The following is a 42,420-nucleotide window of genomic DNA, read 5'->3' as shown; positions in this document are numbered from 1 at the left end:
TCTGAACCTGCGGACAGAACCCACAGCCATAAAAAAACATAATAGAGAGAAAAAAAGCAGCAGCCGGGGGAAGCGCCATCCGGGTCCGCCGAGGGAGGGCGCGGTTCCGGGATGAGCCGACAGGACGTCGGCGAAAGGGCGCGGTGAGCAGGAGCGAATGGCGGCCGGTCCCCGGGAAGCGGGCGTGAGCGAGGGAACCGCGCAGCGGCGGGCGGGGCTGGCGCAGGGCCGGGGAGTGCAGAGGGCGCGGCCAGGCGTCCTCTGCCCGGTCGCCGTGCCGGGACAGAGGCAGCTGCCGGCGCTGACGGCGAACGGAACCGGCGGCCAGCCTCCGTGGCGAACGGAACCGGTGCCCGTCCCGGAACCGGCGCCCGTGGCGAATGCCCTCTTCTCTCAGGTCCTGACGCGCAGCCGCGCTTCAATCAGATCGGCAACCTTTGTCACCACCCAGGCGATCACCATATAAAACACCACGGCAATCAGAAACGCTTCGAGATAGTAGAAGTTCAGCGCCGCCGTCAGCTGCGCCTGCGCAAAGATATCCACCACTTCGATAGCAAAAGCGAGCGACAGCGCTTTCATGATCACCATAAAGGCGTTGGCCAGATCCGGGATCGCCGCCACGATGATTTGAGGGAACATCACGCGCCGGAACAGCTGGCCACCGCTGTAGCCCAGCGACAGCGCGGCGTCGGACTGACCGCTGTCAAACGAGTTCAGCGCCCCTTTCCACACTTCCGCCTGAAACGCGGCCACGCAGGCGCTCAGCGCGACGATGATAATCACCCAGTTAGGCAGGGAGTGAGCATTCACCTCAACGTTAAACAGCGTAGCGAAAAAGTGCAGCGCGGATGGCAGGCCGTAGTAGGCGAGAAAAATCACCACCACCATCGGCACGCCTTTAAAGGCAATTTTGTAAACCGTCACCAGCTGACGCAGCAGCGGAATACGCTGATGCTCGATATACGCAAACAGTCCGCCCAGCAGCGTAGAACAGATAAACACCGTCACCGCCATCAGCAGCGTAACCGGGACCGCATCCAGAATGCTCCAGAAATCGGGCAGTAGTACTTCAGTATCAAACATGCGCGCTCTCCTGCTCAGACGCTGGCGGTCAGCTTGACGCGCGCCGCTTTGGCGCTGTACTTCGCATGACGCTGTTCAAAGAAACGAATAATCAGCCAGGCGACCAGACAGAGCAGCGAATAGATCACCGCCAGTACCAGATAGGTCCCAAACTGATACTGGTTATAGTCGCGCTCCATAATCAGATGCGCCGTTGCCATCACATCGGCGGCACCGATATACATCACCAGCGCAACGTTATGGATCAGGTAAATGATCGCGTTACCGTAGCCCGGCAGCGCAAAGTGCACCGCCTGCGGTCCTACCACACGCAGCATCTTGTGACGAAAGCCGTAACCCAGGCTGTCCGCCGCATCGTGCTGACCACGCTCTACCGCCAGAAATGCCGGACGCATGACTTCGGAAAGATAGCCCCCATGGTAGAAGCTCAGGCCAATCATGGCCGCCAGATTGGGGGAGACAAAATCAGTAAAACCAAGCTGCTGTGTCATCAGCGGCAGGCCATAGAACGCGACAAACAGCTGCAGAACCACCGGCACACTGCGCGCATAGGAGACGTACAGATCGGCCAGCTGGCTCACCAGCGGAATACGACGGACGCGGAACAGCGTCGCGATCAGCGCCAGGACAAAGCCAGCCAGCATCGCAACAAACATAATACCGAGCGTCAGCGGCAGCGCTGATAACAGCTCGGGGATCATGGCGGATAGATTCACGGTGAAACACTCCTGCTTACTATAGAGCCGCGCCTGCCAGAGAGCCGGCGCGGTATCTGCTTGTGAATCCGTTACTGCATATATTTCGTGACGTCTTCACCAAACCACTTCTGCGCCAGCTTATCCAGCGTGCCGTCCGCTTTGAGGTCCTGCAGCGCCCTGGTAATGTCTTTGCTCAGCGCCTGATTCTCTGCTGAACGATGCAGCAGCACATAGGTGTTGTTAATCGCCACCGGCTCGCTCGCTTTGATAGCCAGCTTCTGGTTATCAATAACCGTCTGCTCGCCGAGGTTTGATGGCAGGATCAGCGCATCATACTTGCCGTTCTGCACTTCTTTCAGGCGATCCGGATAAGGCACGCCAGCACTGGAGGCTTTGATGGCGATCTTGTCATTCGGATTATCCTGCTGCCACTGCGTCACAAACTTATAGACCCCGCCACCCGCGGTCACCGGGACAATTTTTTTACCCACCAGATCTTTCATGCCCTGAATGGTGCTGTCGCTGCGGCTGTAGATCTTCATCAGGCTGGCGCCCATCGGTGCGTCCGGGATGAGGAACTGTTTGCTGCGCGCCGGGGCCTTATAATAGCCGCCGGTTGCCATATCATATTTGCCGGTTGCCAGCCCCGTCTCCTGAGCGATATCCGCAGCGCCTTCCATCACAAATTTATACTGCGGCAGTCTGGCATTAATCGCTTTCAGCACGTCGGGTTCATAGCCCTGCGGCTCATGACCAATCGCGCCCCAGGAGAGCGGCTTGGACTCTGCAGCGGTAGCGATTTTGACGGTGCGTACCGCGTCGGCAAAGCTGCTGCCGCTGACCAGCGCCAGTGCGATGATGCCGGGCGCAGCCAGGCGACGTAATGTTGTTTTAAGTGCAGGCATGATCTTCACTCCTCTGATTATTAGAATACGCGTTCTGAGCTGAGAAACTGGGCAAGCCGTGGCAGGGTCGGGTTTTCAAACATCTCCGCCGGCGTTCCCTGCGCGGCGACCACACCCTGATCCATAAACACAATGCGGTTAGAGACACTTTTCGCAAACTGCATTTCATGCGTGACCAGCAGCGAGGTAATGCCTGAAGAAGTGACATCTTTAATCACCTTCAGCACCTCGCCCACCAGTTCCGGATCCAGTGAGGACGTCGGTTCGTCAAACAGGATCACCTCCGGCCGCACCGCCAGCGCGCGGGCAATACCGGTGCGCTGCAGCTGTCCGCCGGAGAGCTGGGAAGGATAGTGATCGGCTTTCGCGCCGAGTCCGACCCGTTCCAGCTCCTCAAGCGCAATGGTCCGCGCTTCCTGGCGGCTTTTGCGCTGGATCACGATCAGCGGATCCATCACATTCTCCAGCACCGTCATGTTCTTAAAGACGTTGAACTGCTGAAAAACCATCGCGGTCCGCAGGCGGATCGCCTGGATCGCCGCTTTATCCGGTTTGCGATAGTCCATGCGGATCTGATCGAGCGCGATCGTCCCCGCTGAGGGTTTCGCCAGATAATTAATGCAGCGCAGCAGCGTGGTTTTACCGGTGCCGCTTGGCCCGATAATTGACACCACATCGCCCCGCTTTACCGTCAGATCGACCCCTTTCAGAATCGGGTTGTTGCCATAGGCGAGCGTAATATTATTAAGTTCTAACATGGCGTTGCCCTATTTATTCAGGTCAGCATGGCCCAGCACATGCATCAGACGGTTGGCCCAGCCAAAGATGGCGATAGCATGGATCAGGTCGATAATCTCCCGATCGTCCATTCCGGCCGCACGCAGCGGCGCAATATCTTCTGCCGTCGCTTCGGCTGGCGTGACCGACAGGCGGCGGGCAAAGCGGTAGATCGCTGCATCGCGCTCGCCCAGGGCATCAGCGCGGTCAAAATAGATTGCACTGACCACCGCGTCGTTATCAGCCAGCTGCACGTGCCGGCGCGCATGCACCACCGCGCAGTAGCGGCAGCCGTTCACGATTGACGCGCCCAGCGCACCCAGCTCACGATCGGCGCGATTCAGGCCGCCCTCAACATACATGATGGCGTTGAACAGCCCGGTGCGTGCGGTGTAGCTTTCCGGATCGTGTACCAGCGTGCGGACATACTCCGACACCTTCTTGTTAGACGGTGTGATTTTCATCGCATCGCGCTGGGCAGGCGTGGCGTCGTCTACGCTCACCGGCGCAATATAGGGGTGCCAGTGCAGCGGCTTCAGGGAAACAGAAGGGATCATGCTGACCTCAGCAGGCGCAGACCAGCCGCAACGCGCGTCTGGAAGTTAATAAAGGCAATAAGCTCAGAAAGCGCCACAATCTGCGGATTATTCAGTCCCGCCTGCTCCAGCAGCCGGATATGCTGTTCTGTGGCCTGCACCGGCTGGCACGTAATCAGATCGGTATGACGGACAATCGTCGCCAGCGGTTCACTTGCCGGCATCGCGCCTTCTGCCAGCGCCAGCAGCTCATCTGCCGGCTGCAGCTGCGCCAGTTGATGCTGATACGCCTGCTCCAGCGCGCTATCCTGATTCAGCCGTGCCATACGCTGTGCCAGCGCCAGCCGCAGGGCTGCAGAGAGGCCCTGGTCATCTTCCGGTGTCAGCACGGAGCGACGGCATGCCTCAGCGCCATCAACAAATTCCGGTCGCAGGCGCCGCGTCTGGTAGAGCGCCGCGTCAGGGGTCAGCCCGGCGGCGCGATCGATAGCGTCACTCATAACGCATTCTCCTGATTCAGTAAGGGGGTGGCGTCCACCCATTCATCTCCCTGTAATTCAGGGATGTCATACGCCTGCAGGCTGGCATAGTGCTGCTCCACGTCCTCGGCAAACAGCGAGGCGGCAATTGCCCGCACCAGTCGATCGGCACCGGCGCTTACCGCAGGGATATCACCGGAGACTTTGCCGTGCGTCAGCATGGCGGCATCATTGAAACAGTGAATGTGTGAAAGCACCGGGCAGGCACCAGGCGTACGCTCGCGAAATTCAAATCCGGGTCCGAGGTCGGGCGCCTCCAGCATGTTCTGGCGGGCCGGCCCCATGGCAGGCTGATAACGACCATCTGCCCAGCGACGGATATGCGGGGCGATGGCAGCAAATTCGGATCTGCCGCTGAAGTCATTGCTGAAGCCGGTGGCAGCGATCAGGTAGTCATAGCGCAGCGGCCCCTGGGTTGTCTCAATCACCAGCTCATCGCCTTCAGGCCTGACGGCATTAATGGCGCAGTTCAGCAGAAAACGGGCATTGGTGTGGCGTGAAACGCGCAGGGTGGAGGCGCGCGGCGGCGGCGTCTGGGTGGTGGCGGTATACTCTACAAACGCCCATTTCCACGCATCCGGCAGCTGATACATACCGTGTACCACGCCCTGACTGCCGATGCCGGTCATCTTATTGATGCGCGGCATCGCCTGACGACGAATCAGCAGATCCACCCTGGCAGCGCCCTGCTCCAGCGCGGTTGCGGCATTATCCATCGAAGAGGCACCGGCTCCGATCACCGCAACCCGCTTACCCTGCAGCGCACTGAAGTTGATGTTGTCGGCGGAGTGTGCCCAGAAGCGGCGATCGACACCCTGTAAAAAGGATGGCACGGCAACGCCGCCCAGGCCGGAACGGCCGGTTGCCAGTACCAGCCGGCGGGTATAAACGCGTGCCGGCGTGGCGCCTTCCAGCGTCAGCGCAATCAGCGATCCGGCAGGTTCAATGGCGGTAACGCGGACGCCGTTCTGTACCGGCAGATTGAGTACCTGCCGGTACCAGACCAGATAGTTCATCCACATCTCTTTCGGGATTTTGTCCAGCGCCTGCCATGCCGCTTTTCCCCACTGCGCGGTGTACCATGCGCGAAAGGTCAGCGAGGCCAGACCGAGTGCCGGTCCCTGCAGCGATTTAGGGGAACGCAGCGTCTCCATGCGGGCAAACGTGACCCACGGCCCCTCCTCCCCTGCTGGTGCAGTGTCGTAAGCGATGCTATTGGTGATGCCCGCCAGCTGCAGCCGGGCCGTCGCCGCCAGGCCGCACATTCCGGCACCGATCACGACGACATCGCGCACCGGCTGGTCATAAGCCGTGTGCACAGGCACCCAGGGTTTTGCGGGCAGTTCAAGGTATTCCAGGTCCTGCTGTAGCTGAGCTTCCAGCGCAGCCAGACCATCGGCAGCTGAAGTCATATAAGTATCCCCTGATGTCAGCGCAAAAAACGCTGTCAAACGCATACCCACAACCGCCGGATTTATTATCCTGATAACACATAGTTACCGGCTAATGATTGTTAATACGCATAGTAAAAGCTGAGGCTTTGCATACTCCTCCTGCGACCGGGCGGAGTCAATAATTGCGCTCAGCATTTAACCAATGGATTTCTTATATCTTATGCCGGAATAGTTATAAGCCCGTCACTGCGCCATTCAGCCGTGCTAAAGCTGATTGATAAGCCGCATGACGCGGGTGTGTTCGCTGGAGGCCAGCCGCTGAAAATCGGGTAACAGGGAGGCAGCAGCAGTAGCGAGCGCCTCTACCAGCGCCTGTGCGGCTGCAGTGATCTGACGTCCCTGTGGCGTGACCACGCCAAAATAGTAGGGAATATCCTCTTCCAGCGTACAAATAGTGACGCCTGCCAGCGGTATTCCCCAGCCGGATACCGGCTCCAGAATCGCCACGCCCAGCCCGGCACGAACGCAGCCAAGAATATTTGCTGATGAGTTTGTTTCAATGGTTTCCGGCAGCGGCGTATTCACGCGCTTTAGCGCTTTTTCATAACGTCCGCGCAGGCGCTGCGGATTCCAGGGTGCGATAAGTCGCCGGCCTGCCAGCTGGCTGAGCGACACCTGCGGCTGCGCCGCAAGTGGATCGCTATCCGGCAGCGCCACCACACAGCGCGCGTGGCCAATCCAGTGCAGTACCACCGCATCATGCTCCAGCGGCAGGCTGCAGAGGCCGATGTCCGCCTCGGCGGTGATTACCGCGTGCGCCGTTTGCGCAGCAGACTCACTGATAATCTGTACTTTGTTGTGCAGGCCAATCGCTGCCAGCGCCTGCGGCAGCAGTCCCGCCGCCAGCGCTGGCGTAGCCGCAATACTGAGCGGACGCTGCTGCTGCTGCGCTATCTCCTGCGCGCGCAGCCGGATCTGCTGCAAAGAGAGCAGTGCTTTCTGCACATACTGATGTAGCTGCAGCGCCTCTTCTGAAGGATGAATGCGCGGGCCATTACGGATAAACAGCGGATAACCCAGGGAGAGTTCCAGCTCCTGCAGCTGGCGTGAAACCACAGGCTGTGAGCGATTCAGCGCTTTGGCTGCTGCGGTAACACTGCCCGCTGCAATGACCGCCGCGAACGCTTCCAGCTGACGCAGATCAAGATCGTTGAGTAAGTTCATTACGTAGTGGTTCCTGCATGGTTGTTCACCAGGCTGAGCATAAGTGATACCGCCATCATAAGGGGCAGAGACCCGATAAGTCACTGCACAACCTGAAAGTCGCTATTTATGTAATGGCCACTCCAGAATATATTATTGCCTCCGCTGGAATGATCTCAGTCAGACAAAATCAACGGATAAAAAGTGACATGTTAAATTTCTGCAATATTCCCCACCGCTGCGCTTAATTTTCCTCATACAATATGCTCTCACCCGATAATATAAATCTGTACAGTACATGGTAAAATTGTACAAGTTAGCAGAAACACCGCTGACGGATTTAACTTAATAAAAATAAACAATAAATCTCAAAAAAAAGCGAAGCGCAATTGATTGTACAAATAATATTTCTTTGTACAAAAAAAGAATTGAACTCTTATAAATCAGGCCGACAAAAAAACAAAAAAATATAAAAAAGCCAATTAAGATTATTCCTGGCTGGTGTACTTGTGAATCCAGGAAATAACGCTAACCTTAAGTTGCAAACTAAATACTTTAATATGCCTTACCCTCTGAGGAGTAAATGATGAGCAATCCACGTGGTGGTGCCGGCAATTTTGCCATGAATCCTGAACGCGCCCGCGAGGCCGGGAAAAAAGGCGGCCAGGTCAGCGGCGGTAACTTTCGCAATAACCCTGAGCGCGCAATTGAAGCGGGCCGCAAGGGGGGTAAGAAAAGTCGTCGTACCACAGATAAAGACGCTGCACAGAGTGCACAGGCTTAACATTAACGGGAGAATCTAATGACTTACGAAGAACACTTTATTGACTGGGTCAGAGATGCACACGCTATGGAGAAGCAGGCTGAGAGCATGCTGGAAAAAATGGCAGCCCGGCTCGAGCACTATCCCGATCTCAAAGCGCGTATTGAGCAGCATATCGATGAAACACGTGAGCAGCAGCAGCTGGTGCAGAGCGTAATCGACCGTTATGACACGTCCCGTTCAGTGATCAAAGATGCCGCAGGAAAATTGTCGGCGTTTGGCCAGGCAGTCGGTGGCATGATGACTGAAGATGAGGTGGTTAAAGGCGCTATCAGCGGCAACGTATTTGAGAACTTTGAGATCGCGAATTATACCGCGCTGATCGCGGCGGCGGAACAGCTTAACGACAGTGAAAGCGTGTCAATTTTTACCCGCATTCGCGAGCAGGAACAGGCGATGGCCGACTGGACTGCCAACCACTTAGGCGACGTTACAAAACAGTTTCTTATCCGCTCCAGTACACCGGGCGTAGAAGCAAAGAAATAGCGTTAGCTGCGCTTTGATTTTCTTCCCCAGACTTTGACATTGCATATTATCTATCGGCCAGCTGGCCAGCCAGCACAGTAAGGTTGCTTCTGTGCTGGCTTTTTTTATGCCTCATTGGCCAGTGCTAATCGTCTTCCCTGCCACCAGATCAGCAGCGCTGTCAGCGCAATCACGCTCAGCGTGCTAAACGCCACGCTATAGGAGTAGTGCCTGACAATCATGCCGGTCAGCGCCGGACTCAATGCGGCACCTGCGCCCTGCATCAGCATCACCGCACTCTGCCCGGCATTAACGTGTCCGCTGCCGCGCAGCAGCTGCACAATGTAGCCTGGCACCGCAACGCCCAGCGTACCGGCTGCAATGCCGTCCAGTATCTGAACCGGGATCATCAGCCAGGGATCGGTAAAACTGGCGGCGAGCATCGCGCGTACCGGCAGCAGCAGCAGTGCCAGCATAATGAGACGCTGATACCCCAGCGTCTCAGCGCGCGCGGCCGTCCACAGCGCCACCGGGATCATCACCGCCTGCGAGATAATCACGGTCGCCGCAGCGTAGACACCGGGGTTCATGCCACCCGGTGAGGCGGCCACGCGCATACTGAGCATCGGCAGCAGGGCGGCATTCGCCAGGTGAAACAGCAGCAGCGTGATGCCTGTGGTCATCAGCGGCGCGTTGCGCGTCAGGTCGGAGAGGCGCGGAACTGCGCTGCCTGCAGATGCATCCAGACCGCGCGCCGCCTGATGATCAATATCGTTTCCGCGGATAGCCAGGATAGCCAGTGAGGTCAGCAGCGCCATCGCTGTCATCAGAATAAACACCGAACCGGTACCCCAGTACCAGGTCGCTGCACCGGCAATCAGCGCAGCGCTCATGTTTCCGGCGTGATTAAACGCTTCGTTTCGCCCCATCTGCCGGTTAAAGCCGCGCTGCCCGGCCAGACCCAGCGTGATCCCTGCCAGCACCGGTGCAATAAACGCGGCAGAAACCCCGCTGATAATCTGCGTAGTGGCCACCACCCAGGTTTGCTGTGAGTACCAGAGCCACAGCGTGGCAACGGTGATCAGCGCGCAGCCGCACAGCAGCAGCAGACGTTTGTAGCGCGTCGCATCCGTAATAATACCGGCCGGCAGCGTGGCGATAAGCCCGGCCAGGCCGCCCGCCGTCATCACCAGACCGACGTCGTTTGGCTGCCAGTCACGCTGCGTTAAAAAGATCCCCAGAAAAGGGCCCAGCCCGTCGCGCACGTCAGCGAGAAAAAAGCTCACCAGACAAAGCGCCTGCAGCGATCGTATCGGCATTGCTCGTGTTCCTGATTTTTTAGTGAGAGTCAGCCTGTTAAGTAATGGCAAAAATTCAGGAAAAGTCACGAAACGTAAAAGTAACCAAATGAAAGCAATATGCGCAGCCATCCGGGCTGCCTGTGTCTGCATGCAATTATGCAGCTGCAGGTAAGCGTAGGCTGACAGCGTCAGAGGGTTGAGCGAAGGATATATGCTGAAGCGCAGAGCGAAGTATGAGCGTGCTGAAAAGCAAAAACCCGGCCATAAGGCCGGGTTTTCTGAATTTTGGTGCCCGAACCCGGAATCGAACCAGGGACACGCGGATTTTCAATCCGCTGCTCTACCGACTGAGCTATTCGGGCAACGGGGCGCATTAAACCCTACGCCGGCCGCAGCGTCAAACGCTTTTCAGCAAATACGCGCTGACTGATGACTTTTAGAGCAGCCGCGGTGCGTGCTGCTTAAATTTTGACACACTCTGCTGCGCTGCTGCGATGGATTTTTGCGGCCAGGTGCCGATAACCGTGCTGACATCCAATAAACATAAAAAGGTCCGCCATGTTCAGCACTATTGCATCAGGTATTATGTCACGCCTTGCGTGGCAAAAGCGCAGCCGCGCAACGCTCAGTTCATTGCAGGATGTGATTGCCATGATTGAGTTTACGCCGGATGGCAAAATCATTACCGCCAACGATCTGTTTCTGGAGCGTATGGGCTATACCCTGCCGGAGATTGCCGGTCAGCATCACGCACTGTTCTGTACACCTGACATGGTGCATTCGCCCCAGTACCGCGATTTCTGGCAGCGGCTCAACCGCGGCGAGGGGTTCAGCGATAAATTTCTGCGCGTGGCTAAACACAGCCGTCCGGTCTGGCTGGAAGCCAATTATGTGCCGGTGCAGGACCGCAGCGGCCGGGTGATAAAAATCGTCAAGCTGGCGAGTGACATTACGGCACATATTCTGGATACGCAGGAGCAGCGGGCCATGACGGCGGCTATCGATCGCTCAATGGCAGTCATCGCCTTTAATCTGCAGGGCGAAGTGCTGATGGCAAATGATAATTTTCTTAAAACCATGGGCTACCGGGAGCAGGAGATCCTTGGCCGGCACCACAGTCAGTTCTGTCCCCCGGAAATGCAGCAAAGTAACACCTATCGTCGCTTCTGGCAGAAGCTTAATCAGGGCGAATACATTTCCGGACAGTTTCAGCGCGTGGATAAACAGGGCCGCACCGTCTGGCTGCGCGCTACTTACAATCCGGTTTTTAATGAAACGGGCACGCTCTATAAAATCGTCAAATTCGCCACCGATGTGACCTCGCAGGTGGAGAAGAGTCAGCAGGAGCGCGACGCCGCACAGCAGGCGTACCAGACGGCACTGCAGACCAGCGAAAGCACCCGGCTGGGCGCTACGGTACTGGAGAACAGCGTGCAGACCATCAATGCGCTGGCAGGTGAACTGCATGATATCTCCGGGGATATTAATAACCTCAGCGACTCCTCCGATCGCATTGGCGCAATTGTGGAGAGTATTCGCCGTATTGCCGAACAGACCAACCTGCTGGCGCTGAACGCGGCGGTTGAGGCGGCGCGTGCCGGACAGCATGGACGCAGCTTTGCCGTGGTGGCGAATGAGGTCCGTGCGCTGGCGGAAAATATCAATCGCGCCACCACCGAAATCGAAAACCGGGTACGTGACAACCATCTGCTGGCGGAGAAAGCGCTGCAGGGCATCGCATCTAATCTGAAGCGTGCCGATCAGGGCGTGCAGCTTGCTCAGGAGGCGGGCGACATGATGGCAGAGATCCGCGACAGCTCTGGTGAGGTGGTCCGCGCGATCGGCCACGTCACCGCGACGCTGAAAGAGGAGTAGCCGCTACTGGCCTGCTGTCTGCAGCGGCGTGGCTGACACCGGCGGCAGGAAGATATGATCGAGAATATTGCGCATTACCGGCGCGGCGGTCACGTTCTCATTGCCGCCGTTTTCCAGAATCAGCGCAATCGCCACTTTAGGATCGCTGAACGGCGCAAAGGCGGTATAAAAAATATGATCGCGCAGCCGGATCGGGATCGTTTTCGCATTATAGGTCTGGTTCTGCTTCAGGCTGAACACCTGTGACGTCCCGGACTTGGCCGCAATGCCGTATGGCGCGGTATGGAAATATTTATAACCGGTGCCGTTAGGGGCGTTAGCCATACCAAACATCGCCCGACGCACCAGCCCCCAGTAGGGTGAGGTCGCCTCACCAATCTGCGGCTGCGGCCTGACGGGCTGATAACGCTGCTGCCAGCGGCCACGCTGCGCTTTTGCCAGCAGATGCGGCGCGATCACTTTGCCGTTATTGATCAGCGCCACCATCGCCTTGACCATCTGAATCGGGGTGGCGATCCAGTAGCCCTGCCCGATCCCGACCGACACCGTATCGCCCTGATACCACGCTCGTTTATGCACCTTCTGTTTCCAGGCGCGGTCGGGCAGCAAACCGGCGTACTCTTCGTTGAGATCGATACCGGTTGACTTGCCATAGCCAAACTGGCTCAGCATGGTGTGAATGCGGTCGATACCCATCATAAAGGCCACCTGATAGAAAAAGGTGTCTGCCGACTCCTCAATCGCTTTGGTCACGTCCAGCATACCGTGGCCCGATTTTTTCCAGTCGCGCCAGGTACGGTGCGTGCCGGGCAGGGTCCAGGTGGGCGCACCAAAAAAGGTGGTCGCGGGCGTAATGGTGTGGGTCATCAGCGCAGAGATCGCCATATAAGGCTTTACCGTGGAAGCGGGCGGATAGAGACCCTGGGTAACGCGGTTGATAAGCGGCAAATCTTTATTCTGCAGCAGCGCTTTGTAGGCTTTATAGCTGATACCTTTTACAAACGGGTTGGGATCGTAGCTGGGACTGGAGACCATCGCCAGCACGCTGCCGTCGTGCGGATCTTCAATCAGTACCGCCGCGCGCTGGCCAGCCAGCTGCTGCTCAACATACTGCTGCAGATGCAGATCGAGGGTCAGGTAAATATTTTTACCTGCCACCGGCGGGACCTCTTTCAGCACGCGCACGATGCGGCCATGGTTATCGACTTCAACTTCCTGGTAGCCGGTTTTGCCGTGCAGCAAAGATTCATAGTAGCCTTCAATACCCTGCTTGCCGATGTTATGGTCAGCGGCGTAGTTCTCGCCCGTGCCCGCCTCATTCAGCCGCCTGTAGTCACCGTCGTTGATTTTGGAGACGTAGCCCACCACGTGCGCCAGGTCGGCGCCATAGGGGTATTCACGATCCTGATAAGTGGCCACGCTGACGCCGGTAAAGCGAAACTGGTTCACGGCAAAGTGCGCCACCTGACGATCGGTAAGCTCTGCTTTCAGCTCGACCGGCTTATAGCGGCTGCTGTGCTGCAGCGCATGCCGGAAGGCATCAATGTCATCGGGTGTCAGATCAAGCAGCGGCGTCAGGGCGCGCAGCGTTGCCGCCATATCGCTGACTTTATAAGGCGTGACCAGTACGTCATACCAGGTGACATTGCGTACCAGCGGGATGCCGTTGCGATCGTAAATCAGCCCGCGCGTGGGGGCGACAGGGATCATTTTGATGTCGTTTTCGTTGGATCGCGTCTGATAGTAGCGGTGCTGACGGACCTGCAGACGATAGAGATTGATGCCCAGAACGATAAAGCAGGTGACCACCAGCGCAAAGGCCACCAGCGCCCGCCGGGCAAACAGTTTTTCTTCAGCTTCGAAATTACGAAAATTCATCAGGATAGGATCTCTTTATTATCGCGCTAATGATAAACAGCGTGAGCGTCAGAGCCAGCCTGAAGATGCACAAGCCTGGGTAAAAGTGTGTCAGATGTTTACGGCGGGAGGGCCGGGCGCGCCTTTATGCGCACCCGGACACAGGCGAATTTAGTCGCCCAGCAGCACCGATTCCAGTGCAATTTTGATCATGTCGTTGAAGGTGGTCTGACGCTCTGCCGCGCTGGTCTGTTCGTGCGTGCGGATATGGTCAGAGACGGTGCAGATGGTCAGCGCTTTCGCACCAAACTCTGCCGCCACGCCGTAGATCCCTGCGGCTTCCATCTCAACGCCGAGGATGCCGTACTTCTCCATGACATCAAACATCTGCGGATCGGGCGTGTAGAACAGATCCGCAGAGAAGATGTTGCCGACACGTGCGTCAACGCCCAGCGCTTTTGCTGCGTCAACGGCATTACGTACCATGTCAAAGTCAGCAATCGCTGCAAAATCGTGATCTTTAAAACGCATACGGTTTACTTTGGAGTCGGTGCAGGCACCCAGACCAATTACCACATCACGCAGTTTCACGTCAGCGCGAACCGCGCCGCAGGAGCCGACACGGATGATTTTCTTCACGCCGAAATCGGTAATCAGCTCTTTGGTATAGATTGAGCAGGATGGGATCCCCATACCGTGGCCCATTACCGAAATCTTACGGCCTTTATAGGTGCCGGTGAAACCAAGCATACCGCGTACATTGTTAACTTCCACAACATCGTCCAGGAAGGTCTCAGCGATGTGCTTTGCACGCAGCGGGTCGCCAGGCATCAGTACGACGTCCGCGAAATCACCCATTTCTGCATTAATATGTGGCGTTGCCATGGTTCTTATTCCTTTTCAAAAAATTGTGCGCTGTTTTACAGCATGCTTTTGCCATAGTCCATGCTGGAGAGGCCAAAGTACGCGGCAATGGTCTGGCCGATATCAGCAAAGGTGTCGCGATAGCCCAGCGACCCCGGCTTAACGCCCGGACCGTAAATCAGGATGGGGATATGCTCACGCGTATGCTCGGTGCCTTCCCAGCTGGGATCGCAGCCGTGGTCAGCGGTCAGAATCAGGATGTCGCCCTCCTGCACCAGCGCCATCAGCTCTGGCAGACGGCGGTCAAACAGTTCCAGCCCGCCGGCATAGCCTGCGATATCGCGGCGATGCCCCCAGGTTGAGTCGAAATCAACAAAGTTAGTAAAGACGATAGAGGTGTCAGGCGCCTTTTTCATCTGCTCAATCGTGGCGTCAAACAGCGCGTCGAGCCCGGTGGCTTTCACTTTCTGCGTGATACCCTGATGGGCGTAGATATCGGCAATTTTGCCTACCGAGATCACTTCCCCGCCCTTCTCATCAACCAGCTTTTTCAGCATGGTCGGTGATGGCGGCTCAACGGCCAGATCGTGACGGTTGCCGGTGCGCTCAAAGCTGCCCGCTTTATCACCCACAAACGGACGGGCAATCACGCGACCAATGTTGTAGCCGCCTTCCGTCAGCTCTTCACGGGCAATTTCACACAGTTCATACAGCCGCTCAAGACCGAACGTCTCTTCGTGGCAGGCAATCTGGAACACTGAGTCTGCTGAAGTATAGAAAATCGGTTTACCGGTTTTCATATGCTCTTCACCCAGCTGATCGAGGATCACTGTACCGGAAGAGTGGCAATTACCGAGATAGCCCGGCAGACCGGCGCGCTCCACCAGCTTATCCAGCAGCGCCTGCGGAAAGCTGTTCTCTTTATCGCTGAAGTAGCCCCAGTCGAACAGGACCGGTACACCGGCAATTTCCCAGTGGCCGGAAGGGGTATCTTTCCCGGAAGAGAGTTCGCTGGCGTAAGCATAAGCGCCGATAATTTCAGCGTCAGGATCCAGTCCCGGCGGAAAACGGCCGGTCGAGAGCTCTGCCGCTTTGCCAAGACCGAGCGCGGTCATGTTTGGCAGATGTAACGGGCCTTCGCGCCCTTCATTTGCGCGACCTTCAAAACAGGCTTCAGCGATGTGACCCAGCGTATCCGATCCGGCATCACCAAATTTGTCAGCATCTTTACTGGAACCGATGCCGAAGGAGTCGAGAACCATAATAAAAGCACGTTTCATGCAAGTCTCCTGCGCGCCAGGCGCGATGACAAGTCAAAAAAAAGCGATCAGATCAGTATACCTGAATGGCTGCTGTCTGGCACGCAGTAACGCCACTATTCACTGATGCGGCGATACACCACGGGCGTGGTTTCAGGCGCCTGGTCGCTCAGTACGATGGCGGTTCTGACCGCCTGCGCGGCTTCCTGCCACTGCGCTTCCGATGCGGCATGGATCACCGCCAGCGGCCGCTGCGTATCCGCACGGCTGCCCAGTGCGATCATATTGCTCAGACCTACGCTGTAGTCGATTGCATCACTGGCCTGCCGCCGCCCGCCGCCCAGCGCCACCACCGCCATGCCCAGCGCCCGCGTATCCATGGCGCTGACTATCCCCGCTTTTTCTGCATAGAGCGGTCTGCTGAAAGCTGGCACCGGCAGGTAGTGATCCATCCGCTCGACAAAATCTGCCGGGCCGTTCTGGGCCGCCACCATGCGTGCGAATACCTCGGCAGCTTTACCGTTATCCAGCACCTGCTGCAGTTTCTGCCGCGCTTCCGTGTCATTCGCTGCCAGCTGGCCGGAAATCAGCATTTCGGCGCAAAGCGCCATAGTGACCTCATACAGACGCGGATTACGCGCCTCGCCGGTCAGGAACTGCACGGCCTCGCGCACCTCCAGCGCGTTACCCGCGGTGGAGGCCAGAACCTGATTCATATCGGTAAGCAGCGCGGTGGTTTTGCATCCCGCGCCGTTCGCCACCCGCACAATCGCCTGCGCCAGCTGTTCCGACGCGGCAAAGGTAGGCATAAAGGCGCCCGAGCCTACTTTGACATCCATCACCAGCGCATCCAGCCCTTCTGCGAGTTTTTTCGCGAGGATCGAAGCGGTAATCAGCGGTATGGAGTCAACCGTGGCGGTAATATCGCGCGTGGCGTAAAAGCGTTTGTCCGCGGGTGCCAGTGAGCGGGTCTGGCCGATAATTGCCACCCCCACCTGTTTGATTATGTCGCGGAAACGATCGTCGCTGGGATAGATATCAAAGCCCGGAATGGCCTCAAGCTTATCCAGCGTGCCGCCGGTATGGCCGAGGCCGCGTCCGGAGATCATCGGCACATATCCACCGCAGGCGGCAACCATCGGGCCCAGCATCAGAGAGGTCACATCGCCTACACCACCGGTTGAGTGTTTATCCACTACCGGGCCGTTGAGCTGCAGTGACTGCCAGTTCAGGACCGATCCTGAGTCGCGCATCGCCATGGTAAGCGCAACGCGTTCCTGCAGGTTCATATCATTAAAATAGATGGTCATCGCCAGCGCAGCGATTTGTCCTTCCGAAACGGTTTCGTCGCGCACGCCGTTGATGAAAAAGCGGATCTCCGCCTCGCTCAGCGGCTGTCCGTCACGTTTTTTACGAATGATTTCCTGTGGCAGGAACAAGATTGCCTCCCGTGATTGGTGGTAGGTACGCGGCGCATAAATGCGCACTGCATTTTATCGCAGAGGCGCATTCATGTGCCCCGGGCCGGACGCCGTGACGGGATTCAACCCGGGCCGCATTAATGCGGCCCCTACGGAAATATTGGATTCCGTACCCCGTAGGGGGCGCATTCATGCGCCCCTGGCCGGATGCCGCGACGGGATTTAACCCGGGCGCTATCAGTAACCCGCTTTGCTGCCGCTGGTGGCGTGGCCCAGCGTGTTGAGCAGATTTGCCAGCAGGCTGGAGGCGCCGAAGCGGAAGTGACGGGCATCCGCCCAGCCTTCACCGAGGGTATCGTCGGCCAGCTTCAGGTAAAGAGCGGCATCTTCTGCAGTACGTACACCGCCGGCCGGTTTAAACCCAACCTGCTGCTGCACGCCTTTATCGCGAATAACCTGCAGCATGATAGCGGCAACGTCCGGCGTGGCATTCACCGGCACTTTACCGGTTGAGGTTTTAATAAAATCAGCCCCGGCATCAATCGCAATTTCTGATGCCGCACGGATCAGCGCCTCTTCTTTCAGCTCGCCGGTCTCAATAATAACTTTCAGCAGTACGCCCGCTGCTGCACACGCTTCTTTGCACGCTTTCACCAGCGTAAAGCCGGTATCGCGATCGCCTGCCATCAGGGCGCGATACGGAAACACCACATCCACTTCATCAGCACCGTAAGCAATCGCCGCGCGCGTTTCCGCCAGTGCGATCTCAACGTCTGCATTACCGTGCGGGAAGTTGGTCACGGTCGCAATACGCACCTCAGGCGTGCCCTGCTCGCGCAGCGTTTTACGCGCGATTGGAATAAAGCGTGGATAGATACAGATAGCCGCAGTATTGCCCGCAGGTGATTTTGCCTGATGACACAGCGCAATGACTTTTTCATCAGTGTCATCGTCATTCAGGGTAGTAAGATCCATCAGTTGCAGCGCACGCTGCGCAGCAGCATTAAGGTCGGTCATAACAGGCTCCGGAGGTCAGGCCAGCAGCAAGCTGCCGGGTAATGTGATTATTTTAACAATTGTGCAGAACTGCCATTGCGAATCAGATCACATAAAAAAGAGATAACATTCACTTATTACATGAAAATGTCGTCATAAGTCGCTTTTTTAGGCTTAGAAAGGGCGAAACGACGCACAATGCAGATGTAATTATTATCACAAAATAGAGCGCTGAATGGTATCACCTGATAAACAACAGAGGGCTGTTCAGGACGAAAACGCAAAAATACGCAGGCTGTTCTGCCACAGCGCATCGGCAATCACATCAGCCGGTTCAGGACGCAGTGTGCACAAGACTTCAAACACATTACGCGCCCGCTCTGGCCGGTTAGGCTGCCCCTGAAAACCCTGCAGCGGCATATCGGGGGCGTCAGTCTCCAGCAGCAGTGACGCCAGCGGCAGGCTGGCAATGGTATGGCGGGTTTTACTGGCGCGCTCATAGGTAATGGTGCCTCCCACGCCAATGGCATAACCGAGCTGAATAAAGCGCTCTGCCTGCTGCTGGCTGCCGGCGAAGCCATGCACGACGCCACGCCGCGGCAGGTTGTGTCGCCGCAGCAGCATCGCCAGTTGATCGTGAGTACGACGCGAGTGCAGGATCACCGGCAGATCAAAGCGTTTTGCCAGCGTGAACTGCGCGTTCAGCAGTCGCGTCTGCTTTGCAAAATCGGGATCGCTCATATAGAGATCCAGCCCGATCTCACCGATCGCTATACAGTCTTTGTCTGCCTGTTGCAGATACTCAGCGAGCAGATCCAGATGATCGTCATGATGACGGACTATATTGATCGGATGCAGCCCCAGCGCCGCATAAAGCGCCGGATAATTTTTTGCCAGCTGCATCACGCGTGCGAAACGGCTTGCGTCTGTGGAGGGCACAATAATGCGCTCCACGCCGGCTGCGGCGGCCTGCGCAATGCTTGCAGCCGGATCGTCAGTAAACGGCGGGAAATCAAAGTGGCAGTGCGTGTCGATAAATTTCATGCCAGCGATCCTTCATCCCATGCAGCATCATTCCCTGCCAGCGGCGGCGTGTGTAACGGCCGCGCGTCCGGCGCGTTTGCAGCCGCGGCGGGCGGCGCAATCGGCAGCGATCGGCGTGCCGGCTCTGCATCACTCAACCACTGCCCCAGCGTAGCCAGGAAGTAGCGTCCGCTGCGCCGGCCAAGATGATAATCCTGATTCAGCGCGGCAATGCGGCTGCCGAGCGCCATGCTGGCCAGCGGGCGCGGCGGGCAAATTTCCACAATGCGCAGGTTACCCGGCGGCTGTTCAATGAACTGCTGGATCTCGCGATAGCTCGCTTCATGATGATGCAGGATGTTGATCATCGGCTGCAGCGCACTGTCACCCAGCCAGCGCTCCATCCGCTGAAACCATTTCGGCGTGTAGAACATCTGTGAAGGCGTTGTCCGGATCACCACAACGGTATCCGCGCCGCGTCGCGCGGCTTCGCGCACCGGAATCGCATCGCTGATGCCGCCATCCAGATAGCTGACGCCATCCATCAGCACGCCGCTGCGATAAAAGCCCGGGATAGCGCTGGACGCTTTAATAATGTCATGCCAGGTCAGGTCGTCCGGGCTGAAATAGTGCGCCTGGTAATCGTCACTGCGGCAGGCACACATATAAAATTCGCTGCCGCCAGCAAACAGTTTCTGCGCGCTGCTGAGTGCCAGCGGAAATTCACTGCGGGTAATATCGATGAGCCAGTCGAGATCGATCAGATGGCCACCACGCACAAAGCGCAGCGGATCAAAAAACTGTTTGCTGGTGGTATAACGGGTAATAACACGCCGTGCATAGCCCGGCTGGGCGCAGACAAAGGCAGAGAGGTTTTGTGCGCCGGCTGACGTGCCCAGCAGCAGATGAAAGGGATTGAAGCCTGCCCGCTGAAATTCGTCCAGTACGCCTGCGGTAAACACACCGCGCTGGCCGCCACCTTCGCATACGAGTGCAATTTTACGGGATTTAAAAGGCTGAAGCGCCAGCGGTTCGAATGAACCCAGTGACACCGGAATGCGTATACCCAATGGTGTGCCCTCAGTCGTTGCTGCTCTGAGGGAGGCCAGAGCGGCATCCCGGAGAACCAGTCATTGTCATTCCCTGACCCACTGCACGGGCAGTTGCGACGGCAGACCCTGCCATCAATGACTGGCCTCCGCTTTACATCACTAGCGGGTTACTGCAATTGATGTGTCTGGTCAGAGTTTTTTGCGCCCGGTAAACAGGCTAACCAGGAACAGAATAATACCGACAATAAAGACAATTTTAGCTGCCCATGCTGCCGTGCCTGCCAGACCGCCGAATCCTAAAGCTGCCGCGATCAGTGCAATGACCAGAAAGATAATACCCCAACGAAACATAAGCCTCTCCTTTACCATAGTAGAAATCGAACTGCTTATTCTTCACTTCACTGTTGTAATACGGAACAGCATCGGAATGATGCCGTTCCGTCTGCGTTAAGATTTCACCTTGAGGTCATTCTTCACGCTTTTCACGCCTTCAATGGCTTTTGCGATCTTCTCAGCACGCTCAGACTGTGCCTGATTCGCCACTTCTCCTGACAGCTGAACCACGCCATCGGTGGTTTCCACCTTCACATTGCGCGATGGAACGATGTCGTCTGCTAACAGCTTAGCTTTAATTTCGCTGGTTGTGGCGGCATCACCGGCATAACCTTTCAGCGAGCCTTCTTTATTGTCTCTGACGTGTAGTTTGTCACTGACGGATTTCACTCCTTCAACTTTCTGCACCAGGGCGACAGCCTTTTCAGCCTGATCCTGCGAGGCAACAAAACCGCTTAATGTCACCACACCCTGCTGCGTTTTGACGGAGATATCCGTGCTTTTAATTGCGTCATCATCAACCAGTGCCGCTTTGGCTTTAGCTGTAATGCCGCTGTCATCCATAAAACCATCGACTTTTTTCATAGAACTATCGATTTTGGAACCCGTCGAGCTGGTATCAGCAGCGAATGCCGCACCGCTTAACAGCGCCGTACCGGCCAGTGCAGCAATCAGGGTCTTGGCAATCTTAGTCTTATTCATCGATATGATCCTTCTATCAGTTAATTCACCCGCAAGCGCGAATGCACAACAGCTAACGGCGCCGTTGCTTAGATGGACGTAACCAGACTCGCAGGCCTGTTTTTTCGTCCGACAGAACAATCATAGTAGGGATTACAGCTTTTGCTGGCTTTTGTGGTTGATATCTCGCCAGAAAGTCAGGATTGCAGCGTAATTAAGAGGAGTCTGTAACCAAAAAAACAGGACCAGTAATGACTGGTCCTGATAATAAGAGGGGAATCAGTGTTCGCGGGTTTTACGGAATATCACATCAGGATAGCGTTCCTGTGTAATATTCAGGTTAACCATCGTGGGCGCAATATAGGTGAGGTTATCTCCCCCATCCAGCGCCAGGTTAACTTCATTTTTACGCTGGAAGTCATCAAACTTCTTCGCGTCGCTGCACTCGACCCAGCGGGCGGTGGAAACGTTGATCGCTTCATAGATAGCTTCAACGTTATATTCGCTCTTGAGGCGGGCTACCACCACGTCAAACTGCAGCACGCCGACGGCCCCTACAATCAGATCGTTGTTATGGACCGGGCGGAACACCTGCACCGCGCCCTCTTCAGAGAGCTGAACCAGGCCTTTCAGCAGCTGCTTCTGCTTGAGCGGATCGCGCAGGCGGATGCGGCGGAACAGCTCTGGCGCAAAGTTCGGAATGCCGGTGAACTTCATCGTCTCACCCTGAGTAAAGGTGTCACCGATCTGAATAGTACCGTGGTTATGCAGACCAATGATATCGCCGGGGAACGCCTCTTCAACATGCGAGCGATCGCCGGCCATAAAGGTCAGCGCATCGGAAATCACCACATCTTTCCCGGTACGCACCTGCCGCAGTTTCATGCCCTTTTCATAACGGCCCGATACCACACGCATGAACGCCACGCGGTCGCGGTGTTTGGGATCCATATTCGCCTGAATCTTGAAGACAAAACCACTGAACTTCTCTTCGCGGGCTTCCACGATGCGGGAGTCCGTTTTGCGCGGCATCGGCGCAGGCGCCCAGGAGACCAGGCCATCCAGCATATGATCGACCCCAAAGTTACCCAGCGCAGTCCCGAAGAACACCGGCGTCAGTTCGCCGTTCAGAAACAGCGACTGCTCAAATTCGTGTGAGGCGCCCTGCACCAGCTCCAGCTCATCACGCAGCTGCTGTGCCAGCTCTTCGCCTACCGCCGCATCGAGATCGGGATTAGCCAGTCCTTTTACAATGCGCACGTCCTGAATGGTATGGCCTTTACCGCTCTGATAGAGATAGGTTTCATCTTTATAAAGGTGGTAAACCCCTTTAAACAGCTTGCCGCAGCCGATTGGCCAGGTGATGGGCGCGCAGGCGATCTTCAGCTCGCTTTCGACCTCATCCAGCAGCTCCATCGGATCGCGGATGTCGCGGTCCAGCTTGTTCATAAAGGTGATGATAGGCGTATCGCGCAGGCGGGTTACTTCCATCAGCTTACGGGTACGATCCTCGACCCCTTTCGCCGCATCGATAACCATCAGACAGCAGTCAACCGCCGTCAGCGTGCGATAGGTATCTTCCGAGAAGTCTTCATGTCCCGGCGTATCCAGCAGGTTGACCAGGCTTTCACGATAGGGAAACTGCATGACCGAGGTGGTGATTGAAATACCACGCTGCTTCTCCATTTCCATCCAGTCTGATTTAGCATGCTGGCTGGAGCCGCGACCTTTAACGGTACCGGCGGTCTGGATAGCCTGTCCGAACAGCAGGACTTTTTCGGTGATTGTGGTTTTACCGGCGTCCGGATGCGAGATGATCGCAAAGGTACGGCGGCGCGCCACTTCTTCTAAAAAGGGAGCATTAGACATGAGTGTGTTCTTCTTCAGGGCGGCGCGTCTGTAACGCGCGGCAGATAAATCGTTCCGGAACCTGTCCGGTGGGTAACAGTGCCAGTGGCAACGCCGCGGCGTCACTGCACAGCAGCCTGTTCGCGGCTGCGCTGGCGGTGCTCCGGTTATCCGGTCAGCGTTGAGGCGGCATAGCATACAATATTTCAGCAGGCGGGGAAATCACGACTGTACCGGGCAGCCCCGGCTGTGCCCGGAGGTTCCGGGGCGAATGGCAATCAGTTCACAATGCGAATCCGTCGCATTCAGCATGTTGAATAATTCCATTTATATTCAATGGTATAAATTAAAATTTAGTGCAAAAAACCCTTCACAAAAAAGCTGACATTGCTGCATAATTCACCGTAATTTTTCTGACTGCTTAATAAGGACGGAGCGATGCTAACTGCTGAAATGACCTCTCGCCTGAACGACCAGCTCAATCTGGAATTCTTTTCTGCCAACCTCTATCTGCAGATGAGTGCCTGGTGCAGCGATAAAGGATTCGAAGGGGCCGCCTCTTTCCTGAAAATGCATTCGCGTGAAGAGATGGAGCATATGCAGCGCCTGTTCGATTACGTCAGCGACGCGGGTTCAATGCCGGTGCTGGGAAGCATAGCGGCACCGGCCATCAGCTGGAATTCACTGAGCGATGTGCTGAGCGAAGCGCTGAAGCATGAGCAGCTGATCACAAAGAAAATCAACGAACTGGTGCACACCGCGCTGACATCGCAGGACTACTCCACGTTTAATTTCCTGCAGTGGTATGTTGCTGAGCAGCATGAAGAAGAGAAATTGTTTAAAACCGTACTGGATAAGCTGGCGCTGGTGGGTAATAAAGGTGAAGGTCTGTTCCTGGTGGACAAAGATCTGGGCCGCATGAATGTCGAAGGTCACGGTCAGTCATAAAAAAGATGACATACAGCAAGCAGCAGCGCCCGGTTTTGCCGGGCGTTTTTTTATGGGCTTATTCCAGCGCTTTCAGCCGCAGCTCTGAAGGCTGCGGGCGGCCAAACAGATAGCCCTGAAACAGCGTACAGCCCTCTTCTTGTAGCTTTACAAACTGCTCATTGTTTTCCACGCCTTCTGCAGTGATCTGAATATCCAGACTGCGACTCATGCCGGTTATTGCCCGGATAATCGCCAGCGCTTCGCGGCTGTCGGCCATGTCGTTGATAAAGGACTTATCGATTTTGATCTTATCGAACGGGAAAGAGCGCAGATAGCTCAGCGAAGAGTAACCGGTGCCAAAATCATCCAGCGCAATCTGTACGCCCAGCGCTTTAAGATTCTGCAGCGTACGGATATTGCCCAGCGTATCATCCAGCAGGACCGACTCCGTGATCTCCATTTCCAGACGATGCGGTGCCAGCCCGGACTCCTGCAGCGCGCCTTCGACTACCGATACCAGCGAGCTGTTTTTAAACTGCAGCGGTGAGAGGTTTACCGAAACGGACTGTTCAGTGTTCCAGCTCTGCGCCTCACGACACGCCTCATACAGCGCATAGGCACCCAGCATATGAATAAGCCCGGTCTCTTCAGCTATCGGGATAAAATCGACCGGCATAATCAATCCTTTTACCGGGTGATGCCAGCGCATCAGCGCTTCATAACCGATAATGCCGTTCTGACTGGTAATAGGCTGATAGTAGAGCCGGAGCTGCCGCCCGGTAATGGCGTCGCGCAGATCGTTTTCAATGATGCGCCGGCTGCGTGCCTGATCGTCCATCTCTGCCGTAAAGTGTTCATAGCGGTTACGGCCGTTGCGCTTCGCTTCATAGAGCGCCATATCGGCGCAGCGCAGCATATGTTCCGGTGTGTTGATGGCCTGGGTCGTCAGCGCGATGCCCACGCTCAGGCCCACGGCAAGGTTATGCCCTTCGACATTCATTGGCGGCTGGATCGCCTCGATCAGACGCCGGGCCACTGTGGCCGCTTCGCCGGCGTTATGGATATCGGGCAGCACAATAGCAAATTCATCGCCGCCGATGCGTGCCAGCGTATCACGCTCACGCAGTACGCTGCGCAGCCGCTTAGCCACCACGCGCAGCAGATCGTCACCAATCTGGTGACCCAGCGCATCATTCACATTTTTAAAATTGTCGAGGTCGAGACAAAGCGTGGCGCTGATCTGGTTCTGTGCCGTACCGTTACGCAGCGCTTCGCTGAGTTTTTGCCGGAACAGAATCCGGTTAGGCAGGCTGGTCAGGTTGTCATGATGCGCCATGTGATGAATACGTGCATCCGCTTCACGCTGGTCGGTCACATCTTCAACAATCAGCATGACATAATTTTGCCGCATATCTTTGCCGGTGATGGTGGTGGCGCGGGTATGCAGTACCCGCTCACCGCTGGCGGTCAGCAGCAGCTGCTCGCGGGCGTGAATGCCTTCACTGCGCAGCGCAATATCTGCCAGACTATTAAAGTAGTCGCTCAGTTCGGCAGACATGCACTCATGCGGACGCTTATGCATGAGCAGCGAACGGCTCAGCCCAAACAGCTGCTCGGCCTTGGCGTTAACCATCAGAATTTCGCGGCTGATGGCATCCTCCACGATCACGCAGGAGGGAATGTTGCTGATGATGGTGTCGAGAAAGGTCGACAGCTCGGACATTCTGGTACTCTGCGCCTGCGCCAGATCGCGCGCGCGCAAAAGTTGCTGCTCATTTTCACGTCGTTCAGTGACATCGCGCGTGATTTTGGCAAACCCGATCAGGTGTCCATTCTCATCATGAATTGCGTCAATAACCACATGCGCCCAGAAGGCCGAACCATCCTTTCGGTAGCGCCATCCCTCATCCTCGAACCGCCCGGTTTTTAACGCAATGCCCAGGTTTGCATCCGGCAGATGGAGCTGGCGATCGTGCGCGCTGTAAAAGAGTGAAAAGTGCTGTCCCACAATCTCATCTGCGCGGTATCCTTTAGCGCGCTGCGCCCCGGTGTTCCAGTTAACAACCCGCCCTTTCAGGTCCAGCATGTAGATAGCGTAATCGGTGACGCCTTCCACCAGCAGCCGAAACGTTTTTTCATGTTCGCGCTGCTGGCGCAGCAGCGCCTGCTGTTCAGTGCAGTCGCGCGTAATTTTCGCATAGCCAATCAGTTTGCCGGCATCGTCACGAATTGCGTCGATGATAACGTGCGCCCAGAACGCGGAACCATCTTTGCGGTAGCGCCACCCCTCGTCCTCAAAACGTCCGGTTTTAAACGCGGTCGCCAGATTCTTTTCCGGAATATGCTTCAGACGATCCTGCGCGCTGTAAAAACGGGAAAAGTGTTGTCCGACAATCTCCTCCGCCACGTAACCTTTTGTCCGCTGAGCGCCGGCATTCCAGTTTTCAACGTTACCCTCCAGGTCCAGCATATAAATCGCATAATCGGTCACGCCCTCTACCAGCAAACGAAAGCGCTGCTCCTGTTCACGCTGCCTGCGCTGCTGCGTCTGCTGCTGCGTACAGTCGCGGGTAATTTTGGCAAAGCCCAGTAACTCACCCTGCTCATCCCGGATGGCGTCGATCACGACGTGTGCCCAGAACGCGCTGCCATCTTTGCGATAGCGCCAGCCTTCGGTTTCAAATTTACCCACGGTGGCGGCAACAGAGAGACCGCGCTGCGGCGCGCCGTTTTTACGATCCTCTTCGCTATAAAACAGCGCAAAATTTTTACCCACGATCTCCTCTGGCGTATACCCTTTGGCGCGCTGGGCACCGGGATTCCAGTTAGTAACGGTACCGTCAGGTTTGAGCATGTAAATGGCGTAATCTACGACGCTCTGTACCAGCAACCGATACATGACGTCAGAGTTATTGTTCATATTTTGTGCCTGTTCTGGCCTGATACAGCATCGGCTTTTCAGAAGATTCTTAATTATTTCAGACTTAAACGCAAAAGTGCAGCGCTGACAAGCGCTAATCGATTTCAGACGAAATCTGGTAGTGGTGTTATCGGCAGTGGCGAGAAAACGTTCAGAGAAATGCATCATTCACTGTGGCTACCTGCTATTTATGGCAGGTCAGCCGTACAGGGGTGTGCAGAAAAACAGCATGCCGGAAAAGCCGGCATGGAGAGAGAGGAAATACGCTGTCGCTGGTCTAGCGGGCTGCCAGCTGCTGCATTACCGGCAGCCACAAATCGGTCATCATCCCGTTGCCGCCGGTAAGCGGGTCGCGCGGGGGCATCGGCACGCGCTGAATTTGCTCTCTGGCCGCACGAAGCCGCGAGGGCTCATCGCGTATCGTCTCAGGCGTCATTCCGTCCGGATAGGCCCCCACCATGAAAAAATCTTCTGATGCGTAAACCTGTTTATGTCCGACGCCAGCCGGGATCAGTACCGCATCGCCTTCACGCAGCACCACCATACGGCCGCTGTCGCCGCCCAGCAGAATCTCTGCCCAGCCCGCCCCGACACCCAGCACTTCATGGGTATTCGGGTGATAATGCGTATAAGGAAATACCGGTGCACGCCATGCGGCAGGCCAGCCGCTGGCGGTAAAAGTCGTTTCAAACCAGCGTGCGCTATCCTCAGTTTCATCCGGCACCACGCGCGGCCAGATAATCAGCGGCAGCGGGCTGTTCGGCACGCCGCCGCTGGCGTGGGACAGACGAAGATACTGCGGGTTAAAAGAGGCGCCTGCTGAAAAAGTGCCGGCAGCAAACGACATCGATAACAGCAGGCTGGAAGAACAGGACGCCATGAACGTGCTCCGACAAATAATGTTAATTAATTGTGGCAAGTTCAGGCGGCAATGCAATGTGGCAATATCTGAAAAAGTCTCTGTTAATTAATCGCTTAGTAACTTAAGCCAAATTTTTCGTCCCGGCTTTACCGGTTTGTGATGGCGATCCCGATCCGGGAAGAGCGTTGCGGATGTGCATTCAGGCCGTTTTATCCAGCTCACACCGCACGCTCACAAAATCGGGTAGCTCATTCACACGTTCAGGTGGCAGCGGCCTGCCGAGCAGGTAACCCTGCAGCGTGTCGCAGCCGAGGCTGGTCAGAAAAGCCTGCTGATCGGGCGTCTCCACCCCTTCAGCCACCACTTTGAGATCCAGCGACTGTGCCAGCGCGACAATAGCGGCCACAATAGTGGCATCCTCAGAATGTGCCTGCAGCTCGTTCACGAATGCGCGATCGATTTTCAGTTCACTGGCGGGCAGCCGCTTCAGATAGAGCAGGCTGGAGTAGCCGGTCCCGAAGTCGTCAATCGACGCCTTTACGCCCATGCTGGTAAGTTCAGTCAGGATACGCACGCTCTCTTCCGGATCGCGCATCGCCGTGGTCTCAGTCACCTCCAGCGTCAGCTGCTCTGGCGGGATCTGATGCGTTTTCAGCGCCTGCGTTACGGTGGTAATCAGGCTGCACTGTTCAAACTGCAGCGCAGAAAGGTTAACCGCAACTGACCAGTTGATATGCCCCTCCTGATGCCAGCAGTGCAGCTGGCGACACGCTTCGTTGATCACCCAGTTGCCTATGTTGATGATCAACCCGGTTTTTTCCGCCCCCGGCAGGAACATATCAGGCGTGAGCAGTCCACGCTGCGGGTGCTGCCAGCGCAGCAGCGCTTCAAACCCGAGAATCGGCCCGCCGGGCGCGCAATATTTCGGCTGGTAAAACAGCCGCAGTTCATTATTCTCCAGCGCATGCCAGAGATCGTTGTTAAGCTGCAGCTGCGACTGCGCCAGAATATTCATTGAGGGCTGGAAGAAGGTGTACCCGTTGCGACCATTGTGTTTGGTGTGGTACATCGCCGCATCGGCGTTAAACATCAGCTCACGCTCATCTCTGCCGTCGCCGGGATAAACAGCAATCCCGAGACTTAAAGAGACCATTAATTCATAACGCGATATGGCGAATGGCCGATCGACGGCCTTAACCAGCATATCTGCCACCGAGGCGGCGTCGTTAGGATCGTCAATCTCCAGCAGCAGCACAAACTCATCTCCGCCCATTCGCGCCAGCGTATAGTGCCCCTGCATCTGACCCATCATGCGTTCCGTCACGCTGACCAGCAGCTTGTCACCGGTATGATGCCCAAAAGCATCGTTAATGGCTTTAAAACCATCAAGATCCATAAACATCAGTGCAAACTGCGACTTCTCACGATTGGCTTTACTGATAGCCTGATCGAGCCGATCCTCCAGCAAAATGCGATTGGGCAGCCGGGTCAGATTGTCATGCAGCGCCAGCTGAGCCAGTTCACGGTTCGCCTCTGCCAGCGAACGCGCCAGGATCGACGTGCGCGCCTGCATACGCGCATCCAGCATAGACACCAGCAGCGTAATGCCGAGTATCGCCAGCGTCACGACGGTAACAATCATCGCCAGCCAGTCGCTGTTTACCCCGTGGTGTGTGACGTGGCTGCTCGCCGGAAAACCGGCCGCGGCCATACCGGTGTAGTGCATGCCGGCAATGGCACACCCCATGACAATAGAGGCGCCAAAACGCAACAGCGTTACCCGGCCATAGCTGTGGCGCAGGTGAAAGGCCAGCCAGAGCGCGGCCCCTGACGCGAGCAGCGCAATCAGCACAGAAATTGCGATCCAGCCCCGGTTCCAGATAATACCCGGCATAAACATCAGCGCTGCCATGCCGGTATAGTGCATGGCTACCACACCCGACCCCAGGACCAGCGCTCCGCCTGCCAGCCGCTGCCACGGCAGCTCTCCCACGCAAACCAGCCGCAGGGCAAAAATTGAAGCCAGAATAGCGACCAGCATCGATGCTGCAGTGAGTACGGGATCGTAGCTCATCTCCATATCGAGGTTCATGGAGAGCATGCCGATAAAGTGCATCGCCCAAATGCCTACGCCCATGGCAAAACCGCCGCCCAGCAGCCAGATGAGCGCGACGCGACCTGACGAGGAGGCTACCCGGCCGGCCATATCCAGCGCAGTAAATGAGGCCAGCATGGCCACAATAATTGAAACGATAACCGTAAATGAATCGTATGACGTCACGAGCATAGGGAAGTCCGGATTAACGCTGTTTCCAGCTATAAAGTCGTGCAAACGGCATCCCTGCAGCTTTTGAACCGCTATCGTCCTTCCTGAACGAGGCAGCAATCCAGCCCTCTTCCCGCGCCAGATGACAGCAGGCTAACAGGCACCAGCGCCAGCCACTGTTATGACTGCATTATCGGCATGCCGGAGAAAAGAATGAGTAAAAAAAGCGTATCAGATATTAGACGTACTACCAGCCTGAACTATAGTAAATAAAACTGATGTAAATCATAAAGCAGCCTCAGGATTAGTATTGAGGCAGCACAAAGGATTGCCTGAATTTTCTTTTTCTACGGTAGCTTACGGGTTCGCTTCTTATTGACAGGCCAGGTGAAAAAGCATCGACTCCGGATAATCAGTAAGGAATGATTATGAAAACCAAGCTTTTTCTTATGGCCGCCGGCCTGTATGCAGGATTGACGTCCGTGGCGGCACTGGCAGCCACCACCACCGGGGCGATCAACGCCACGCTCACGCTGACCACCGGGTGTCTGGTCAATGGTCAGTCGGCCACAACCGGCGTAAATTTCGGTACCCTGAACTTTGGCAGCAGCGCAGCCACCTTTGATACGCTGAATGCCACGCTGGTGGGCGCAGCCGGCAGCGGTATCTATGTGCGCTGCACAACCGGACAGACCTTTAATGTACAGGTCACCAGCAGCAGCGGCGCGCCGGGCACGGTTTACGGCACCGTCAGCGGCCAGCCACGCTATCTCATTCTGGGTTCTGATAATACCCAGGGCATCGCCTATACCCTTTACAGTGACGCCGCCTTTACCACTGCGATAGCGAACAACACCAACATCGCCGCCAGCGGTACTACCGATCCAACCCTGGGCACCAACTATGCCATTTATGGTCGGGTGGTTGGCGGCGGCTTTAATCCGCTTATCCCGGCAGGTACCTATACCGATACAATAAACGTGGCGGTGAATTACTGAGTACGGTGTACGCGCAGTGAGGGTCACGACCCACTTCTGGCGGGTAGCGGGGCTGATAGCGCTGCCCGCCTGCCTGCCGGTGCATGCGCTGTCCACGGCAAGCTTTCAGGTCGCTGCATCCATTGTGGCGGGCTGTGTGGTGTCTGGCAGCAACACCGGCGTGTTTGGCACGCTCAATTTCGGCACGCAATCAGGTGTGGCTACGGGAAATCTCAGCGCAAGCTACCTGCAGAGCACGACGTTAAACCTGGCCTGCACGCCAGGCACCGCCGTCAGCATGAGTATCAATGGTGGCGCTAACTACACCTCAACCCGCAATCTCAAACATACCAGCAGCACCAATACCGTCGCCTATCGGCTCTACAGCAATGCCGCCCTGACTGCACCTATACCTGTCAACAGCGCTATAGCCCTGAACTACAGCAATGCGAACACGATTACGCTGCCTGTCTATGGTCAGCTGACGCTGCCTGGCGCTGCGCGAGCCGGAACCTATACCGACACGCTGACCGTCACCCTGAGCTGGTGATGCTGAAAAAAAAAGGATGAACCATGAGAAATCTGTGTGCGCTGTTTTTGCTGTTAATGGCTCCTGCAGGCCAGGCAGCCAATTCGCTGATGATCTGGCCCATTGATCCCGCCATAGCCTCTGAAGATAAAGCCAGCGAGCTCTGGCTGGAGAACCGCGGCAGTAGCAGTACGATTATGCAGGTGCGCATTTTTGCCTGGCAGCAGCGTGAGGGACAGGAGCAGTATCAGACGCAGCAGCAGGTGGCCGCCAGTCCGCCAATGGTACGGCTGGAGCCGGGGCAAAAACAGCTGGTGCGCCTGATCAAGCAGACCCCCCCGCCTGCCGGTGAGGAGAGCGCCTATCGCGTGGTTCTGGATGAGATCCCGGCACCGCGTAAACCTGGTGAGAATCAGGCCGGGCTTAATTTTCAGATGCGCTACTCCGTTCCGCTTTTCATCTACGGCAGCGGCCTGACGCGCGACAGCGCAAAAGCGGTGCTGAGCTGGCGCGAAGTCAGCAGCGGCGGCAGGCGCTGGCTGGAGCTGACTAACAGCGGCAGCGGTCATGCGCGCCTGAGCAATGTTCGCGCCGGCGGAACAGCCCTGGGCAGCGGCCTGTTTGGCTACGTGCTGGCACACAGCAGCCAGCGCTGGCCCGTCAGTCAGCCTTTACGCGGTGAGCTGGCAGCCGATGTCAACAATCGCGCCTGGCGCAGCACCGCCGCACGCTGATGACGCCTGCGCCCTCGCGTTATCTGCTGCTGAGCAGCGTACTGATTATCCTGCCAGCGACCGGGCGTGCAGAGAGCTGGTCTGCGCTGCCGCCCCCGCCCGCGCTGGAGAGCAGCGCACAGGGACAGCAGCTGATGCTGGAGCTGATTATCAATCAGCGTGCGCGGGGTGATATTGTCGCCGTGGAACATCAGCAGGATCATTTCTGGCTGCGCCGCAGCGATTTGCTGCAGGCAGGTGTGGCGGCAGAAAAGCTGCCGGATGAGCGGGTCGATCTCCGTCAGCTGCCCGGCGCTGATGTCACCTATGATGAAACCCGGCAGCGGCTGCTGCTGACGGTGCCGCCGGACTGGCTGCCGGCGCAGCGGCTCGGGCAGTCTGAGCAGCGTCCCCGTTTTCCGGGACGTGCCAGCAACGGAGCGCTGCTGAATTACGACTTTTATCTGACCCACACTGCCCGTGCCGGCTCACGCCTCTCCTCATGGAATGAGTTGCGGCTGTTCGGCCCGGCGGGACAGTTCTCCTCTAACGGCGTCTATACGCAGCAGCTGAATGGATCGCTCAGCGGCCAGCAGGAAGGCTATCTGCGTTACGACACCTGGTTCAGTAACGAGAATGAAGACGCAGCGATCAGCTGGCGGTTGGGCGATGTTATTACTGACGCCCTGAGCTGGAGCAACAGCGTGCGGCTGGGCGGGATTCAGATAGCACGCGACTTCAGCGTGCGTCCCGATTTAGTAACCTATCCGCTGCCCGCCTTCAGCGGCCAGGCGGCGGTGCCCTCCTCGGTCGATCTGTTTATCAACGGTTATCGCAGTGCGCAAACAGCAGTGCAGCCCGGTCCGTGGTCGCTGACCAACGTGCCGTTTGTCAATGGTGCCGGGGATGCGGTGATCACCACCACCGATGCGCTGGGACGCCAGGTTACCACGACACTGCCCTTTTACGTGTCGGCCAGCCTGCTCAAACGCGGTCTGGCTGATTACGCCTTTTCCGCCGGAGCTGTCCGGCAAAATTATGGTGTGAAAAGCGCTGACTACGGTGCTGCCGCGGCGAGTGGCTCCTATCGCTACGGTCTCAGCGACTGGCTGACGCTGGAGTCGCACGCCGAGGGCAGTAATGAGGTTGTCATGGGTGGCGCGGGTGGCCTGCTGAAAGCAGGAAGCCTGGGCGTGATCAACGCGGCAGTGGCGCAGAGCAACGCGCAGGGCCAGGGCGGCACGCAGTACAGCTGGGGATATCAGTATAACAACAGCTGGTTCAGTCTCGGCACTCAGCATATTCTGCGCGATACAACTTTCAGTAATCTGGCGCTGGTCGGCAGCCGCAGTGAAAGCGCTGACAGTCGCTATTCACTTGCGCGCCGCAGCGCACAGTATACGGCAAGCCTTTCGCTCAGCGACTACGGCAGCCTGGGACTCGCTTATCTCGATATCAATGGCGGCTACGGTGAGCGGACGCGCCTGTGGAACCTGACCTGGAGCAAAAACCTGTGGGGCAACAGCAGTCTCTATATTTCTGCCAGCCGCGATCGCGATCTCGGTAGCTGGGACGGGGCGATTTCACTGGTGATCCCGTTTGGCGAGCAGAGCAGCGCATCAGTCAGCGTGGAGCGCGATCGCCAGGGACGCAGCAACCAGCGGCTGTATGCCTCACGCGCGATGCCAACCGATGGCGGTATCGCCTGGGACGCCTCCTGGGCGCGTCAGGGGGGCGACAGCGGCGATTACCGTCAGGGCAGCCTGCGCTATCGCAATAACCGGATTGATACGTCAGCAGGCTTCTGGGGCGATGATGACAACACCACGCAATGGGCGGATCTCTCCGGTGCGCTGGTGCTGATGGATAACCGCCTCTTTGCTGCTAATGATATCAACGATGCCTTTGTGCTGGTGAAAACCCGCTATCCCGGCGTGACCGTACGCTATGAGAACCAGGCGATGGGGAAAACCGACGGCCAGGGCTATCTGCTGGTACCTGCGGTCAGCAGCTACTACGGTGCAAAATATGATATCGATACGCTGGATCTGCCTGCCAGTGTGGCCGCGTCCCGGGTTGAGCAGCGCATTGCCGTGAAGCGTAAAAGCGGTTTTCTGCTCGATTTTCCGGTTGAGCCGCTGCGCGCTGCCAGCGTTATTTTGCAGGACACACGCGGCCAGCCGCTGCCACTTGCCAGCCAGGTATTACGCGCAGGGAAGGAGAGCAGTTATGTGGGCTGGGATGGCATCGTCTGGCTGGAGAACTTGCAGGCCCGCAATACGCTGCAGGTTGTCACGCCCGATGGCCGGCGGTGCGAAACCACATTCAGCGTTGCGCGCGGCGAACCGGAAGCGCTGAAAACCTATGGCCCGCTGATCTGCGCGCTACCCGCCCCGCAGGCGGGCGACGGTGCGCTGGCTCAGACGCCCTCAGCAGGAGTACGCCCATGATAAAGTTATTGTTGATGCTGTCGCTGCTGCTGCCTGGCGTCAGCTATGCGCTCTGCCCGCTCTCCGCTTCGCCGGCCAGCTTTGGCAGCCAGACCACCTTTTCTGTGCAATCACAGGTTATCCCCACGTCCACTAATACAAATGTCAACTGCGGCTCCGCCACGCTTAACCTGCTGGGCAACGACTACATTACCTATGCGTTTACCACTGCCAGCTATCTGAACGGCACCCGCGCCACGCTGAAAGCGAGCGCCGGCGGCAGCGACAATGTCCCGATCCAGCTCTGTATCGACAGCGCCTGCGCCACCGAACTGCGTCAGGGCAACAGCTACCGCTGGAACGCCTCGGCGCTGCTGACGCTGGGCAACAGCCTTAACTTTACTATTCCGCTCTATTTTCGCACCGTTCCGGGACAGGTTATCGCGGCAGGCACGTACACCACCACCCTGACGCTGACGGTCAGCTACAGCATTTGTACCGGGCTAAACGTGGCGGGAGCCTGTGTCGGAACCGTACAGAGCAGCAGCGGCACCGCCCTGCCGCTGACTCTGACCCTGGTGGCCACTAACGACTGCACCACCATTACTGCGCCCAACCTCAACTTTGGCAGCGCGCCGCTGGCGGGCAGCTTCTCTGCTGTTCAGCAGACCATCAGCGTGGTCTGCTCTAAAGAGAGCACCTATAGCGTCGGCCTGAGCAACGGCAATAATTTCAGCGGCAGCGCGCGGCAGATGGCAAACGGTGCCAGCCGGCTGGCCTATGACATTTATAAAGGGACAACCACGACCTCCCGCTGGGGGCCATCCGGCAGCGATCGCTGGAGCAGCAGCACCTCAACCTCGCTTAATCCCGATACGGTAACGCGCAACTTTACCTATACGGCCCGGATACTGACGACGCAGGCGACGCCGGCGGCCGGAAACTACACGGATAATGTGATCGTGGACGTGGCGTTTTAGCGGGAAAAAGAGCCGGCCGCAGGATGCGGCCGGAAAAGCGTCAGAGTGAGGCGCTGGCGGGTGTTACCGCGTGGCGCTGCTGGTACTGTCTGACCATCCGGCCAATCAGCAGCGTGCCTGCCAGCCCGCAGACGGCAGCAAAAGAGAGCCAGACGCCGGGCATCGCTTTATCGCCGGTGGCATGAATAAGGTAGCTGGAGATGGCTGGCGTAAAGCCGCCAAACAGCGCAGTAGCGAGGCTGTAGGCCAGTGAAAAGCCGGACGCGCGCACCTCTGCCGGCATAATCTCCGCCAGGTAAACCACCATAGCGCCGTTGTAGCTGGCATAGAGAAAAGAGAGCCACAGCTCCGCTTCGACCAGATGTGCAAAGCTTGCGGAACCGGTCAGCCAGTGCAGCACCGGCCAGGCCGTCAGGATCATCAGCACGGTAAAGATAATCAGCAGCGGCCGCCGGCCGACCCGATCGGAAACCGATCCCATCACCGGCAGCCAGAACAGATTGGATAGACCGACAAACAGCGTGACCAGGAAGCTCTGTTTATCGCTCATCATCAGCACTGTTTTGCCAAAGGTCGGCGTGAAAGCGGTGATCATATAGAACATAACGGTAGTGGTGACCACCATCAGCATGCCCGCCAGCACCAGCGCCCAGTTCTGTCCGACAGACCGCACAATCTGACGCATGGTGGGATGCGTTTTGCGCTGGCTGAACGCTTCGGTCTCTTCCAGCATGCGGCGGATCCAGAACAGAAACGGCACAATCATACAGCCCACCACAAACGGAATACGCCAGCCCCATTCAGTGACGGCTTCTTTCGCCAGCAGGTGGTTCAGAGCGAGTCCCAGCAGCGCGGCGAAAATCACCGCGACCTGCTGACTTCCTGACTGCCAGCTGACCCAGAACCCCTTACGTCCTTCGGGCGCCGCTTCTGCGAGGTAAACCGAGACGCCGCCGAGTTCTACGCCTGCGGAAAAGCCCTGCAGCAGACGTCCGATCAGGATCAAAATCGGTGCCGCTGCGCCAAGCGTGGCGTAACCCGGTACCAGCGCAATTGTCAGCGTGCCGATCGCCATCAGCCCCAGCGTCAGCAGCAGGCCTTTCCGCCGGCCGTGATGATCGATATAAGCACCCAGCACGATCGCGCCCAGCGGGCGCATAAGAAAGCCGGCGCCAAAAGTCATCAGCGTCAGCATCAGCGAGGCAAAGGGATCGTCGCCAGGGAAAAAGGTTTTAGCGATGGCGGTGGCGTAGTAGCCAAAGACCATAAAATCATACATCTCAAGGAAGTTACCGCTGGTAACGCTAAAGATGGTTTTCGCCCCGCTGCGCGCAGGTTTTTGTAAAGATGACTGGCTGCTCATACTGTCCTTCCTGGTTTTTTACCCGTTGTAGCCTGCTCAGCCAGGAATAAATGTGATCTTAATCACCCTTGCGCTTTACAAAGACTGACAAAAGGTAACAGGAAATTAACAATACGGCGTTGTTCTGACAGCTGCCCTGTGGAGAAGTACATACAAAAAAAGCCGCTGTTATCAGCGGCTTTCTTCTGCAGGAACAGCGTGGCTATTTGCTGGCGGCTTCCATTCCCATCAGGCCAATCTTCAGATAGCCTGCCTCACGCAGCTGGTCCATAACCGCCATCAGTGTTTCATAATCCACTGACTTATCGGCCTGGAAGAAAATAGTCGTCTGCTTATCTCCCGCAGTCTGCGTAGTCAGCGCCTTCACCAGCGTCTCTTTGGTCACCGCATCATTGCCGATATAGATCTGCTTATCCGCTTTAATTGAAAGGTAAACCGGCTTATCCGGGCGGGGCTGTGGTGCGCTGGTGGACGCTGGCAGATTAACGCGCACATCCACCGTTGCCAGCGGTGCCGCCACCATAAAGATAATCAGCAGCACCAGCATAACGTCGATAAACGGCGTAACGTTGATCTCATGCATTTCGCTGTCGCCAGCGGCATCGTCGTTTAAACGCATCGCCATAATCGTTACCCTGCGCGCAGCTTATGCGCCGCGGCCGGACGGCTGGTTTCCGCTGCGACGTGCGCCGTACCGAGATCCAGATCGCGACTCTGCAGCAGCAGCACCTGGGCCGCGACATCCCCCAGCGACGCTTTGTAATTGGCAATCATGCGCGCAAAGACGTTGTAGATGACCACGGCAGGAATAGCGGCAACCAGGCCAACCGCAGTCGCCAGCAGCGCTTCGGCGATACCGGGTGCGACCACGGCAAGGTTGGTGGTCTGCGTTTTAGCGATGCCGATAAAGCTGTTCATGATGCCCCAGACGGTGCCGAACAGGCCGATAAAAGGCGCCACAGAACCAATGGTTGCCAGAAAACCGTTGCCGCGCCCGGCATGACGGCTGAAGGCCCCCACGCGACGCTCAAGGCGAAAGCTGGTGCGCTCTTTAATACCCGCCAGATCTTCCGTACCGGCCGACAGCGCCAGCTCCTCGCGCGCATCGGCCAGCAGCAGGGCGCTGTGGCTGCTGGCTTTAAAGGCCTCTGCTGTACGGTAAGCGTCAGCCAGTGAGCGTGCTTCGCCCAGCGCCTGATGCTCTTTTTTCAGACGACGTTTCGCGGCGCTCAGTTCAGCATATTTGCCAAAAAAGATAGCCCAGGTTACGACGGATGCCAGTAACAGGCCAATCATGACAATTTTCACCACGATGTCGGCATGCTGGTACATCCCCCAGACGGAGAGGTCTGTCTGCATTAAATCACTGGCTACCACGCTGCATCTCCAGATTCTGTTGTAGAGTTCACGACTGAAGAGACGATCATAGCAAAAAAAAGGATCTAAGTGATAGTCGTTCTCATTACTATTTACAAAGCGTCCTCCTGCTGTTCTTGTGCCGCGGCCGCCGGGCTGGCGCGACTCTGATAATCGGTAAACAGGCTCAACCCCGGCCCCTGATTCGTGGTAACGTGAACGCTTTGTAAGATGGGTCAGGACAGGCAGTGATGGCTACGAAAAAACTGGATACCGCGCTGGTGAGCGCAGGACGTAATAAACGTTATACGCAGGGCGCGGTGAACAGCGTTATACAGCGCGCCTCATCCCTGGTTTTTGACACCGTCGCGGATAAACAACGCGCCACCGCCGGGCGTGCCGAAGGCGAACTCTTTTATGGCCGTCGCGGCACGCTCACGCACTTTTCGCTGCAGGATGCCATGACCGAACTGGAAGGGGGCGCGGGCTGTGCACTCTATCCCTGCGGCGCAGCCGCCGTTGCCAACGCCATTCTGGCGTTTGTTGAAACGGGCGATCACGTACTGATGAGCGGAGCGGTTTACGAACCCACGCAGGATTTCTGCACCAAAATCCTCACCAAAATGCAGGTCACCACCACCTGGTTTGATCACTGCATCGGCAGTGAGATCGGTGAACTGGTGCAGCCCAATACCCGCGTGGTGTTTCTGGAATCGCCGGCGTCTGTAACGATGGAAGTGCAGGATATCCCGGCCATTGTGGCGGCCGTGCGCGCCAAAGCGCCCGAAGCAATTATCATGCTGGATAACACCTGGGCGGCGGGCGTGCTGTTTAACGCGCTGGCGTTCGGAGTGGATATCTCTATTCAGGCTGGCACGAAGTATATCATTGGCCACAGTGATGCCATGATCGGCACCGCGGTGGCAAACGCCCGCTGCTGGCCGCAGCTGCGTGAGAACTCCTACCTGATGGGGCAGATGGTCGATGCGGATACCGCCTATATGGCGAGCCGCGGCCTGCGTACTCTGGGTACCCGCCTGCGCCAGCATGAAGAGAGTGCGCTGCAGGTGGCTGAGTGGCTGAGTGGCCGGCCTGAAGTGGCGCGGGTCAACCATCCGGCGCTGGCGCAGAGTCCGGGACACCGTTTCTGGCAGCGCGACTTCAGCGGCAGCAGTGGCCTGTTTTCATTTGTGCTGCATGAGCGTCTGAATGCACAGCAGCTGGCAAATTATCTCGATCGCTTCCATCATTTCAGCATGGCCTATTCATGGGGCGGTTATGAATCCCTGATTCTGGCCAGCCAGCCAGAAGAGCTGGCGGCGATTCGTCCGGCAGGCGGTATCGACTTTGATGGCACCCTGATACGTCTGCATATCGGTCTGGAGCACGTCAGCGACCTGCTGGCCGATCTGCAGGCGGGTTTTGACCGCTTAACAAGTTAAACCAACCTTCAACCCTCGGCAGCCGCCCGTGTCAGATCAACGCGCAGGCGGCTGCGGGGGGCTATTATAAAAGCCTTGTAACTCGACGGGATAGCAGATGGGTGTTTTACATGAGATTGTCCAGGCGCTCTGGCATCAGGATTTTGCTGCGCTGGCCAATCCGGATGTCGTATGGATTGTCTACGGCGTGATGTTTCTGACGCTGTTTCTGGAAAATGGTTTATTACCGGCGTCGTTTCTGCCGGGTGACAGTCTGCTGCTGCTGGCGGGCGCAATGATTGCCAAAGGCGTCATGGACTTTGTGCCGACCATGGTGATCCTGACCACCGCCGCCAGCCTCGGCTGCTGGCTGAGCTATCTGCAGGGGCGCTGGCTGGGCAATACAAAGCTGGTAAAAAGCTGGCTGATGCATCTGCCCGCACAATACCATCAGCGCGCCTGGCATCTGTTTAACCGCCACGGACTGATGGCGCTGCTGGTGGGCCGTTTCCTGGCGTTTGTCCGTACCCTGCTGCCTACCATGGCGGGCATCTCCGGGCTGCGTAACAGCCGCTTTCAGCTGTTTAACTGGCTGAGCGGCGTATTGTGGGTCGGTATTGTGGTCACCATGGGCTACGGCATTAGCCAGGTGCCGTTTATCAAACGGCATGAAGATCAGGTGATGGCTATTCTGATGATCCTGCCGCTGGTGCTGCTGTTTACCGGGCTGGCCGGCAGCATTGTGGTGATCTGGAAAAAACGCCGCCAGAAACCCTCCTGATTAAGACGCCGCGTCAAACGGCAGCGCCCGCACTGTTTGACGCGCACGGTTAACCTCTTCACCCGGCGTGGTGCCAAACAGCCGTTTGAACTCGCGGGAAAACTGTGACGGACTCTCATACCCGACGCGCAATGCCGCTGTGCTTGCCTTCACATTATCCTGCAGCATCATCAGCCGCGCCTGATGCAGACGATAGCGTTTAAGGTACTGCAGCGGTGACGTCTGCGTTACTGCTTTAAAGTTATGATGAAACGCGGACACGCTCATGTTGACCTCGGCCGCCAGCGTCTCGACGCTCAGGCTCCCGGCAAAATGCGTTTCAATCCGCCGCAGCGCGCGCGCAATCAGACTGAACTGCGTCTGCCGGTTAACCAGCGACAGCAGCGCCCCGCCAATCGGGCCGGTCAGCACATAATAAAGGATTTCCCGTACCAGCTGCGGCCCAAGCACGCGCGCATCGCGCGGATGGCTCATCACATCCAGCAGCCGCTCTGCGGCACACAGCATCTCTTCGCTCAGAAAAGCAGAATGGATACCCGAGGTCTGCACGGCGGGCTGAAACTGCTCATCATCACCGATATCCAGCAGCAGGTCCTGCAGCGAGGCGGTATCAACGCTCAGGCACATACCCGCCAACGGCGCATCGGGGGTGGCTTCCGTTTCGCACTCAACCGGCAGCGGCACCGTCAGCATCAGATATTTACTGGCGTCATAGTGAAATACCGTGCTGCCGAGATAACCGGTTTTACGTCCCTGAAACAGGATCACGATACCAGGCTGATACATCATTGGCGTACGCGGCAGCGTTTCGCTGGCATAGATAAGCCGGACATTTTTCACCGCACAGTGCGGTTTATGCGGGTCGCACATGAGCGCGACGACCCGGCGGGCAAGCTGGCGACACAGAGCGTCATGAGACATGGCGGCTTTCCGGGTAAAAAAACCAGTGTGCCGCAACGCTGCATAAAGCTCTACTCCTCTGGAGGATCAGGCAAGATTTTTGCAGAAAAGGGTCAGAGAGCGCGCTGGCGGAGCGATCCGCACTGCGCGTTTGTTGTCTAGACTTAAGCACACCGTTTGATCATTCAGCGACCGCAATGAAAAAGGAGCCCCTATGACAGATCAACCTATTATCAAACTGCGTGACGGCAACATGATGCCGCAGCTTGGCCTCGGTGTCTGGCAGGCAAGTCAGGAAGAGGCGCATACCGCCGTACTGAAAGCGCTGGAAGTGGGTTATCGCTCTATCGATACCGCTGCCGCCTATAAAAATGAAGAGGCAATTGGCCGGGCGCTGAAGGACACCTCCGTAGCGCGCGACGATATTTTCGTGACCACCAAGCTGTGGAATGACGATCAGCAGAATGTACAGCAGGCGATGGAGACCAGCCTGGAGAAACTGCAGCTCGATAGCGTGGATCTCTACCTGATGCACTGGCCATGTCCGGCGAAAGATAACTACGTTGAGGCATGGAAAAAGATGGTTGAGCTGCAGCAGCAGGGCCTGACCAAAAGCATCGGCGTCTGTAACTTTCATGAAGCCCATCTGAAACGCCTGATTGATGAAACCGGCGTGACGCCGGTGGTGAATCAGATTGAACTGCACCCGATGCTGCAGCAGCGTACGCTGCACGCCTGGAACGCGCTGCATCAGATCCAGACAGAGTCCTGGAGCCCGCTGGCACAGGGTGGCGAAGGTGTTTTCGATCAGGAGATTATCCGCACGCTGGCGAAGAAATATGGCAAGAGCGCCGCGCAGATTGTGATCCGCTGGCATCTGGACAGCGGCCTGGTGGTGATCCCGAAATCAGTCACCCCGGCACGCATTGAAGAGAACTTTAAAGTCTTTGATTTCCGGCTGGAGAAAAGTGAGATCAGTGAAATCACCAAACTGGATAAGGGTCAGCGTCTGGGACCCGATCCGGAAGCATTTAACGGCTAAAGCAGTATGATGTTT

At 56.9% G+C, this 42,420-nt stretch carries 38 protein-coding genes and 1 tRNA gene; 12 read left to right on the top strand and 27 right to left on the bottom strand.

The window, feature by feature from the left end:
* Window positions 1-393 precede the first annotated feature (393 nt).
* From BBA90_RS05105 to BBA90_RS05070, 8 genes are all read right to left on the bottom strand, one after another.
* Entirely contained in the window at window positions 394-1,086 is a 693-nt protein-coding gene (locus BBA90_RS05105) for an amino acid ABC transporter permease (RefSeq protein WP_065648213.1), read from the bottom strand.
* A 14-nt stretch (window positions 1,087-1,100) separates the two neighbouring features.
* The gene (locus tag BBA90_RS05100; protein WP_206099892.1) at window positions 1,101-1,787 is read right to left on the bottom strand and encodes an amino acid ABC transporter permease; all 687 of its coding nucleotides are present in this window, start codon (window positions 1,785-1,787) and stop codon (window positions 1,101-1,103) included.
* A gap of 86 nt (window positions 1,788-1,873) precedes the next feature.
* Entirely contained in the window at window positions 1,874-2,689 is an 816-nt protein-coding gene (locus BBA90_RS05095; RefSeq protein ID WP_065648211.1) for a transporter substrate-binding domain-containing protein, read from the bottom strand.
* A gap of 20 nt (window positions 2,690-2,709) precedes the next feature.
* Window positions 2,710-3,447 (bottom strand): amino acid ABC transporter ATP-binding protein, encoded by a 738-nt coding sequence (locus BBA90_RS05090; protein WP_065648210.1) that lies wholly within the window; start codon window positions 3,445-3,447, stop codon window positions 2,710-2,712.
* A gap of 9 nt (window positions 3,448-3,456) precedes the next feature.
* Window positions 3,457-4,023 carry a peroxidase-related enzyme gene (locus BBA90_RS05085; protein WP_065648209.1) on the bottom strand — a complete coding sequence of 189 codons (567 nt, stop codon included), beginning with the start codon at window positions 4,021-4,023 and terminating at the stop codon, window positions 3,457-3,459.
* Window positions 4,020-4,502, bottom strand: a complete 483-nt coding sequence (locus BBA90_RS05080) for a CMD domain-containing protein (RefSeq protein WP_065648208.1) — start codon at window positions 4,500-4,502, stop codon at window positions 4,020-4,022. The genes BBA90_RS05085 and BBA90_RS05080 overlap by 4 nt, the downstream gene beginning before the upstream one ends.
* Window positions 4,499-5,953 (bottom strand): NAD(P)-binding domain-containing protein, encoded by a 1,455-nt coding sequence (locus BBA90_RS05075; RefSeq protein WP_065648367.1) that lies wholly within the window; start codon window positions 5,951-5,953, stop codon window positions 4,499-4,501. The genes BBA90_RS05080 and BBA90_RS05075 overlap by 4 nt, the downstream gene beginning before the upstream one ends.
* A gap of 246 nt (window positions 5,954-6,199) precedes the next feature.
* Window positions 6,200-7,159, bottom strand: coding sequence for a LysR family transcriptional regulator (locus tag BBA90_RS05070; RefSeq protein WP_065648207.1), 960 nt, complete (start codon window positions 7,157-7,159; stop codon window positions 6,200-6,202).
* Window positions 7,160-7,724: 565 nt separating this feature from the next.
* On the opposite strand from BBA90_RS05070, the gene BBA90_RS05065 reads away from it, so the two are divergent.
* A complete protein-coding gene (locus BBA90_RS05065; protein WP_065648206.1) occupies window positions 7,725-7,922 on the top strand; it encodes a general stress protein in 198 nt (65 codons plus the stop codon).
* An 18-nt stretch (window positions 7,923-7,940) separates the two neighbouring features.
* Entirely contained in the window at window positions 7,941-8,447 is a 507-nt protein-coding gene (locus BBA90_RS05060; RefSeq protein ID WP_039380127.1) for a ferritin-like domain-containing protein, read from the top strand.
* Window positions 8,448-8,551: 104 nt separating this feature from the next.
* On the opposite strand, the gene BBA90_RS05055 is transcribed toward BBA90_RS05060, so the two are convergent.
* Both BBA90_RS05055 and BBA90_RS05050 read right to left on the bottom strand, forming a co-directional pair.
* Window positions 8,552-9,745, bottom strand: coding sequence for an MFS transporter (locus BBA90_RS05055; protein ID WP_065648205.1), 1,194 nt, complete (start codon window positions 9,743-9,745; stop codon window positions 8,552-8,554).
* A 268-nt stretch (window positions 9,746-10,013) separates the two neighbouring features.
* Window positions 10,014-10,089: transfer RNA gene (locus BBA90_RS05050), tRNA-Phe, on the bottom strand.
* A gap of 196 nt (window positions 10,090-10,285) precedes the next feature.
* Between BBA90_RS05050 and BBA90_RS05045 the strand changes: the two genes are divergently transcribed.
* Window positions 10,286-11,602 (top strand): methyl-accepting chemotaxis protein, encoded by a 1,317-nt coding sequence (locus BBA90_RS05045; RefSeq protein WP_065648204.1) that lies wholly within the window; start codon window positions 10,286-10,288, stop codon window positions 11,600-11,602.
* A gap of 3 nt (window positions 11,603-11,605) precedes the next feature.
* Here BBA90_RS05045 and mrdA read toward each other — a convergent pair whose 3' ends face one another.
* The 10 genes from mrdA to prfC all read right to left on the bottom strand — a co-directional run bounded on the left by mrdA (window position 11,606) and on the right by prfC (window position 22,957).
* Entirely contained in the window at window positions 11,606-13,480 is a 1,875-nt protein-coding gene (gene mrdA / locus BBA90_RS05040) for a penicillin-binding protein 2 (RefSeq protein WP_065648203.1), read from the bottom strand.
* A gap of 150 nt (window positions 13,481-13,630) precedes the next feature.
* The gene (gene deoD, locus BBA90_RS05035; RefSeq protein ID WP_039380134.1) at window positions 13,631-14,344 is read right to left on the bottom strand and encodes a purine-nucleoside phosphorylase; all 714 of its coding nucleotides are present in this window, start codon (window positions 14,342-14,344) and stop codon (window positions 13,631-13,633) included.
* A 35-nt stretch (window positions 14,345-14,379) separates the two neighbouring features.
* Entirely contained in the window at window positions 14,380-15,603 is a 1,224-nt protein-coding gene (gene deoB / locus BBA90_RS05030) for a phosphopentomutase (RefSeq protein WP_065648202.1), read from the bottom strand.
* 95 nt (window positions 15,604-15,698) lie between these two features.
* The gene (deoA, locus tag BBA90_RS05025) at window positions 15,699-17,021 is read right to left on the bottom strand and encodes a thymidine phosphorylase (protein ID WP_065648201.1); all 1,323 of its coding nucleotides are present in this window, start codon (window positions 17,019-17,021) and stop codon (window positions 15,699-15,701) included.
* A 219-nt stretch (window positions 17,022-17,240) separates the two neighbouring features.
* Window positions 17,241-18,020 (bottom strand): deoxyribose-phosphate aldolase, encoded by a 780-nt coding sequence (gene deoC, locus BBA90_RS05020; protein WP_065648200.1) that lies wholly within the window; start codon window positions 18,018-18,020, stop codon window positions 17,241-17,243.
* Between the two features lie 246 nt (window positions 18,021-18,266).
* Window positions 18,267-19,043 (bottom strand): TatD family hydrolase, encoded by a 777-nt coding sequence (locus BBA90_RS05015; RefSeq protein WP_065648199.1) that lies wholly within the window; start codon window positions 19,041-19,043, stop codon window positions 18,267-18,269.
* A complete protein-coding gene (locus BBA90_RS05010) occupies window positions 19,040-20,092 on the bottom strand; it encodes a patatin-like phospholipase family protein (RefSeq protein ID WP_065648198.1) in 1,053 nt (350 codons plus the stop codon). The genes BBA90_RS05015 and BBA90_RS05010 overlap by 4 nt, the downstream gene beginning before the upstream one ends.
* 171 nt (window positions 20,093-20,263) lie before the next feature.
* Window positions 20,264-20,425 carry a DUF1328 domain-containing protein gene (locus BBA90_RS05005; RefSeq protein WP_065648197.1) on the bottom strand — a complete coding sequence of 54 codons (162 nt, stop codon included), beginning with the start codon at window positions 20,423-20,425 and terminating at the stop codon, window positions 20,264-20,266.
* Window positions 20,426-20,521: 96 nt separating this feature from the next.
* Window positions 20,522-21,109, bottom strand: a complete 588-nt coding sequence (gene osmY, locus BBA90_RS05000) for a molecular chaperone OsmY (protein ID WP_065648196.1) — start codon at window positions 21,107-21,109, stop codon at window positions 20,522-20,524.
* Window positions 21,110-21,367: 258 nt separating this feature from the next.
* Window positions 21,368-22,957, bottom strand: a complete 1,590-nt coding sequence (gene prfC / locus BBA90_RS04995) for a peptide chain release factor 3 (protein ID WP_065648195.1) — start codon at window positions 22,955-22,957, stop codon at window positions 21,368-21,370.
* Between the two features lie 417 nt (window positions 22,958-23,374).
* Here prfC and ftnA point away from each other — a divergent pair, with 417 nt between their 5' ends.
* Window positions 23,375-23,884 (top strand): non-heme ferritin, encoded by a 510-nt coding sequence (ftnA, locus tag BBA90_RS04990; protein WP_065648194.1) that lies wholly within the window; start codon window positions 23,375-23,377, stop codon window positions 23,882-23,884.
* Between the two features lie 58 nt (window positions 23,885-23,942).
* Here ftnA and BBA90_RS04985 read toward each other — a convergent pair whose 3' ends face one another.
* The 3 genes from BBA90_RS04985 to BBA90_RS04975 all read right to left on the bottom strand — a co-directional run bounded on the left by BBA90_RS04985 (window position 23,943) and on the right by BBA90_RS04975 (window position 29,935).
* Complete coding sequence (locus BBA90_RS04985) at window positions 23,943-26,786, bottom strand: sensor domain-containing protein (RefSeq protein WP_065648193.1); 2,844 nt, start codon at window positions 26,784-26,786, stop codon at window positions 23,943-23,945.
* 277 nt (window positions 26,787-27,063) lie between these two features.
* On the bottom strand, window positions 27,064-27,666 hold the full coding sequence (locus tag BBA90_RS04980) for a hypothetical protein (RefSeq protein WP_065648192.1): 603 nt from the start codon (window positions 27,664-27,666) through the stop codon (window positions 27,064-27,066).
* A gap of 181 nt (window positions 27,667-27,847) precedes the next feature.
* The gene (locus tag BBA90_RS04975; RefSeq protein WP_065648191.1) at window positions 27,848-29,935 is read right to left on the bottom strand and encodes a putative bifunctional diguanylate cyclase/phosphodiesterase; all 2,088 of its coding nucleotides are present in this window, start codon (window positions 29,933-29,935) and stop codon (window positions 27,848-27,850) included.
* A gap of 407 nt (window positions 29,936-30,342) precedes the next feature.
* Here BBA90_RS04975 and BBA90_RS04970 point away from each other — a divergent pair, with 407 nt between their 5' ends.
* From BBA90_RS04970 to BBA90_RS04950, 5 genes are read left to right on the top strand one after another with little or no spacing between them, the layout of a single operon-like run.
* Complete coding sequence (locus BBA90_RS04970; protein ID WP_065648190.1) at window positions 30,343-30,912, top strand: spore coat protein U domain-containing protein; 570 nt, start codon at window positions 30,343-30,345, stop codon at window positions 30,910-30,912.
* A gap of 52 nt (window positions 30,913-30,964) precedes the next feature.
* Window positions 30,965-31,441, top strand: coding sequence for a Csu type fimbrial protein (locus BBA90_RS04965; protein WP_065648366.1), 477 nt, complete (start codon window positions 30,965-30,967; stop codon window positions 31,439-31,441).
* 23 nt (window positions 31,442-31,464) lie between these two features.
* Entirely contained in the window at window positions 31,465-32,154 is a 690-nt protein-coding gene (locus BBA90_RS04960; RefSeq protein WP_065648189.1) for a fimbrial biogenesis chaperone, read from the top strand.
* Complete coding sequence (locus tag BBA90_RS04955) at window positions 32,154-34,583, top strand: fimbria/pilus outer membrane usher protein (protein WP_065648188.1); 2,430 nt, start codon at window positions 32,154-32,156, stop codon at window positions 34,581-34,583. Before BBA90_RS04960 ends, BBA90_RS04955 begins: the two co-directional genes overlap by 1 nt.
* The gene (locus BBA90_RS04950) at window positions 34,580-35,542 is read left to right on the top strand and encodes a Csu type fimbrial protein (protein ID WP_065648187.1); all 963 of its coding nucleotides are present in this window, start codon (window positions 34,580-34,582) and stop codon (window positions 35,540-35,542) included. The genes BBA90_RS04955 and BBA90_RS04950 overlap by 4 nt, the downstream gene beginning before the upstream one ends.
* A 40-nt stretch (window positions 35,543-35,582) precedes the next feature.
* On the opposite strand, the gene BBA90_RS04945 is transcribed toward BBA90_RS04950, so the two are convergent.
* From BBA90_RS04945 to exbB, 3 genes are all read right to left on the bottom strand, one after another.
* Window positions 35,583-36,905: an MFS transporter gene (locus tag BBA90_RS04945; RefSeq protein WP_065648186.1), complete on the bottom strand. Its 1,323-nt coding sequence runs from the start codon at window positions 36,903-36,905 to the stop codon at window positions 35,583-35,585.
* A 202-nt stretch (window positions 36,906-37,107) separates the two neighbouring features.
* Entirely contained in the window at window positions 37,108-37,530 is a 423-nt protein-coding gene (exbD, locus tag BBA90_RS04940) for a TonB system transport protein ExbD (protein WP_065648185.1), read from the bottom strand.
* Window positions 37,531-37,535: 5 nt separating this feature from the next.
* Complete coding sequence (exbB, locus tag BBA90_RS04935) at window positions 37,536-38,264, bottom strand: tol-pal system-associated acyl-CoA thioesterase (RefSeq protein WP_206099891.1); 729 nt, start codon at window positions 38,262-38,264, stop codon at window positions 37,536-37,538.
* 248 nt (window positions 38,265-38,512) lie between these two features.
* Between exbB and metC the strand changes: the two genes are divergently transcribed.
* Together metC and BBA90_RS04925 are read left to right on the top strand one after the other, a co-directional pair.
* Complete coding sequence (gene metC / locus BBA90_RS04930) at window positions 38,513-39,703, top strand: cystathionine beta-lyase (protein ID WP_065648183.1); 1,191 nt, start codon at window positions 38,513-38,515, stop codon at window positions 39,701-39,703.
* Between the two features lie 97 nt (window positions 39,704-39,800).
* Window positions 39,801-40,463 (top strand): DedA family protein, encoded by a 663-nt coding sequence (locus BBA90_RS04925; RefSeq protein WP_065648182.1) that lies wholly within the window; start codon window positions 39,801-39,803, stop codon window positions 40,461-40,463.
* Here the strand turns inward: BBA90_RS04925 and BBA90_RS04920 are convergent, their stop codons facing one another.
* The gene (locus tag BBA90_RS04920) at window positions 40,464-41,384 is read right to left on the bottom strand and encodes an AraC family transcriptional regulator (RefSeq protein WP_065648181.1); all 921 of its coding nucleotides are present in this window, start codon (window positions 41,382-41,384) and stop codon (window positions 40,464-40,466) included.
* A gap of 193 nt (window positions 41,385-41,577) precedes the next feature.
* On the opposite strand from BBA90_RS04920, the gene dkgA reads away from it, so the two are divergent.
* Complete coding sequence (dkgA, locus tag BBA90_RS04915) at window positions 41,578-42,405, top strand: 2,5-didehydrogluconate reductase DkgA (RefSeq protein WP_065648180.1); 828 nt, start codon at window positions 41,578-41,580, stop codon at window positions 42,403-42,405.
* Window positions 42,406-42,420: the final 15 nt, after the last annotated feature.

Origin of the sequence: Pantoea eucrina (assembly GCF_001691555.1) — a bacterium.
Lineage (GTDB): Bacteria > Pseudomonadota > Gammaproteobacteria > Enterobacterales > Enterobacteriaceae > Pantoea > Pantoea borealis.
This window is presented reverse-complemented; position numbering and strand designations above follow the sequence as displayed.

What these genes read in the sequence shown, in the direction of transcription:
- BBA90_RS05105 (WP_065648213.1), bottom strand. Translation starts at nt 1,086, where the DNA reads ATGTTTGATACTGAAGTACTACTGCCCGATTTCTGGAGCATTCTGGAT.
- BBA90_RS05100 (WP_206099892.1), bottom strand. Translation starts at nt 1,787, where the DNA reads ATGATCCCCGAGCTGTTATCAGCGCTGCCGCTGACGCTCGGTATTATG.
- BBA90_RS05095 (WP_065648211.1), bottom strand. Translation starts at nt 2,689, where the DNA reads ATGCCTGCACTTAAAACAACATTACGTCGCCTGGCTGCGCCCGGCATC.
- BBA90_RS05090 (WP_065648210.1), bottom strand. Translation starts at nt 3,447, where the DNA reads ATGTTAGAACTTAATAATATTACGCTCGCCTATGGCAACAACCCGATT.
- BBA90_RS05085 (WP_065648209.1), bottom strand. Translation starts at nt 4,023, where the DNA reads ATGATCCCTTCTGTTTCCCTGAAGCCGCTGCACTGGCACCCCTATATT.
- BBA90_RS05080 (WP_065648208.1), bottom strand. Translation starts at nt 4,502, where the DNA reads ATGAGTGACGCTATCGATCGCGCCGCCGGGCTGACCCCTGACGCGGCG.
- BBA90_RS05075 (WP_065648367.1), bottom strand. Translation starts at nt 5,953, where the DNA reads ATGACTTCAGCTGCCGATGGTCTGGCTGCGCTGGAAGCTCAGCTACAG.
- BBA90_RS05070 (WP_065648207.1), bottom strand. Translation starts at nt 7,159, where the DNA reads ATGAACTTACTCAACGATCTTGATCTGCGTCAGCTGGAAGCGTTCGCG.
- BBA90_RS05065 (WP_065648206.1), top strand. Translation starts at nt 7,725, where the DNA reads ATGAGCAATCCACGTGGTGGTGCCGGCAATTTTGCCATGAATCCTGAA.
- BBA90_RS05060 (WP_039380127.1), top strand. Translation starts at nt 7,941, where the DNA reads ATGACTTACGAAGAACACTTTATTGACTGGGTCAGAGATGCACACGCT.
- BBA90_RS05055 (WP_065648205.1), bottom strand. Translation starts at nt 9,745, where the DNA reads ATGCCGATACGATCGCTGCAGGCGCTTTGTCTGGTGAGCTTTTTTCTC.
- BBA90_RS05045 (WP_065648204.1), top strand. Translation starts at nt 10,286, where the DNA reads ATGTTCAGCACTATTGCATCAGGTATTATGTCACGCCTTGCGTGGCAA.
- mrdA (WP_065648203.1), bottom strand. Translation starts at nt 13,480, where the DNA reads ATGAATTTTCGTAATTTCGAAGCTGAAGAAAAACTGTTTGCCCGGCGG.
- deoD (WP_039380134.1), bottom strand. Translation starts at nt 14,344, where the DNA reads ATGGCAACGCCACATATTAATGCAGAAATGGGTGATTTCGCGGACGTC.
- deoB (WP_065648202.1), bottom strand. Translation starts at nt 15,603, where the DNA reads ATGAAACGTGCTTTTATTATGGTTCTCGACTCCTTCGGCATCGGTTCC.
- deoC (WP_065648200.1), bottom strand. Translation starts at nt 18,020, where the DNA reads ATGACCGACCTTAATGCTGCTGCGCAGCGTGCGCTGCAACTGATGGAT.
- BBA90_RS05015 (WP_065648199.1), bottom strand. Translation starts at nt 19,043, where the DNA reads ATGAAATTTATCGACACGCACTGCCACTTTGATTTCCCGCCGTTTACT.
- BBA90_RS05005 (WP_065648197.1), bottom strand. Translation starts at nt 20,425, where the DNA reads ATGTTTCGTTGGGGTATTATCTTTCTGGTCATTGCACTGATCGCGGCA.
- osmY (WP_065648196.1), bottom strand. Translation starts at nt 21,109, where the DNA reads ATGAATAAGACTAAGATTGCCAAGACCCTGATTGCTGCACTGGCCGGT.
- prfC (WP_065648195.1), bottom strand. Translation starts at nt 22,957, where the DNA reads ATGTCTAATGCTCCCTTTTTAGAAGAAGTGGCGCGCCGCCGTACCTTT.
- ftnA (WP_065648194.1), top strand. Translation starts at nt 23,375, where the DNA reads ATGCTAACTGCTGAAATGACCTCTCGCCTGAACGACCAGCTCAATCTG.
- BBA90_RS04985 (WP_065648193.1), bottom strand. Translation starts at nt 26,786, where the DNA reads ATGAACAATAACTCTGACGTCATGTATCGGTTGCTGGTACAGAGCGTC.
- BBA90_RS04980 (WP_065648192.1), bottom strand. Translation starts at nt 27,666, where the DNA reads ATGGCGTCCTGTTCTTCCAGCCTGCTGTTATCGATGTCGTTTGCTGCC.
- BBA90_RS04975 (WP_065648191.1), bottom strand. Translation starts at nt 29,935, where the DNA reads ATGCTCGTGACGTCATACGATTCATTTACGGTTATCGTTTCAATTATT.
- BBA90_RS04970 (WP_065648190.1), top strand. Translation starts at nt 30,343, where the DNA reads ATGAAAACCAAGCTTTTTCTTATGGCCGCCGGCCTGTATGCAGGATTG.
- BBA90_RS04960 (WP_065648189.1), top strand. Translation starts at nt 31,465, where the DNA reads ATGAGAAATCTGTGTGCGCTGTTTTTGCTGTTAATGGCTCCTGCAGGC.
- BBA90_RS04955 (WP_065648188.1), top strand. Translation starts at nt 32,154, where the DNA reads ATGACGCCTGCGCCCTCGCGTTATCTGCTGCTGAGCAGCGTACTGATT.
- BBA90_RS04950 (WP_065648187.1), top strand. Translation starts at nt 34,580, where the DNA reads ATGATAAAGTTATTGTTGATGCTGTCGCTGCTGCTGCCTGGCGTCAGC.
- BBA90_RS04945 (WP_065648186.1), bottom strand. Translation starts at nt 36,905, where the DNA reads ATGAGCAGCCAGTCATCTTTACAAAAACCTGCGCGCAGCGGGGCGAAA.
- exbD (WP_065648185.1), bottom strand. Translation starts at nt 37,530, where the DNA reads ATGGCGATGCGTTTAAACGACGATGCCGCTGGCGACAGCGAAATGCAT.
- exbB (WP_206099891.1), bottom strand. Translation starts at nt 38,264, where the DNA reads ATGCAGACAGACCTCTCCGTCTGGGGGATGTACCAGCATGCCGACATC.
- metC (WP_065648183.1), top strand. Translation starts at nt 38,513, where the DNA reads ATGGCTACGAAAAAACTGGATACCGCGCTGGTGAGCGCAGGACGTAAT.
- BBA90_RS04925 (WP_065648182.1), top strand. Translation starts at nt 39,801, where the DNA reads ATGGGTGTTTTACATGAGATTGTCCAGGCGCTCTGGCATCAGGATTTT.
- BBA90_RS04920 (WP_065648181.1), bottom strand. Translation starts at nt 41,384, where the DNA reads ATGTCTCATGACGCTCTGTGTCGCCAGCTTGCCCGCCGGGTCGTCGCG.
- dkgA (WP_065648180.1), top strand. Translation starts at nt 41,578, where the DNA reads ATGACAGATCAACCTATTATCAAACTGCGTGACGGCAACATGATGCCG.